This is a genomic window from Streptomyces sp. NPDC058008 (assembly GCF_042886395.1).
GTDB lineage: Bacteria > Actinomycetota > Actinomycetes > Streptomycetales > Streptomycetaceae > Streptomyces.
Genome location: NZ_JBHVQX010000040.1, coordinates 1 through 56,331, shown reverse-complemented (window position 1 = coordinate 56,331; position 56,331 = coordinate 1). Strand labels below are relative to the sequence as shown.

Genomic DNA, 56,331 nt, shown 5'->3' with positions numbered 1-56,331 from the left:
ACACGAGATCACGGAAGCCGGGGCGTGCTCCGGCACGGCGTTGACTGCCGGATCCGGTCATCATCACGCGGTGAGGCCGGCCGTAGGCGCACAACGGCTCAGGGCCGGTCTCGGATTGCTCCGAAACCGGCCCTGATCTGCGACTGTCTCCAGTCGGGACGACAGGATTTGAACCTGCGACCCCTTGACCCCCAGTCAAGTGCGCTACCAAGCTGCGCCACGTCCCGATGCGTTTCCTCCCGGTGTTCCGGGCGGCTGCGCAGGACAAACATTACCTCACTCCGAGGACCGCATCGACGCCCCCACCTGCTGGGCGCGGGCGGCCAGCGTCTCCGCGCCGCAGGTGGTGGCGAGCTTCTGGGCCCGCGCGACCTCCCGGCGGGAGCGGATCGCGACGCCGTACTCGAAGCGGGCGAGGGCGTGCTCGTAGGCGGAGGGGGATGCCGCGAGGTGGCGTACGGACTCGGCCAGCAGGTGGGTGGCCTCCTCCTCGGGCACGAAGAGGGCCAGGCAGCGCAGGGCCTCACCGATCGCCGTGTCCGTGCCGAAGCGTTCCGCGTGGACGCGCGCCCGGGTGGCCAGCTGGGTGGCCCTGACCGGGTCGGTGTCGGCCAGCGCGCGGGCGAGGTCACCGGCCCAGGGTGCCCAGACGCCGTTGAAGCGGCCCCGGGGCTCCAGGCAGGCACCCGCCGATTCCAGCTCGGCCACGGCGGCCTCCGTACGGCCTTCGGCCAGGAGCAGCCGGCCGCGTACGCACGGGCCGTCCGGCAGGACCATCGCGGTGGGGTACGGCGGACCGAAGTCGTACCGGTCGGCCACCAGGCGGGCCTCCGCCGTCCGGCCGCGGGCGAGCAGGGTGTCGACCAGGAGACAGGTGGCGTCCCAGTGCACGGGCAGTCCGCTGCCCGCCCGGTCGGCGAGGCGCAGCCCTTCCCGCAGGAAGCCCTCGGCCTCGGCGAGGCGGCCGCGACGTCGGTGCACGAGGCCCAGGAGGGTGTGCGCGAAGGCGAGGTGCGCACCGCTCCAGCCGGAGATCTCGAAGGCGCGGACGGCCTCGCCGAACAGCGCTTCGGCCCGGTCGAGCTGGTCGGTGAACGCGTAGGTGATGCCGACCATGGCGGGGAGTTCGAAGCCCCACTCGGAGTCGGTCCAGCCGAGCCCGCGGGCGGGCCGCCCGTCGACGAGTGCCCGTTCGCAGAAGTCGACGACCTGCTGGGCGTTCTCGCCGCGGAGCATGGCGTCGAAGGCCCGCAGGGTGAGCAGGGCTCGCTCGGCGTTGTCACGGCCCTTCAGGTGGTCGGCGTTACGGGCGAGGCGGGCCGACCGTGCGGGGCCGTCGTCCTCGGCGTCCTGCATGCCCTCCCACAGGAAGTGGGCGGCCTGGAGGCGCATCAGACCGGGGCCGGGAGCGGTCCGGGACGCCTCGGCCGCCAGGGAGAGCGCCGCGTCCTTGAGCTGGTTGTTGTGGGACAGGGCGGAGGCGAGCCGGAAGGTGGCGTCGATCCGGAGCGTCCCGTCGAGCCCCGGTGTGTCGAGCGCGGCGCGCAGGTGCTGCACGGTGGTGGCGGGCGAGGAGAGCAGCGTGGCGCAGCCCAGTTCGTACAGCAGGGCCGCTCGGTCGCCCGGGCGTGGCGGCTCGTCCAGGGCGCGTTCGAGGCAGCGTCTGGCGGCCTGCGGGGCGCCGACCGCGAGGTGCTGCCGTGCGGCGTCGCGGAGTTGGGCGACCAGTTCCTGGTCGTCGTCGGGATGTACTTCGAGCAGGTGGCGGGAGGCGGCGGCCGCTCCGAGTCCGGCCTGGGTGATGGCCCAGGCGGCGCGTCCGTGCATGGCGGTGCGGGTCGCCGGCGGGATGGAGCGGTAGACGGCGCTCGCGATGAGCGGGTGGACGAACTCCAGCGGGTCGAAGCCGCTGACGATGCGTGCGTCCCGCAGCCGCGCGGTGCAGTCGGCGGCCTCCGCCGAGCTCATCCCGGCCAGTGTGGCCGCCAGTTCCTGGGAGATCTCGGTGCCGAGCACGGCCGCGGCCCAGGCGAAGCGGTTGGCGTTGGTGCCGAGGCGTTCGAGACGGGCGACGAGCCCGCTGCCCCGGGCCGAGGCGCCGAGCTCGCGCAGGAAGCCGGCGGATTCCTCGACGGGTGCCAGTTCACGGTCCTGTGCCTTGGCGACGAGTTCCACCGCCTCGTAGGGGTTGCCTCCCGTGACGGCCCAGACCTCGCGGCAGAAGGGGTCGTCCGCGTGGTCGCCGAGGCCGGCCCGGACCAGTTCGGCCGTGGCCTCGGGGGTGAGGGCGCGCAGCGCCACCCGCGTCAGTGCCGGGTGGCCCGGGGTGGTGCCGTTCTCCGGGACGCGGGCGATGGCCCAGTCGGCGTTGCGGTCGGCGAGCTCCTGGGGACGGTGTGCCTGGACGACCAGCACGGGGAGTTCCGAGAGGCGGGCGGTGAAGCCGGAGAGCCAGGCGAGCGATTCGCCGTCCGCCCAGTGCGCGTCGTCCACTATCAGGAGCAGCGGGCGGTGGCTGAGGCGGGAGGCGAGCCGGGCGACGAGGTGGTCGAGGCCGTCCCGGACGCCTTGCGGGTCGGGCTGCGGGCCGGTGGGGTCGGCGAGGCCGAGGGCGGGCGCGGCGATCTCGAACCAGTCGCCGAACAGGGCACGGGTCTCGTCGGCGGGGAACCGGTCGAGGGCGGGCTGGAGGAGTTGGCGTACGACGTGGAACGGCACCGAGGTGACGGTCTCCCCGCCGCGTGCGGACCATATGGTGCAGCGGTCGGCCGCCATGGTCCGGATCTCTCCGAGCAGAGCGGTCTTGCCGATTCCGGCTTCGCCGCTGAAGACGAGCAGCCCGCCGACTGCTTGTCCGCCGCACAGGGCGTCCAACGCCTGCGCGGCGGCGGCGAGTTCCGGTTCGCGCTCGTACAGCGGCCGGGACGGCTTCATGCCTCCCCTTCCCAGGGTGGTTGCGGAGAGCACCGAGCCTATCCGCGCGCGGGGGCCCACGGACAGGGTTCCTGTGGTTCTCCGCAGGTGCGAGGCACAATCGTCGGGTGGACGAATCTCGCAGGGACCGCGACGAGGAAGGGAGGGCGCGCAACGCGCGCCCCCGGGACGGGCTGGGGCGCCCCCTCCCCTACGGGACTCCGGGGGTGGAGCGGCAGCCCGAGGGGGTGGTCCGCTCCCCCGCCGGGACGGTGCGGGAGGCGCAGCGGCTGCTGGACGCGGGCATGCCGTTCCACGCCCACGAGGTGTTCGAGGACGCCTGGAAGTCGGGGCCGGAACCGGAGCGTGAGCTGTGGCGTGGTCTCGCGCAGATGGCGGTGGGCCTGACCCACGCGGCCCGGGGCAACGCGGCGGGGGGCGCGCGGCTGTTGAGGCGGGGTGCAGCCGCGGTGGAGGGTTTCGGCGGCGTCGATCCGCACGGGATCGGGGTGGAGGGGCTGACCGGCTGGGCGCGGGAGCTGGCGGGCCGGGTGGACCCGTCGGGCCCGGGGGCTCCGGAGGCGTCCGCCGGGCGTCCGGGCGCGGGGGCCGGGTCCGCTGCGGCCGTGGACGCGGCCCGGGAGGCGCCCCGTCTGCTGCGGGAGGAACAGACCGGGGGCTGAACGTTCGAGTGCGATAGGTTTTGCTCCTTCCTGACGGCGTGTTGATCGCGTCCGTCGGGGCCATGTGTCATTCCTCGATCGCTTGCCCAGGAGACGGACGCCCCGATGACCGACATCATCAACGGCCTCGGCCGTGCCACCGCGTACGGGGCCCTCGGCGTCGTACTGCTCGTTCTCGGCATATTCCTGATCGACCTCCTGACGCCGGGCAAGCTCGGCCGGCAGATCTGGGAGGAGCGCAACCGCAACGCGGCGCTGCTCCTGAGCTCGGCGCTGCTGGGCATCGGCGGCATCGTGTTCACGTCGATCTGGACGACGTACGAGGACTTCGGCAAGGGGCTCGCCTCGACGGCGGTGTTCGGGCTGCTCGGTCTGGTGATGATGGCGGTCGCCTTCCTCGTCGTGGACCTCGTCACGCCCGGGAAACTGGGGGCCACGCTGGTGGAGCGGGAGCCGCACCCGGCGGTGTGGGTGACGGCGTCGTGCAACCTGGCGGTGTCCGCCGTCGTGTCGGCCTCCATCGCCTGATCTCCCGCCGATCCCGGGGTCCGTCGAACATCGCGGTGCGCAGCCATTACGATCCGGCGTCATGAGCACTTCTGACCAGGACCAGGACCAGAGCCGGGACGAGCGGCAGGAGCGGGACCCCGAGCCGGGCGGGGACGCCGCGGCGATACCCGGGGCCGCCGTGCGCGAGGGGAGACTCACTCCGCGTCAGGCACGGCGGCTGCGCGTCGTCCTCTCCTCGGTCGGCATGGCGGCGATGGCCGTCGTCCTGGCCCTGCGGATAGCGAGCCGCTCGTCGGTCCTGGTCGTCGGGGTCTACGGGCTCGCGCTCATCCTCTGCGGTGTGGTGATCGAGCTCAGCAGGAACGGCCGTACCCGGCTGGGCAGCTGGCTGCTCGGCATCGGGCTGGTGGCGGCCGTCGGCGCCGACTGGCTGCTCATCCCCTGAGCGGGCCGCCTCACAGTGCGGTGATCCGTACGGGAGCGCCGTCCGGGTCGACCCGGTCGGCCCAGTCGGCCGACAGGTGGAAGGACCGGCCCGGGGAGACCGCCGACAGCAGCCGCCGCCGGTGCAGTTCACGCCCGTCCTGCGAGACGAGGAGCAGCGGCCGGACCAGCCGCCGGGCCGTGCGCAGCACGAAACGGTCGGCGAGGGGGCGCGCGCCGTGCGGCCCGGTCACGTTGGGGGCGATCCAGCTCAGGGGGGCGTCCACGAGCAGTGGCTTCCCGTCGCCCGCCGGGACCTCGGTGCCGGCCAGCCGGCGCAGGACGGGCACCGCGACGGCGCGGCCCTCCCGCGCGGCGAACCCGGCGCTCTCGACGGCGTGCAGCAGGTTCCCGGCGGCGAAGACACCCGGTCGTGAGGTCCGGTGGTCGGCGTCGTACGCGGGTCCCCGGGTGCCGGGGTCCAGGAGGATCCCGCCGCGCCTGGCCAGTTCGTGGTCGGGGACGAAGTCGCCGGTCAGGACGACGGTGTCGCAGCGCAGGGTGGTGGTGCGGCCGTCCTCGTGGCGCAGTTCCACCCCCGACAGCCGGGTCCTGCCCGTGAGTCCGGTGACGGTCGCACCGGTCAGCAGCGGCGTGCGCGTGCCGCGCGGCCGGGTCCAGGCCCGCGGGCGGCCGGTGACCACGGCGACCACGTGGACCCCGGCGGTGCGCAGGGTGGCCACGGCCGCGTGGCTGACGGGCTCGTCGCCGACGACGACCGCCCGGCTGCCGATCCGCTGTCCGTACAGGTGGACCGCCTGCTGGAGTTCGCCGGTGGTGTAGACGCCGGGCGGCCTGCTGCCGGGGATCAGCCGGGCGCTGCGCGGCCGTTCCCGGGCGCCGGTGGCGAGGACGACGGCGCGGGCGGTGATGCGTTCGAGCCCGCCGGGTCCGGTGGTCTCGACGGTACGGGGCCCCGCCCATCCGGTGACGGTGACCCCGGTGCGCAGGACGGCGCCCGCCTCCAGTGCCTCGGCCACGTTCCGCCGGGCGTAGGCGGGTCCGGTCGTTCCCCTCCGCGCGTACGAGGCGCCGGCCGCCGATGCCCAGGTGTACGCGGACCTGTCGAGGCGTCCGCCGAACCCGCCGTGGTGGCAGTGGCGGGGGATGCCGCCGGCCTCCTGCTCGCGTTCGAGGATCTCCACCCGGCCGGCGCCCGCCGCGGCGAGTTCGGCTCCGGCGGCGAGGCCCGCGGGGCCGGCGCCGACGATCAGGACGTCCACCTCGCGCGGGTCGCCGGTCACGGTCGTGCCTCCTCGAACAGGGCGCGGACGGCGGCGCCGCAGTAGAAGCCCTGGCACCGTCCGCCGCGGGCGCGGGTGCGCCTCCGCAGGCCGTCCAGGGAGTGCGGGGGGACCGTCGAGGCCAGCGCGTCGCGGATCTCGCCGAGGGTGACCTGCTCGCAGTGGCAGACGAGGGTGCCGTACGCCGGGTCCCCGGCGATCAGGCCGGCGCTCCGGTAGGGGCGGGGGAAGGCCTCGCCGAGGTTGGGCATCGTCAGGGGCGGGAGCTCGCGCGGCCGGCCGAGGCCGAGGCCGGTGGCGGCGAGCAGTTCCATGACGTGGCGGCCGATCGCCATGGACGCGGTGAGACCGGTGGAGCGGATGCCGCCGACGGCGACGTAGCGCCGGCCGGGGTACTCCTGGATGCGGTAGTCCTCCTGCCCGGTGGCGGCCCGCAGGCCCGCGTAGACGGCGGTGACCTCCTCGTCGAGGAGGTCCGGCACGATCCGGCGGCCCTTCTCCCGCAGCAGGTGCAGGCCGTCGGCGGTGGAACCGGTGGCGGTCTTGTCGTCGAGCTCCTCGGCGGTGGGGCCGAGGAGGACGTTGCCGAAGACGGTCGGTGCGACCAGGACGCCCTTGCCCGCCGGGCCGGGGACCGGCAGCAGGATGTGGCCGACGAGCTCGCGGGCGAGCTTGTCGAAGACGATGAGCTGCCCTCGGCGCGGGGTGACGGTGAACACATCGTGGCCCAGGAGCCGGTCGATCTCGTCGGCGTACAGCCCGGCCGCGTTGACCAGGAAGCGGGTGCGCAGCGGTCCGCGCGAGGTGGTGAGCGTGTGGCCCCCGGTGTCGCTGCCGATGTCCCGCACCCGGCAGTTCAGGTGCAGGTGGACGCCGGCGCGGACCGCCTGGGTGGCGAAGGCGAGCGGGGTGGTCCAGGGGCAGATGATGCTCTCGTCGGGGACCTCGAGCGCGCCGAGCGCTCCGGGTCCCAGCCGCGGTTCGCGGGCCCGTAGTTCGTCGGCGCCGATGACGCGGGACGCGTGGTAGCCGTTGCGTACGGCCTTGTCGCGCAGGCGTGGAAGCACGGCCAGCTCGTCCTCGTCCCAGGCCACGAGGAGCGCTCCGACCCGCTCGACCGGGATGCCGGTCAGGGCGGCGTAGTCGGCCAGCAGGTCCCGGCCCTCCCGTACGAGACGGGCCTCCAGGGATCCGGGTACGGCGTCGAAGCCGGTGTGCAGGATCGCGGTGTTGGCCTTGGAGGTGCCGCTGCCGATGTCGTCGGCCGCGTCGATCAGGGCGGTGCGCAGCGGGTGGCGGGCCAGTTCGCGGGCGATGGCCGTTCCCACGACGCCGGCGCCGATGACGGTGACGTCGTAGGTGTCCTCCCCGTCCGGGCCCGGGGGCAGGGGACCTGTGGTGGTGAGGGTGAGGGTCATGCGCGCTCCAGGAGGCTGTCCACCGCGGTGCGGAAGCCCGCGAGGCGTTCCGACGCCTCGTCGGGGCCGATCCGTGGTTCGTACACGGCGGAGGGCCGCCATCGCGGTGTCGCCCGGTGCGGCGGCAGCGTGGGGTCGAGTCCGAGCCTGGCCACCACTCCGGCGCCCAGCGCGGTGACGTCGGGCAGCGCCGAGACCTCGACCGGGCGTTGCAGCAGGTCCGCCTGGGTCTGCATGAGCAGGGCGGAGCGGGTCAGGCCGCCGTCGACGCGCAGCTCGGTCAGCGGGCCGCCCAGGTCGGCGGCGACGGCGTCGGCCAGGGCGACGACCTGCGCGGCGATGCCCTCGCAGAGGGCGCGGACCAGGTGGCCCGCGGTGGTGTCGAGGCCGAGGCCGGTCACCGAGCCGCGCAGGTCGCTGCGCCACCAGGGGGCCGCGAGGCCGGCCAGCGCGGGGACAAAGGTGACTCCGCCGCTGTCCTGGACCGAGGCGCCCACCGGGTCGAGGTCGGCGGCCCCGGAGATCACCCCGAGGTCGGTGAGCCAGCGCACGGCCGAGGCCGCCGTGTAGACCTGGCCGTCGAGGCAGTAGTCGGTCCGTCCGCCGAGCCGCCAGGCGACGCAGCTGACCAGTCCGCTGGAGCCGGTGCTGGGCCGGCCGCCGGTCTGGGCGAGGAGGAACGCCCCGGTGCCGTAGGTGCATTTGGCCTGGCCGGTTTCCAGCGCGTTCTGCGCCAGCAGGGCGGCCTGCTGGTCGACGAGGAGGCCGGTCAGGGGGAGCTCCGCGCCGAAGGCGGTGGTGGTGCCGACCGGGCCGGCGCAGTCGACGACGGTGGGCAGCCGTTCGCCGGACAGGCCGAAGATGTCCAGGGCGGCCGGGGACCAGCCGACGTCGTGGAGGCCGAGCAGCTGGGTGCGCCCCGCGGTGGCGGCGTCGGTGACGAACGCTCCGGTCAGCTGGTGGACCAGCCAGGAGTCGCTGGTGGTCACGACCCCTTCCCGGGTCAGTTCGCGGCGGATCCAGGCCATCTTGGGGGCGGCGAAGTACGGGTCGAGCGGGAGTCCGGTGAGCGCGCGCAGTTCGTCACCACGGGCCGCGAGCTCCCCGCAGATGCCTTCCGCGCGCCGGTCCTGCCAGACCACGGCGTCGGTGAGCGGCCTGCCGGTGGCCGGGTCCCAGGCCAGCACCGTCTCGCCCTGATTGGCGAGGCCGACGGCCGCCACGGGTTCACCGGCGTCCGCGAGCGCCTGCCGTCCGGCGTCGAGGACCGACCCGATCAGCTCGGCGGGATCGGCCTCCACGAGGCCCCCGGCGCCGTGGCGCGGGCGGACGGGCGCGGAACCGGAACCGATCACCCCGCGTTCGGGACAGATCACCAGGGCCTTGGTCCCCGACGTCCCCTGGTCGATGGCGAGTACCGGCTCTGTCACGCGACGCTCCAGCCGTGCGGACCGCCCGGACCCGGGCGGAATCGTGATCATCTGCTCCCTGTGCCCACAGTCTTGCAGACCACGCCCCGCGTCAAGCGCTCCAGAACGTCCCGTCCCGGGCCGCGAGTGGTCGTCAACGTCCGGCGGCAGGACGCTACTTGAGTAAGATCCGCAGAGTCACAGGAAGGGGGGCGCCGGGCGCTCTACACTTCCCGCCGAGTGGACAACCGGACGACGACCACCGGTGGTTCACGACCGAACGGCCGACCCCCCACGTTTCTTGAGGATTCATGACGAGAAGAACCTGCGCCGTGCCGCCGTGCCCGGCCCTTCGCCCCTCCCCCACCGTGTGTTCAGGGGCGGGGCGCGTACATGGCTACCGGTGACTTCCGGCCGGTCTACCACCCCGCGGGACACGACCACGCGTTGCGCGTGGCGTTACAGGACCTCCGTACCGGCCGCTGGCTCGCCATGCGCAATCTGCTGGAGAGCACCCCGGACTGGGCGCTGTGGACCCAGCGGACCCAGGTCCTGGCGGCCGTCGCGGCGGGCTCGGACGCGGTGCAGGCCTGGCTCGCCGAGGAGCCGAGGAGTGTGGCCGCGACGGTGATGCGCGCCCGCGTCTCCGTGGAGCGGGCCGTCCGCGCGCACCGCGAGAAGCGCCCGAGCGGCCAGCAGTTGTGGCAGGAGGCGTGGGAGGGGTGCCGCTCCGCCGCGCACGCCTCGCCCGCGGACCCGGTGCCCTGGGTCTGCCTGCTCGCGCTGTCCCAGCTCGACGAGGGGCAGCGCCTGGACGAGCACCGGCTGCTGCCGCCCGGCCCGATGCTGTTCCCCGGCCCGTGGGGGCTGCTGGCCGAGGCCGACAGACGCGATCCGTTCAATCGCGAGGCCTACCACCGGATGCTGCAGTTCGTGTACGCGAGGCAGGCCGGCGGCACCCTCTCCGAGGCCGTCAACTTCGTGCAGTGGGCCGCCTCCTCCGCTCCGGAGGGCTCCGCCCTGCACGTACTGCCCCTCTATGTCCGGGTGGAGCGCTACCGCCGTGAGCGCGGCAACGAGCGGGCGCTGGACCTGCACTGGGTCACCGAGGACGGCGAGCGCGACGCCCGGCGCGCGCTGCGCGTCTGGTTCGCGGCCGCCGGCCCGGACACCCGCTCGCTGCTCGATCTCAACCATCTGGCCCACGCGTTGTGGGGCTCGCTGCGGTTCGCCGACGCCGCACCGGTCTTCCACGCGATGGGCGCGTACTACACGTCCGTGCCCTGGACCCACCGCACCCGGACGCCCCAGGACCCGGCGGGAGCGGAGGAGGTGTTCCTCCGCGCCAGGAACCGCTGCCTGGCCGCCGAGCACGAGCCCGGAAGGGAACCCCACGGCTGACCGGCCGGGTCCGGAAGCACGGTCCGGCCGTCCGGGTCCCGCCCCACGCACCTTTCCGTCCCCCCATCCCCCACCTGGAGGTCCTCTCCATGTCCATATCCGCCTCGACCCCGTCGGGCACGGAGCACACGCCGCAGAAGGACGAGGAGCAGCGGCTGCGCGAGCTCGGCTACCAGCCCGTCCTCGCCCGCCGCATGGGCGGCTTCGGGAACTTCGCGATCAGCTTCTCCGTCATCTCGATCCTCTCCGGCTGCATGACGCTGTACGGCTTCGGCATGTCGACCGGCGGCCCCTCGGTGATGCTCTGGGGCTGGGCCGGGGTCGGTCTGTTCGTGCTCTGCGTGGGCATGGCCCTGGCGGAGGTCACCAGCGCGTATCCGACGTCGGGGGCCCTCTACTACATGGCGGACCGGCTCGGTGGCCGCAAGTGGGGCTGGTACACGGGGTGGCTGAACCTGCTCGGCCTGCTGGGCGCCATCGCCGGCATCGACTACGGGGCGGCGCTGTTCACGGGCGCGCTGCTCAACCTCCAGTGGGGCTTCGACCCGACGCCCGGCTCGACGATGGTGATCTTCCTCTGCATCCTGCTGCTGCACGCCGTGCTGAACCTCTTCGGGGTGCGCCTGGTCAGTGTCCTCAACTCGATCAGCGTCTGGTGGCACCTGGCCGGTGTCGCCGTCATCGTGACCGTGCTGGCGATCGTGCCCTCGCACCACCAGTCGCCGTCGTTCGTCTTCACGGAGTTCGTCAACGACACGGGCTGGGAGAACCCGCTCTACGTGGCGGCGATCGGTCTGCTCCTGGCGCAGTACACGTTCTGCGGGTACGACGCCTCGGCCCACCTGTCCGAGGAGACGTCCAACGCCTCGGTGACGGCGGCCAAGGGCATCGTCCGGGCGATCTGGGTCTCGTGGGTCGCCGGTTTCGTGCTGCTGGCCGGGCTGACGTTCGCCATCCAGGACTACGCGGCCACCCAGAACAGCGCGACGGGGGTCCCGCCCGCCCAGATCCTCATCGACGCGCTGGGCACCGCGGGCGCCACCGCGATGCTGCTGATCGTCATCGCGGCGCAGCTCTTCTGCGGCAACGCCGAGGTGGCGGCCGCGAGCCGGATGGTCTTCGCCTTCAGCCGTGACAACGCCCTGCCGGGTTCCGCGCTGTGGCGCAGGGTGAGCGCACGCACCCAGACCCCCGTGCCCGCGGTGTGGCTCTCGGTGGGTGTCGCCGCGCTGCTGGCGGTGCCGTCGCTGTACTCCGCCACCGCGTACGGGGCCGTGACGGCGATCAACGTCATCGGGATCACGCCCGCGTACGCCATCCCGATCTATCTGAAGCTGCGCGCCGGGGACCGCTTCGAGCGCGGCCCCTGGCACCTGGGCCGCTGGTCGAAGCCGATCGGGTGGATCGCGGTGGTGTGGGTCGCGATGGTGACCGTGCTGTTCCTGCTGCCGCAGTCCTCGCCGGTCACCATCGACTCGATGAACTACGCCTCGATCGCCCTGGTCGCCGTACTGGTCCTGGCCACGGTGTGGTGGTTCGTCGCCCGCCGTTCGTACAGCACCCCGGCGGCGTACGGGAACGCCCGCGAGCAGGCGGAGATCGCCGAGGGCATCGTCTGAGCACGCCGTCCCGGGGCGGCGTTCAGCTGAGGAGCAGCTGGAGGCCGCCCAGGACGGTGGCTCCGATCACGATCCGGTCGAAGACCTTCTGGTTGATCCGGCCGACGCAGGCACGGCCGAGGTAGGCGCCCGGGAGCACGAACAGCACCAGGGCGGCGTCCAGCAGCAGCGACTGTGCGTCGATGAGGCCGAGTCCGACGCTGAAGGGCACCTTCGAGGTGTTGACGATCAGGAAGAACCACGCCGAGGTCCCGAGGAAGCCCAGCTTCCGGAAGCCGGCCGAGAGCAGGTAGAGCGACATCACCGGGCCGCCCGCGTTGGCGACCATGGTGGTGAACCCGCCGAGCACCCCGTACGACCGGGCCTTGAGCCGCCCCCGGCGTGAGGGCCCGTCCCCGTCCCCCTGTTCCGGCGGCCCGGGCCGTTGCCTCCGGCGCCGGAGGGTGACCCCCGCCATGAAGAGCAGGATCGCGCCGATGGAGGTGCGTACGGCGGCGTCGTCGGCCCACATCATGAACGCGGTGCCCGCCGCCACGCCGACGGCGACGGCGGGGAAGAGCCGCAGCAGGGTGGGCCAGTGGGCGTGGCGGCGGTAGACGAGTACGGCAAGGATGTCGCCCGCGATCAGGATCGGGAGCAGCACGCCGGTCGACTCGCGGGCCGGAAGTACGGCCGCGAAGACGGCGAGGCTGATGGTGTTGGCTCCACTGACCGCCGTCTTCGAGAAGCCGACGAGGGTGGATGCCGCCGCGAGCGCGGCCAGTTGCCAGAGTGTGATGGTGTCCATTCCGGATCAGATGCTAGACACATCTTCTCTTCGGCGGATGGTCGTTCCCTCCACCGGCCGTCCGGGGACGGTCGCTCGCTATGCTGCGATCGCTCACGGAAACGTTCAAACGAACATCGCACAGCGGTAGGCAAGGGGGCCAGCATGCGGGAGCCGGTGGAGCTGAGGCGGAAGCGCATCCTCGCGGTGGTGCACGCGCGCGGAGCCGTCAAGGTGAGCTCGCTCGCCGACGAGCTGGACGTCTCGGCGGTCACGCTCCGGCGTGACGTGGAGGAGCTGGCCAGGTCGGGGATGCTGCGGCGGGGGCACGGGGTGGTCGGGCCGGTGGGCGACGCGGGGCGGACGGCGGCCGTGCCGGCCGCCCGGACCGGCGAGCAGGCCGGGCGGGAGGCCGCGGTCGCCCTGGTCGTCCCCGAGCGGCATTCCTACCTCTACGAGACCCTGCACGGCGCGCGGACCGCGCTGGAGGAGGCCGGGGCGCGGATCGCCCTGCACATCGCCCCGCAGGCGGCGGGGGCCGAACGGCCCCAGGTGGAGAGGGCCCTGGCGGCCGGGGTGCGCGGTCTGCTGATCGCTCCGCGGTGGCGCAGCGCGGCCGGTGAGGAGGCGGACTACGGCTGGCTCGCCGAGGTGGGGGTGCCGACGGTCCTGATGGAGCGGCGGCCCCGGCCGGGCAGCGCGCTGCACGCCCTGGACTCCGTCTGCTCCGACCACTGGTACGGGATCCACCTGGCCGTGGACCACCTGATCTCGCTCGGCCACCGGCGGCTCGTACTGGCCGCCAGGAACGACAGCCCGACGGCGCGTTCGCTGCGGGCCGCGTTCGCCGACATCGCGGCCGCCCGGCCCGAGGTGGAGGACTGGTCGGTGGTGCTCAGTTCGCCGAACGCGGGTCCCGGGGAGCCCGGCACGCGCGAGGAGGTCCCCGACCTCACGGCGCTGGTGCGGGAGCGGGGCGTGACCGGCGCCGTCCTGCACGGTGACGAGGACGCCCTGATGCTCGTCCAGCGGCTGGCGGAGAGCGGGATCCGGGTGCCGCGGGACTGCTCCGTGGTGGCGTACGACGACGTCGTCGCGGCCCTGGGCAGCACGGCGCTGACCGCGGTGGCCCCGCCGAGGGCCGAGATCGGGCGGGCAGCGGCCGAACTGCTGCTGCACCGGCTGGCCGGCACCACCGGCCCCGTACGCCGGACGGAGCTGCTCCCCCGGCTCGAAGTGCGCGGCTCGACGCAGGAGTTGCACCAGCCGACAATCTGATCGTTTGAACACTTCAAGCTTCTTTTGATCGATCTATTGACCACTATCGATCAGCCGATCAGTATTCCCCGTGTCTCGAATCAGGAGCCGCGGGAGGCGCACATGCCTGGTCGACAGAGCCGTCGATCCGTGCTCGCCACGATCGCCGCACTGCCTGTGACAGGCGCGCTCAGCGCCTGCACAGGTGGGGGCGGAGACACACGATCGGGCGGTACGAGCAGTACCGGCAGGACCGCAGGAAGCGGGAAGACCCGCATCACCTTCTGGTCGGCCCTGCGGGGCAGCCAGGAGGTCGTGGACGCGTTCAACCGCGGACACCGCACCATCCAGGTCGACTTCCAGCAGGTCCCCTCGGGGGCCCAGGGCGGGTACGCGAAGCTCAGCAACGCGGCGCGGGCCGGCAACGCCCCGGACATCGCCACCCTCGAGTACCCGCAGGTCCCGGGGTTCGCGATCGACGGTGTCTGCCGCGACGTCACGGACCTGGTCGGCGAGGGGCTGCGCGCGAAGCTGATGCCGCAGGCCCTGGGGCTGACCACGTTCGAGAAACGGGTGTTCAGCGTCCCGCTCGACATAGAGCCGATGGTGCTGCACTACCGCACGGACCTCTTCGAGCGCCACGGGCTGACGCCCCCGCGTACCTGGGAGGACTTCGAGGACGCGGCCAGGACGGTGCGCGGCAGGGGCGGGGACAGCCGGATGGCCCTCTTCCCGACGGACGGTGACACCCATCTCGCGGCGTTCGCCTGGCAGGCCGGGGCCCGGTGGTTCGACACGTCGGGCGGCGCGTGGAACGTCTCGCTCGCCGACGCCCCCACCCGTCGTGTGTCCGCCTTCTGGCAGCGGCTGACCGACCAGGGCCTGGTGTTCATGAACGCGGTCGAGAGCCGGCAGAGCGATGTCCAGATCGGCAACGGCCTGGTGCTCAGCCGGCTCAGCGGGGCCTGGGACGCCGGTGCCCAGATGAAGGCGCGTCCGGGCCAGAAGGGCCGGTGGGCGCTCGCGCCGCTCCCCCAGTGGGATCCGGCCGACCCCGGCGTGGGCACCCACGGCGGATCGACGTTCGCCGTCACCAAGGACAGTGCGCACCCGGAGGCCGCGATGGAGTTCATCGAGTGGCAGGTCTCGCATCCGGACGCGCTGCGCGCCCGGCTCTCCAGCGGCGCGAGCAGCCAGTACCCCGCCGCGCCGGGACTCGTCGACGTGGGCCGGGAGGCCTTCGACCGGTCCTACTACGGCGGCCAGGACATCTACACCCTCTTCGAGCAGGAGGCGGAGAAGATCCGCCCGGGCTGGACCTGGGGCCCCCGGATGACGGCCACCGGCAAGATCATGAAGGACGGGCTGGCACGGGCCAGCGGAGGCCAGGGCTCCATCCTCGGGGCGGTCCGCGCGGCGCAGGACGGCACCATGCCGGACCTCAGGGCGCTCGGCCTCGCCACCACGCAGCGCTCCACCTGACCGGCGTTCCGCATCCCGTTCCCAGCAGCAGAGAGGCAGGTGACACCCATGACCAGCACAGCCCCCGCGTCCGTACCCGCGGACGCCACCGCCCGGCCGTCACCGCAGGGTCCGGCCGCCGCCGCGTCGGCGCCGAAGGCCCGCAGGTCGGCCCGGAGGCGTGAACTCGGCGCCTGCGGCGTCCTGATGACCCCGTTCTTCGCCCTTCTGGTGACCGTCTTCCTCATCCCGGTCGCCACCGCCGTCCGTCTGAGCTTCTTCAGCGACGACCAGCCCGGACTGGGCTTCGGCCCCGAGCGGACGGTGTTCGCGGGCCTCCGCAACTACACCGCCGTACTGGCCGACCCGACCTTCCTCGGGGGCCTCGGCGTCGTCGCCCTGTACTGCCTGGTCTACATCCCGCTGATGGTCGTCGGCGCCCTCGTACTGGCGCTGCTGCTCGACTCCGGGGTGGTCCGCCTGCGGGGCACCGTCCAGCTGGCGCTGTTCCTGCCGCACGCCGTGCCGGGCATCATCGCCGCGCTGATCTGGCTGTACCTGTATACCCCCGGCATCAGCCCCGTCATCGACCTGCTCGGCCGGGCGGACATCACCGTCGACTTCCTCGGGGTGCACACGGTGCTCCCGTCCATCGTGAACATCGCGCTCTGGAGCAACCTCGGCTACAACATGGTCGTGTTCTACGCCGCCCTGCAGGCGGTCCCCCGCGAGGTGATCGAGGCCTCCGTCGTCGACGGCGCGGGCCCCGTCCGCACGGCCCTCCAGGTCAAGACCCCGCTGGTGCGCTCCTCGATCGTGATGGTCGCGATGTTCACCCTCATCTTCGCGCTCCAGCTCTTCACCGAACCGATGCTGCTGAGCCAGTCCACCCCGATGATCAACTCGCGCTTCTCGCCCAGCATGTACGTCTACGACGCCGCGTTCACCCGGAACAACTACGGTCTCGCGGCAGCCGCCTCGGTCATCCTGCTCCTGTGCACGATCGCCCTCTCCTACGGCGTCACCCGCTGGACCAACCGCGCCGACGCCGCAGAGGAGGCCGCCCGATGAGCGCGTCGACCGTGTCCCGCACCGCCTCGCCCCTGCGGCCCCGGCTCCTCGGGCGCTCCGTGGTCAACCTCGTGGTCCTCGTGTCCGTGCTGTACACCCTGCTGCCGGTGCTGTGGCTGGTGCTCGCCTCCGCCAAGGACAGGGACGCCCTGTTCAGCAGCGACATCCTGTCGCTGACGGACTTCTCCCTCGTGCGGAACATGAAGGACCTGTTCGCCATGGACGGCGGACTCTACGGGCGCTGGTACGGCAACAGCCTGCTGTACGCGGTGCTCGGCGCGGCCCTCGGGGCGCTGATCAGCATCGCCTGCGGCTACGCCTTCGACAAGTACCGCTTCGCCCACAAGGAGAAGCTGTTCGGCCTGGTGCTGGCCGCCGTCATGGTGCCGCAGACCGTGCTCGCCCTGCCGCTCTACCTGATGGCGTCCGGCGCCGGTCTGGTGAACACCTTCTGGGCGGTCTTCATCCCCGTCCTGTTCAACCCCTTCGGGGTCTACCTCGGCCGGATCTTCAGCCAGGGGTACGTTCCCGACGAGGTGCTCGAGGCCGCGCGGATGGACGGGGCGGGCGAACTGGCCGCCTACTTCCGGGTGGCGCTCCGCATGCTGGGGCCGGGGCTGGTGACCGTCTTCCTCTTCCAGCTCACCGCCATCTGGAACAACTTCTTCCTGCCCATGGTGATGCTCTCCGACCAGGACCTGTATCCGGTCAGCCTCGGGCTGTACTCCTGGAACAGCGCCGCGTCCGTGTCACCGGAGTACTACCCCGTCGTCATCATGGGCTCGCTGCTCGCGGTGCTGCCCCTGATCCTCGCCTTCGCCCTGCTCCAGCGTTTCTGGCGGTCCGGACTCACGGCGGGCTCCGTCAAGTAGCCGCACCGCCCCCGCCCGGACGACCGCTCAGGAGAACCATGCCCAGCACTCCCCCCGCCCGCCGACGGCCGCGCGCCGCACTCGCCATGGGAGCGGACGCCGCAGCCGCGGTGCTCCCCCCACCGTCCCTGGCAGCCCTGGCCGAGGTGTGCGCGCTCGCACCCCTGCCGGCGATCGACGACTTCACCACTCCGGAGGCCCGCGCCGTGCTCGCGGACACGGAGGTGCTGGTCACCGGCTGGGGCTGTCCGCCGGTGCACGCGGGGGTGCTGGACTCCGCGCCCGCGCTGCGGGCCGTCGTGCACACGGCGGGCTCGGTACGCGGCCATGTCACCGACGCCTGCTGGGACAGGGGCATCGAGGTGTCGTCGGCCGCGGCGGCCAACGCGCTGCCGGTCGCGGAGTACACCCTCGCGATGATCCTGCTCTCCGGCAAACGGGTCCTGGAGCGGGCCCGGGACTTCCGGGCCACCCGGCTCCGCGACGCCTGGCTCGCCACCCCGCAGGACGTGGGCAACTACCGGCGTACGGTGGGCATCCTGTCCGCCTCGCTGATCGGGCGGCGGGTGATCGACCTGCTGCGCCCGTACGACCTGCGGGTGCTGCTCCACGACCCGTACGTCACCGACGGCGAGGCCGCCGAGCTGGGTGTCCGCCCGGTCACCCTGGACGAGCTCTTCGCGCGGAGCGACGTGGTCAGTGTCCACACACCGCTGCTGCCCGCGACCACCGGTCTGGTCAGCCGCGGACTGCTCACCTCGATGAGGCCCGGCACCGTCCTCGTCAACACCTCACGGGGCGCGGTCGTCGACCAGGACGCCCTCACCGACGTCCTGCGCGCGGACCGGATCCGGGCGGTGATCGACGTCACCGACCCCGACCCGCTGCCCGCGGACCATCCGCTGTGGGACTGCGACAACGCGCTGATCACCCCTCATCTGGCGGGATCCCAGGGCAACGAGCTGCGCCGGCTGGCCGATCTGGCGGTCGACGAGGTCGCCCGATGGGCCGCGGGCGACGGCTTCGCCCATCCCGTACGACGCGAAAGGCTGGCATTCCTCGCATGACCTCCCTCCCCTTTCAGCTCCCCCGCGAAGACCGTGCGACGAGCCCGTACACCGGCTACACCCGGGCCCACTGGGAAGCCGCGGCGGACGGGCTGCTGGACGCCGCCTGGAAGTGGGCGACCCCCGGCCGGGCCCTCCTCGACCTGCCGGGCCGCCCCTCGGGCTCCGGGGTCAGGTCCGACGGCCTGGAGGGCTACGCCCGTACGTTCCTCACCGCCGCCTTCCGCGTCGCCGGCGCGCGGGGCGAGGACCCGCACAACTGGCTGGAGCGGTACGCCGACGGGCTCACCTCCGGGACCCGCACGGCCGGGCGGGACGACGCCGAGTCCTGGCCGCTGATCCAGGACCACACCGTGTTCGGCCAGCCCATGGTGGAGTCGGCGTCGGTGGCGATCGGGCTGCGGCTGACCCGGCCCTGGCTGTGGGACCGGCTCGACCCCGGGACGCGGGACCGGGCCGAGGAATGGCTGCGCGGCGCCCTGCGGCACACGCCCGCACCGAACAACTGGTACCTCTTCCCTTTCTCCGTGGCCGGGTTCCTGGAGTCGGTCGGCCGGGGCGACGCGGAGACGGCCCGGGCCCGGCAGCGGGCACTGGACCTGCTGGAGGTCTGGTACCGCGGCGAGGGCTGGTACGCCGACGGGGACGGCCGCGCCTTCGACCACTACAACGGCTGGGCGCTGCACCTGTATCCGGTGCTGGACGCCTACCTGTCGGGCGACGCGGAGCTGTCCGCGCATCACGGCGCGCGGCTGAGGGAACACCTGGAGAGCTTCTCGCTGATGTTCGGCGCGGACGGCGCTCCGCTGCACTTCGGGCGCTCCCTCACCTACCGTTTCGCGGCGGGGGCGGCCGTCGGGATGGGCGCGGTGTCCGGGCACACCCCGCTCGCCCCCGGTGTCTCGCGGCGCCTGGTCAGCGGGGCGCTCCGGTACTTCCTGGAGCGCGGTTCGGCCGGGGAGGACGGTCTGCTGAGCCTGGGCTGGCACGGTCCGCACGACGCGACGCTCCAGACGTACTCGGGCCCGGCGTCGCCCTACTGGGCGTCGAAGGCGTTCGTCGCCCTGCTCGCACCGGCGGAGCACCCGCTGTGGACGGCGGACGAGGAGCCCGCCCCGAGCGAGGGTCCGGACCGGGTGCTGTCGCTGCCGTCGCCGGGGCTGCTGGTGCAGTCGACCCGGGCGGACGGCATCGTACGGCTGCACAACCACGGCAGCAACCATGTCCGGCCGCACGAGGGCGAGTCGGCCGGTCTGTCGGACCCGCTCTACGCGCGGCTGGCGTACTCGACGGCCACCGGCCCCACCGCGCCGGCGAACACCGCGGACAACCATCTGTCGGTCCGGGTGGGGGGCTTCCGCAGCAGCCGGGTACGCATCCGCCCGCTGGGCGCGGGCCACGGTGACGGCTGGGGCTGGGCGGCGTCCTGGCACACCCCGGTCTTCGCGGGCGGCCCGCCGACGGTCCCGGGCCTGCGGGTCGAGAGCGTGACCGTCGTCCGGGGCCGGTACGAACTGCGGGTGCACCGGGTCCTGGGCGCGCCCGCGGGAGCGCGCGCCGAGGAGACCGGCTGGGCGACGGGCGCGCCGGACCGGGTCTGCTCCGCTCTGCTCGGGCTGCACGGCTGGGCGGAGCGGGAGGAGGTACGGGCGCCCCAGGGCACGGCGTTCGCCCGGTGGGCGGCCCTCCCCCGGCTCGGCGCCGACGTGGAGGGGACCGGGATCTTCGCGGCACTGGCCACGCTCACCGCCGAGCCGGACGCCGCTCCGCTCGCCTCCGCGGTGAGCGGGGTGGACGTGGACGGGGAGACGGTCGTGGTGCGCTGGGCGGGGGACGGTACGACGACACGTGTCGCTTTCGCGCCGCTGGAGGTCACCCACGGGCTCGGATGACCTGAGCGGGACCGGAGAGCGGCGAACGGCCGGCGGCATCCCTTCGGGGCCGCCGGCCGTTCGTCGTTCCCGCGGAGGAGGACCGGGCGCCCGGACGGGAATCCGCCCGCCGGCCCGATGAGCGGCCCCCGTGGAAACGGAAGACGTCGGCCGGGTAAACGGAGAACTGCGGAATCCGGAATGCAGCGGGAAAGTCCGCCCGCCCCGTCGCGACAGTCCCAATTCATTTCCGAACCTCATGTCGCACGGTTACGCTGAGGCCGCTTCGCCGATCGGGGAAGTGGCTGCCCAAGCGCCCTGGGGAGGGGTGTGGACGGCGGCCTCGGGGGGTGTGGGACGACTTGGGGGCGGAATTCGCCGGGCGCGCGGAAATGACGGTCCTGGCCGATCGGGGCCTTTCATCCGTCCTGTGCATGCGCGCCGAGGCGGACCGTATATCCGTTCGCGACCCGCTTTCCACGGGCCCCCGGAATTCTTTTGACGACAAGTGAGGAATACGTCGTGCGACGCATCGTGTCCGTCTTTCTTTCGCTGAGCGCCGTTCTCGCCGCCTCCGTGCTGACGTCACCCGCGGCCGGAGCCGCGCCCCGGACCGGGGGGCCGGGCGCCGTGCCGGGCGGGTGGACGGCGGTGGACGGCCCCGGGCTCGCCCGCCTCACCGAGGGGGCCGGCGCCCGGCGTGCCCCGTCGGCCGCCGGTGACGGCGTCTCCGCCGCCGCGGTCACCACCGAGCTCCTGGCCGTGCAGTCGGCCCGCAACGCGCGGTTCGTGGCCACCGAGGTGAACTACGCGGCCCCTAACACCGGTGCGCTGCGGGCCCGTTCCCTGGAGGTCGGCGGCGCGTGGGAGGGCTTCGCCTTCGAGTTCGACGACGCCTCCGGGACGTTCGCCATGAAGTCCCTGGCGAACAACCGGTACGTGGCCGTCGAGAAGAACTACACCGGCACGGCGCAGAACGTGCTGCGCGCCCGCTCCACGAGCGTGGGCGGCTGGGAGCGGTTCGTCCTGTACTACAACGAGTCCCTGGACCGCTGGGCCCTCCAGTCCACGCTGAACGGGCTGTTCGTCGCCATGGAGAACGGCTACACCGGTTCCCTCCAGTACGCCCTGCGCGCCCGTTCCGCCGAGATCACCGGTTCCTGGGAGGAGTTCGCGCTCTACGACCTCGGCGCCTGACGCCGGGAGGGTTGCCGGTGCCCCGCGCGCGGGGCACCGGGGACCGTCCCTCAGGTGTCGGTGCGGATGACCACGGCGAGGGTGCGGGGGCCGTGCACTCCCTCCACCCGTTCCAGTTCGATGTCGGACGTGGCCGACGGGCCGCTGATCAGCGTCGTCGGCCGCTCCGGTACCAGGCGGGCCACCGCCTCCGGCACACCGGCCACGACCGAGGACAGGTCGACGACGCACACGTGGAGGTCGGGGACGAGGGACAGGGCGCGCCGTCCCTGGTCGGGCGAGCCGTCCAGGAAGATCGTGCCGGTCTCGGCGCAGGTGACGGTGGAGGAGGTCACCACGCCGTCCAGGGCGTCGAGGCTCGGCGCCGGGATGTCCGAGGAGTCCCGCTGGACCTCGCCGTCGTAGGCGCCGAGCCACCGCTCGTCCAGCCCGTCCGGGACGCCGATCCGCCGGGCGCCCCGCTCGTGCAGGACGCCGGCGATCACGTCGGCCGTCCGGTCGGCCGTACAGGGGTGGACCGTCGCCTTGTAGTCGACGAGCCGGTCCGTCAGGAGCGCGAGGCGTTCGCCGTCCGGGAGGGTGCGGGCGGTGCGGTAGGAGCGCGGGACCGTGACGTCGGGAGCGGGTGCGAGGGCCAGGGCGTCCCTGATCCGGCCGAGCACCGTGTCGCGTGCGGTGGGGGTGGTCACTGGTCCTCCTCGGTCTTCCCGGCGGCGCGTGCGGCGCCCTCCTCGGCTGCGGCCCGCATCGTCGCCGCGCCCTCGGCCGACGCCAGCCAGGAGCGGAAGGACTGCCTGGGCGGGACGGCGGTGTCACGGCTGTCGCTCCAGCCGCTGAGCGGGGCGGGCAGGCGGGAGATCGTGCCGTCCCGGCCGCCGGCGACCCTGCCGAGGGAGGCCGCCTTCTGCGCGGCGGTGTAGAGCTTCGGCTTCCGCATCACCCCGGCCGCCGCCTTCATGGCGAGCTTCTCGGCCGTCGTTCCGGACTCCTCGGTGTGCTGGTGGCGCAGTTCGACGAGCATCGAGGGGATGTCGATCTTCACGGGGCAGGCGTCGAAGCAGGCGCCGCAGAGGCTGGAGGCGTACGGCAGCGAGCTGTTGGGGTCGTCCTTCGCGGCGTGCATCCCGGCGAGCTGCGGAGTGAGGACCGCGCCGATCGGGCCCGGGTACGTCGATCCGTAGGCGTGGCCGCCGGCCCGTTCGTAGACGGGGCAGACGTTGAGACAGGCCGAGCAGCGGATGCAGTTGAGCGCCTCGCGGCCGATCGTGTCGGCGAGCGCGGCGGTGCGGCCGTTGTCGAGGAGGACCAGGTGGAAGTCCTGCGGCCCGTCCCCCTGGGTGACGCCCGTCCACATCGAGGTGTAGGGGTTCATCCGCTCGCCGGTCGAGGAGCGCGGCAGCAGCTGGAGGAAGACCTCCAGGTCCTCGTAGCGGGGCAGGACCTTCTCGATGCCCATCACGGTGATGAGGGTGTCGGGCAGGGTCAGGCACATCCTGCCGTTGCCCTCCGACTCGACCACGGCGAGGGTCCCGGTCCCGGCGATGCCGAAGTTGGCACCGGAGACGGCCACCCTGGTCGTCATGAACTTCTCGCGCAGATAGGCGCGGGCGGCGGCGGCGAGGTGGGCGGGCACGTTGTCGAGGTCCGGGTCGACCCCGGGGATCTCGTCGAGGAAGATCTGCCGGATCTCGTCGCGGTTGCGGTGGATCGCGGGCACCAGGATGTGCGAGGGCCTGTCGTCGGCGAGCTGCACGATGAGCTCGGCCAGGTCGGTCTCGTACGGGGTGATGCCGGCCGCTTCGAGGTGTTCGTTGAGGCCGATCTCCTGGGTGGCCATCGACTTGACCTTGATGACGTCGCTGCTGCCGGTCGCCCTGACCAGCCGGGTGACGATCTCGTTGGCCTCGACGCCGTCGCGCGCCCAGTGCACCGTTCCGCCGCGCTCGGTGACCTTGCGCTCCAGCTGTTCCAGGAGTTCGGGAAGCCGGTTCATGGTGTCGGTCTTGATGGCCGCCCCGGCGTCACGCAGCCGCTCCCAGTCGGGGAGTTCACCGGTGACGTCGAGCCGCTTGGCGCGGATGGTGCGCGTGGCCCTGCCGAGGTTGCGGCGCAGCTGCTCGTTGCGGAGTTCGTCGTGGGCCGCCTCGGGGAAGGTGCGGTCGCCGCGCAGGTTTCCCGTTCCGTACGGGGAGCGCGGCGGGGCGGCGGGCATGCCGAGGAACGTGCTCATCGGGCGGCCTCCGTCAGGGCGTACGGCGCGGTGCGGGTGGACCCCAGGATCTGGGCGAGGTGCAGGGTGCGCGTACCGGACCTGATCCGGGAGAGCCCGCCGCCGATGTGCATCAGGCAGGAGGAGTCCCCGGCGGAGCAGACATCGGCCTTCGTCGAGGCGATGTTGCGCATCTTGTCCTGGAGCATCGCGGTGGAGGTCTCGGAGTTCTTGACCGCGAAGGTGCCGCCGAAGCCGCAGCAGGAGTCGGCCTCGGGGAGCTCGACCAGGTCGATCTCCTCGACGGCCCGCAGGAGCTTCAGGGGTTTGTCGCCGACCCGGAGCATGCGCAGGGAGTGGCAGGTGGGGTGGTAGGTGACGCGGTGCGGGAAGTACGCGCCGACGCGGGTGACGCCGAGGACGTCGACCAGCAGCTCGGAGAGCTCGTACGTCTTGGCCTTGACGGTGGCGACCCCGGCGCGCAGTGCGGCGTCCCCGTAGCGGCGGGCGACGATCTCGTGCTGGTGGCGGACGGAGCCGGCGCACGATCCGGAGGGCATGACGACCGCGTCGATCGAGGGGTCCCCGAACTGCTCGGCGAAGTTGCGCACCAGCGGGACGGGTTCGCGCTGGTAGCCGGTGTTGACGTGCATCTGGCCGCAGCAGGTCTGGCCCGGCGGGAAGACCACCTCGTGGCCCAGGCGGGCGAGCAGCACCGCGGTGGATCTCACCGCCTCCGGGAAGAGCGTGTCTCCCAGGCAGGTGGCGAAGAGTCCGATACGCATGGGACCTCCCCGGTCGCTTATGGTCCGACCATACTAGCCTCGGTCCGAATGGGGAAGCGTGCGGACGCGCCCGGCGGGGGCACGCGGAAACGGGAGCGGGGAGGGTGCGTGCGCACCCTCCCCGCTCCCGTCCTGTGGCGGACTCCGCCCTAAGCGGCGCCGTTCTCGTCGACCAGGGTCCCGTGCAGCCCCCTGATGTGCTCCTCGACCAGGTCCGCCGCCTCGCCGCCCCGCCCCTCCCGGACGAGCCGCAGCAGCCGCTCGTGCTGGGCGTTGAGCGCGCCCGCCGTCGCCGGCCAGTCGTCGGTCCGCTCCAGGGCGCGCAGGATGAGCGGGCGCACGGATTCGCGGACCGCCGAGGTGAGCGTGGAGGTGAGCGCGTTGCCGGAGCTCGCGGCGATCAGGACGTGGAAGCGGGTGTCGAGGTCGTTGAACTCGGCCACGCCCACCTCGGGCTCGCCCATGCGCCGGACGAGGTCCGCCGCCGCGTCGAGGTCCTCGGCACGGGCGTGCCGGGCGGCCGCCTCCCAGCTGGACCGCTCCAGGACGACACGCGCCTCCAGCACGTCGTGCAGTCCGTAACTGCCGAGCGCGAAGTGCAGGCGGAGGAGCCGGCCGAGGGCGTCGTCCGGGTTGCGCACGATGCGCGCCCCGGAGTCCGGGCCCCGGCCGGGCTGGGCGACCAGGACGCCGATGGTCTCCAGCACCCGGAGCGCCTCGCGCAGCGCCGAGCGGCTGACACCGAGCACCGGTGCCAGCTCACGCTCGGGCGGCAGGCGGTCCCCCGCCTTGAGCTCCCCCGCGAAGACCCGTTCCTCGATGCTCTGGAGCACGAGCTCGTGGGTGCGGGACTGCCGTACGGGCTGCCACTCGACGGACATCCGCTACTCCCTGTTCCGGGCGATACGCATGCTCCGACTATGTCACACAGCGCGTGTGGTCGGACCAAAGCCCGGAGGGGATTCAGTGAGGTCGCGGCACTCCGCCCCGGGACCTGCTCCGCTGCGGGTCGAGGAGCTGTCCCGCCATCCCGGCCACCACCAGTCCGGCGGCGATGAGGAGGCCGTGCCCGATGAAGATCCCCGTCACCAGGCCGACGACTCCCACGGTGAGCCACAGCCAGGTCGGGCCGGGCCGGAATGCGCGCGGAGCCCTGCGCTCCGGTGCGCCGGCGCCTTCGGACCCGCCGCCGCGGAGCCGTTCCTCGAAGCCGTGCGCTCGCTCGTCGTAGTGGGACATGGTGACTCCCTCCCGGATCCGAACTCTTTGGATCCGACTCCATACTCGGTGCGGGAGGCGGCCCGGGGACATCGGGGCTGACACCCATTTCCGAGGGGGAGCGCCATGCAGACGCGACCACGGACCGGGGGCGGGACCGCGCGGCACCCGGGACCGGCGATAGTGGAGGCAGCCCGTCCGCCCGTACACGTCCGAAGGAGGCCGTGCGGTCTTGTCCCTGTTCTGGCGCATCTTCCTGCTCAACGCCGCGGTGCTGGTCGCCGCCGGGGCTCTGCTGCTGCTCGGCCCGATCACCGTGTCCGCCCCGGTGGTGCTCACCGAGGCTCTGATCCTGGCCGGCGGCATGGCCTTGATGCTCGGCGCGAACGCCCTGCTCCTGCGGCTGGGCCTCGCCCCGCTGCAACGGGTCACCCGGGCGATGACGACCATCGATCTGCTGAGCCCGCGCCCGCGCCCGGAGGTCGCCGGCGAGGGAGAGGTGGCGGCGCTGATCGAGACGTTCAACAGCATGCTCGACCGGCTGGAGGCGGAGCGCGCGACCAGCAGCGCACGGGCGCTGGGGGCCCAGGAGGCCGAACGCCGCCGGGTCGCGCAGGAGCTGCACGACGAGGTGGGCCAGACCCTGACCGCCGTCCTGCTGGAACTGAAACGGGTCACCGGCCACGCCCCGGAACCGCTGCGCGAGGAGCTGGCGCAGGTCCAGGAGATCACCCGGGGGAGCCTGGACGAGATCCGCCGCATCGCGCGACGGCTGCGCCCCGGGGTCCTGGAGGAGCTGGGGCTGGTCAGCGCCCTGACGGCCCTGACCACCGAGACGCCGACGCCGAAGGGACTGACGATCAGGCGGCGGATGGAGAAGGACCTGCCCCCGCTCGGCGAGGAGGCGGAGCTCGTCGTCTACCGCATCGCCCAGGAGGCGGTCACCAACACCGTCCGGCACGCGGGCGCCACCGTGCTCGAACTCTCCCTGCGCCGCCGCCCCGGCGGGGTGGAGCTGCGGATCCGCGACGACGGCCGCGGCCTCGGCGAGGCCCAGGAGGGCGCGGGGTTGCGCGGCATGCGTGAACGCGCCCTGCTCATCGGTGCCACACTCACCCTCGGGACCGGTGCGACAGGCGGCACGGACGTACGCCTCGATGTGCCCGTACGGAACGGAAGCGCCTGACCATGCCCCACTCCCCCGCCGGGTCCCGGACGACCCGCATCCTGCTCGCCGACGACCACGCCCTGGTGCGCCGCGGCGTGCGGCTGATCCTGGACGGCGAACCGGACCTCCAGGTCGTCGCCGAGGCGGGTGACGGCGCCGAGGCGATCGAGATGGCCCGCGAGGAGCGGCCGGACCTCGCCGTGCTCGACATCGCCATGCCCCGCCTGACGGGCCTTCAGGCAGCCCGCGAGCTGTCCCGGGTCATGCCGGAGCTGCGCATCCTGATGCTCACCATGTACGACAACGAGCAGTACTTCTTCGAGGCCCTGAAGGCGGGCGCCTCGGGATTCGTCCTGAAGTCGGTCGCCGACCGGGACCTCGTCGAGGCGTGCCACGCGGCCATGCGCGACGAGCCGTTCCTCTACCCGGGCGCGGTCACCGCCCTCATCCGCAACTACCTCGACCGGGTCCGGGACGGCGGTGACGTTCCCGACCGGGCGATCACCGAGCGCGAGGAGGAGATCCTCAAGCTGGTCGCCGAGGGCCACTCGTCGAAGGAGATCGCGGGCATGCTCGTGATCAGCGTCAAGACCGTGGAGCGGCACCGGGCGAACCTGCTGCAGAAACTGGGGCTCCGCGACCGCCTGGAACTGACCCGGTACGCGATCCGGGCGGGACTCATCGAGCCGTAGGAGGCACCGGCCCTCCGGACGGCCACCGTTCCGCTGTGCGTTTCATACGATTCTCACCCGGTGCGCTTACGGTGGCCCTGTGACCCAGACGACCCCGCCCGGCTGGCATCCAGACCCCGGGCACTCAGGAATCGGCCCCCTTCACGAACGCTGGTGGGACGGGAGCCGCTGGACCGACCAGCTCCGGATACCCCCCGCGGCGGTCCGGCGCCGCCGCATACGCATCGGCGCGGCCATCGCCGCCGGCGTCGTGGTACTCGCGGCCGTGGGAGGCGGCGCGTACCTGCTGGGCAACAGCTCCGCGGACCGCGCCGGTTCGGCGGCGGCCCCCGCGCCCTCGGAGAGCCCCCGCGTCCCGGGCGCGCCCGGCGGAGGCGGAAGTGACGGCGGGCAGGACGGCGACGGCCGGAGCCCCGGCGGGCAGATGCCGCAGACGGAGGACGGATACGCCACCGACGCGGCCAGCGGGATCAGCATCCCCGTACCCGACGGCTGGAAGGGCCAGTCCGGGCCGATCAGCGCGGGTGTGACGACCGGTGAGTACGCCTGCCCCGGTGACGAGTCCCAGACCTGCGTGCGCGGCGGGGTGTTCTCCGCGCCGGCCCAGGCACTCAGGATCGACGCGACCACGGCGAAGGCGGCGGCGGAGGCCGACATCAAGGCCAACGCCGAGGAGTCCTACGGCGAGAAGATCTACGGAGGCGTCACCTCGCACGAGGAGCTCAGGGCGGAGGCCGTGACGGTCGCCGGGCAGAAGGGCTACCTGGTGCGCTGGAAGGTGGTGACGAAGAACGGCGACGACGGGTACGTCGAGTCGCTCGCGTTCCCGTCCCCCAACGTCAAGGGCATGCTGGTGGTCGTCCGGTCCGGGTTCGACATCAACGCCGAGGCACCGAAGCTCTCGGTCCTGGACGACATCACCAAGGGCATCAAGCAGGCGGAGGGCGCAGGTTCCGCCTCCGGTACCGGCCGGACCGCCTGACGCGTCCGACAGCGCGTGAGCGCCGTACCGGAAGGTTCCGGTACGGCCCTCACGCGTACGGCCCGCCCCCGGGCGGCCTCGCCGGGGTCAGATCCCCGCGAGGTGCCCCGTCCGCAGTGCGGCGGTGACGCCGCCGTCGACGAGCAGATCGGAGCCGGAGACGAAGCTCGCGGCGGGGCTCAGCAGGAACTCCACGGCCGCGGCGATATCGGCCGGGGCGCCTTCGCGCCGGGCGTTGGACCCGTCGATCATCGCCCGCATCCGGGCGCCGTGCTCGCCGTCCAGTTCCTCCCGGCCCATGGGTGTGGCGATGACTCCGGGGCTCACCGTGTTGATCCGGGCGCCCCTGGCGCCCCATGTCACGCTGGCGGCCTGGACGCGCACGAGGTTGGCGCGCTTGGCGAAGGCGTAAGCGGCTCCCGCGACGGGGAAGTTGGCCGGGTCGGCGACCGGCAGGGCGAGGAGGGAGCCGGCCGGGGTGTTCGCGAGTTCGCGCTCCTGCTCGCTCGCGAAGGGCGGGTAGCCGTGTCCGGCCATGCTGGCGATGACGACCCCCGCGCCGCCGCTCGCGACAACCTGTCCGAACTCCTCGAGCACCAGCGCCACACCGAGCAGGTCCACCGCGAGGATCGCGGCCACGGGCGCCTGCACGGGGGACAGCCCGGCGGTGTGCACCACGTACCGGACCTCCCCGAGGGAAGCGGCCAGCCGGGCGAGCGCGGCCACCGACTCACCTGACGACACGTCGACCTGCTGGGGCGTCACCTCGTAGCCCTCACCGCTCAGTTCGCCGGCCACGGTGTCCAGGGTGCGCCGGTCGAAGTCCGCCAGGACCAGACGGGTTCCCGTTCCGACGCGGCGGGCGATCGCCTGCCCCATCCCGCCGACACCGATGACCACTGCGACGGTCCGCGACACGACATCTCCCTCGGTCGGGGCACGCGCCCGAGCACGCCTGCCACCTGTCATACAAGTGCCGTTTACCCTACAGGTGCAGGGAAGACGGGCGGACGGTACGGCCCTCGGAGGATCACCATGCCCAGGGGCCGCGTACCGGCCGGGATCCGCGTCACGTCCCCGGTCGCCACGTCGACCACGCTGATGCCGTCCCAGTGGCCGTCCCGGGTGAAGCCGCCCGAGACGTAGGCGGTGCGGCCGTCGGCGCTGACCTCGACGTCCTCGTGCGGACCGTCCAGCGGGATGACGCGTTCCCGCCCACCGGGCGAACGGACCGTCAGGGAGGGCCCCGCGTCGGTCGCGGGGTCGATGGGACCGGTGCCGACGACGTGAAGTGTCCCGTCCTCCGTGACCGCGACCCCGTGCTGGTGGGTGTCGGCGGTCATGCGCTCGACGCGGACCCGTCCTGTGCCCGGTTCGACCACGGCCAGGCGCTCCCCCTCGAAGGGGAGGAGGAGGGCGCCGTCGGACGGGCGTACGGCGGCGTAGTGCGGCTTCAGCCAGGACCCGAGGCCCCCTTCGGTCCCGTAGGGGGCCACTTCGATGCGCCGGGTCCCCCAGGTCGCCGCGTCGACGACCGTGACGTCGAAGGAGTCGTGGCCGGTCGCGTAGACCTGCCGCCCGTCACCCGAGACGTCGACGTCGAAGGGCCGGCGGCCGACCGGGGCCGTCCCGACGACCTCGCGCCGCCCGGTGTCGATCGCTTCGAGCGTGCCGGATGCCCCGGGGACGTTCACGCCGACGTAGACGGTGCGCCCGTCCGGGGAGAGCGCGATCCCCATGCCCCCGCCCCGGTACTCCCCCGTGGTGACGGGCCCCGTGTCGGTGGCGTACGGGATCAGGGCGGTCCGCTTCCGGGCTTCGGTGTCCACCACGGCCACACCCTCGGCCGTCGCCACCCACGCGGTGCCGTCGCCGCCGAGCACGATGCCGTACGGGGCCGTGCCGACCACGACGGACCGCCGGCCGGAGGGCCCGTGCCCCGAGGGGTCGACGAAGGTGACGGTATCGGCTCCGAAGTCCGTGACCAGGAGAGTCTCCCCGGCGGCAGGGGCCGGGGCGCCGGCCGTCCGCTGCCGCGCTGAGGCCGACGCGGAGGACGGGGCCGTGTCACGGGACGGCGCGCATCCGGCGAGGAGCGCCACGAGGGCGATGAGGGCGACTGCCGCAGCACCCGCGCGCCTCCCCGCCACCGTCCGGCGACGCGCTCCGGCGCTGCGGCCCGCGGAACGCTCCGCCGGGGTGAGGAGTCGGTCGGCTCTCATCGGTGGCACCTTCCCGTGGTTCGCGTGGCGGGCGGGAGGGCCGTCGTGGCGCCAGGGCCTCCTCCCGCCCTCCCAGCCTCCACCCCCGGCCCGGACGGCCCGTCGTCCGGGCGGACGGACCCGGGCCGCCGGGCGGATGACGGGCGGGTCGACCGATCGGATGACCCGCCACCCGCCCCCGGAGCCGCACGGCAGGCTCGCACGGTCGGGCGGGCTCCCGACCTGGAGCGGCGGTGCCGGACAGCGGCTCCGCCGGGCCGGGTGCCGCGCGCCGGGATTCCCGGGCCCGCCTCGCCCGCGTCGGTCCTGATGCCCCTCCGCGCCGCGGAGACACCTCGCTCCCGCCTCCGCGGCGCGCCGGAAGTGCCCGGAGGGGCCCCTGAGATGCGTGACGCGTGCCGTGTGATCCTGGCGCCATGACTGATCGACACGAGGTCACCGTCAGCCGTCGGGGACGGACCCCGGCCCAGGACGACGGATTGTCCGGGTTGCTGGCGGCATATCACCTGCGCACGGAGGCCGAGAAGGGCGAAGCCGTCGACGACGTGGACGGGCTGCCCGACCGCTACCGGGCGGAGATCTCGGACCCGGGGACCGCGTTCGCCGACGATGTCGTACTGGTGTCCCTGATCGGCGAGGTCCCCGTGGGATGCCTGGTACTCACCGCCGCCACCGATGGCCGGTCGGAGATCAAGAGGCTCTGGACGGACCCCGGATTCCGGGGCAGAGGCGTCGCCTCCGCCCTGATGGGTGCGGCACTCGCGCACGCGTCGGAAGCCGGCGTGAGCGGTGTCCGGCTCTCGGTGTGGAAGTGGCGTACCGAGGCCATCGCCCTGTACGAACGGCTCGGCTTCACCGCCACGGCCTCGTGGGACGAACGCCGTGAACTGGTCTGCATGCGGCGGCCGGTGTGACACGGACCAGGTGGCGGCCCCTCGGACGGTACGAGTCCGCCTTCGGCTGTCCGGCCCGACCGGCCACCCCGGTAGGCAGCTCTCGTACACACCCACCGGGTCGCTGACCGGGAGTGGGGCCGGATGGCCACGGTCCGCGCGCCGCGTCCGAGGGCGGGACACGTTGGCGTGTGGAGGGACGCGTCCTCGGGCGCCGGCCCACGCCCGCAGGCCGGGGAGGGCGACTCCCGATGACACCGACGGCCACGCCGTCACCCGCGCCCGCACGTGGGCGGCCGGGGACCGACGGCCCGGAACGGGCGTGCGGGCAGCGGAGGTTGCGCGCCATGGCTCCCGGACGGACCGGGGCCGTCGGGCCATCCCCCGGCCGCAGGGGCGCGATTCCCCCGCACCGTGGCGGACGGAGTAACCCTGAATCGATTCTGCGGGTGCATTGCCCCGGCCGGGGCCGGTGGTGCGGCGTGGTGCGGCGGCCGGGGCGTTAGACATCGGGCATGGATGATCCGTTCACCTTCAGCCCTCTGAGGCCGCCGGGAACACCCCCCGACGCCCAGCCCGCGGAGCCGTCGGCACCGGCCGCCGGGCCCGCCCTCCCCCCGGCTCCCGGGTCCGCCACGGTGCCCACCGTGCCCCGGGCCTCCGGGGGCGGGGCCTCCGGGGGCGGGGCCGTCACCGGCCGGGACCGGGACGGTGGCCCTTCGCGGGAGCCGGAGCCGTACGGGTGACGGACCGGGCCCGGTGGAGGACGACTGCGACCGGGGACAGGCCGCGGTACCTGTACAGGGACCTGCGCAGGTAGACGAGGGCTTCGTCCGCGGGGGCGAGACGCAGACCCGGGTAGCCGTCCAGGAAGGCGTTCCAGTGGACGCAGGATTCCTCCGGACGCCCCAGGGACAGCAGTGTCGCCGCGAGCCGGGCGTGGGTCAGCGCGGCGGATCTGCGCCGGTCGTCACCGCGGGCCGCGGCCGAGGAGGCGAAGGACCGCGCGGCCCCTTCCCGGTCCCCGAGCGCGAGCAGCACCTGGCCGCGCTGGTAGTCGAGGCCGGCCCGGGGATACGAGTCGAAGGGCCCGGCCCCCCGCGTCACGCGGTCGTGGTGGCTCTCGGCGGCCGCGAGGTCGGCGACCGCCCGGCGGCCTTGCCGTGCGTGGGCGTGGGTGACGGCCCGCTGGCTCAGCAGGAAGGCGAGGGTGGACGGGTCGGCGACCGGCCCGGCCCCCATCGCGGAGTCGGCGAGCTGCGCAGCCTTCTTCAGGAATCCCAGCCGGAGTGCCTGAAGGCTCATGGCCCGCAGGGTGATGGCGTACACACGGGAGTCGCCGGCCTCCTGCGCGAGACCGAGGGCGGTGGTGAAGTAGCGCTGCGCCAGGCTCGGGTACCCGGCGTCCATGGTCATGCGGGCCAGTATGTGGGTGAGTTGAGCGGCGCAGCTGAACAGCTGCCCCCTCAGGGAGGAGTCCGCGCGAGCGGCCAGGAGACGGCTCGTGTCGTCGGTGAGGTAGGCGGCCAGGGCGGAGCGGGCGTGCCCGCCGCCGTGGCGCTCCATGAGATCGGCGAAGATCTGGCACATCTCCCGCAGCGCCCGCACCTCTTCGGCGGTCACCCGGCTGTGCGGGGAACGCGGCCGTACGGGGACGGGCCGTTCCGGGTTCCAGCCGGGCGAGTCGACGGCGCGCAGGCTGTACACGCCCCCGGTGAGCTGGGAGCGGCGGGCCGGGTCGGCGTCGGTGCGGGCCAGGATGGTCAGCCGGCCCGCGGCGTCGTCCGTCTCCGTCCCGGGCGGGAGCGCCTGGTCGTCGGCCGCCCGCCCGGGGCTGATCAGACCGGTCTCCTCGGCCGTGACCAGGCGTTCGGTGCGGCGGCTGAAGGCCGCGGCGACCAGGTCGGGCACGGGGGGCCGGGGGCGCGAGCCGGTCAGCCAGTGGGCGACCGACGTGCGGTCGTACCGCAGGCTCATGCCCTGTGCCTTGCCCAGCGCGTTGACCGCCCTGGCCAGCTCCGCCGGGTTCCAGTCGGCCTCGGTGAGCAGGAGGGCGAGTCGGTGGTTCGGTTGGTGACGTGCCACGGCCCGGCCCCCTCGGAATGATGTGCACGTCGCGGTGCCCGGCGGGCCGCCGGTACGCGGGCAATCATGCGCGAAGGGCACGTTCGAGGGTGCGCCGGCGGGTGTCGAGAGGAATTACCCCCTGTATTCCTCAGGCCATCATCCCGCCGGCGCCGTCAGCCGGAAAGGCCGTGATCAGGACAGTGCGGCCGGGAACCGTGGGCGCGCTCAGGTCGCGACCCAGGCCTCGTAGAGCTCGTGGTCCGCGGGCGGAAGCCGGCTGCCACCCGGTTCCACCCCGGGCGCACGCCCGGAATGGTCCCCTCGCGCGCCCGGAGTCCGGGAGGCCGACGGTCACATGCTCGTGGACGACCTGCGACTGCCCCTGAAGGCGGGCTCGGGCTCGAAGGAGAGGGCCGGACCGCTCGACCGACCTTGATCAACAGCGTCTGCGGGAACGTGTGGGGCGGCGCCCCTGGAAACGATCAAGAGGGGCCCCGAAGGAGCCCTCTGATTTGCGACTCTCTCGAGTCTGGACGACAGGATTTGAACCTGCGACCCCTTGTCCCCCAGTGAACGAAACACCGTCCAGAGGGTTCCGTGAGATCCAGACCGCCGTGAGATCCAGGGGGAGCGAAAACGTCCAGGTCGGCGCAGCGAATTCCACGTCAGTCCGTGCAGTTCGTGAGACCTGTGTGAGACGACCGTGAGACGACGAAGCCCCGGCTCGGTGGAGTTCACCGGCCGGGGCTTCGCCGCCCCTGGGGCGGTCAGTTCTGCTCGTCGTCCTCGGACTCTCCACCAACGACGGGCGGGCAGGGTTCAGCGGGGGCCGTACTGATCCGTAGGCACCCGTCCCTGCCGAACAGCTCGACCAACTGCAATGGATGGGCGCGGGCCGCACTGCGGCCGGGGGCCTCTCCCGTCGTCACCCGCGCCCCTCCAGGTCCGCCCACACGATCTTGCCCCAGCGCCGCTCATCCGTGCCCCAGTCGGTGGCCAGCGCCGCAACGAGGCGCAGGCCGCGCCCGCCGTCTTCACTGTCGTCGGCTTCGCGCCGCACCGGCCGCGCCCGGGAGAGATCCGCGACGCCGACACGTACCCGCGCAGCGCCGGGACGGTCGATGACGACCCGGATGGACTCCCGCCGGGCGTGCTGCACGGCGTTGGCCACCAGCTCGGAGACGATCAGCGCCCCGTCCTCGGCCAATGCGTCCAGCCCCCAGACAGCACAGGCGGTACGAAGCAGGCGCCGCGCGGTGGCTGCGCTCTCGGGTTGCCTCGGCAGGGTCTCGCTGTACCCGGGGTGCCCGGTCTGGCGGGCCCGGGTTGTAGGTTGCGGCATGTCGGTCTGCTTCCTTCAGATCGGCCAGCCCCGGGGCCGTTCGCGCGGTCGCCGGGGCGCTTCGCGTTCAGGTAACCGGGGTGCGTGATCATGCGGAGGAGCCGACCAGGGGGCCAGGGAGGGGCCACACTGGATACGGAAGGGGACCACCATGAGCGACACCACCGAGCGACGCCGCGAGTTCGGCGCCTGCCTCGCCGGTCTACGGCGGCACTCCGGCCGCTCGCAGCGGCAGTTCGCCGCCGTGCTGTGCGCCGTGTCCGGCGCCCAGTCGATCACACGGAATGAGGTCTCCCGGTGGGAGCGCGGGGAGCGCATCCCGGACGTGTGGCTGCCCACCTTCGCCCAGGTACTCGGTGTGCCGCTGCGTGAGCTGGAGCAGGCCGCCGCGTACGCCCGGGGGGACACTCAGGCCACCCTTCCCGGGGTCGCGGCCACCCTCGCGGACCTGCTGCCCGACGGGGGCGCTCTGGAGCCCCTGGCGACCCCCCGTGGGCGTCGGATCGGTGCCACCACCGTGGACGGCCTGGCGGCTCGCGTCCACGGCCTCCGGCTCGCGGACGATGTGCTGTCCGGCGGTGACCTGATCGCTCCCGCCTTCCGGGAGCTGCGCGCCGCCGTCCGCCTGTACCGCGAGTCCGAGCACTCCGAGGAGACGGGGCGCGGCCTGCTCGTGCAGATCGGGGAGTTGGGCCAGATCGCCGGATGGATCGCCTCCGACGCCGGCCGGGGTGAGGACGCGGAGCACGCCTACCGACTCGGTCTCTCGGCCGCCCGGCAGGCCGGGGACGCGCCGCTGGTGGCACAGCTCGCGGGCAGCCTCGCCTACCACCTGACGAACAGCGGCCGGGAACGGGAGGGCCTGGAACTGGCGAAGGCAGCGGTCTCCGAGGCCGGGCCGGACGCTCCGGCCACAACCCGCGCCCTGTTCCTGGACCGCGTGGCATGGGCGCATACGCGTGCCGGGGAGGCTCAACCGGCCCTGCGGGCGCTCGGGGAGGCCCATGCCGCCCTGGATGCCACGGACGGCCCTCCCGCGCCGACGTGGGCCTACTGGGTGAACCGCGAGGAGCTGGAGGTCATGGACGCCCGGGTGTTCACCGAGCTGCGTCGCCCGCTGCGCGCGGTGCCGCTGCTCCAGGACGTGCTGGGACGCTACGACGCCACCCACGCCCGGGAGATCGCGCTGTACCGCTCATGGCTGGCCGTGGCGCTGGCCGACGCCAACGAGCCCGAGCAGGCTGCCGAAGAGGCCCGCCGCGTCATCGACACGTCCGGCGATCTCTCCTCAGAGCGCACGGCGGAGCGGGCCCGGACGGTCCTGCACCGGCTGAAGGAGTACGAGGACGTGCCCGAGGCACGCGAAGTACTGGCCGACTACGGGCACTTGTTGCTTGCTTAGGGGTACGCCACTCGTCGTTTCCGGTCGGTCAAGCCAGCAAAGTGCCTTCAGCGAAGGCGTCGAGGAAAGAGGGACTTTGTCCGATCAGCAGACTCCGCTGCGCCTGCCATACGGCACCGGTCCTACGCCCCCATGCTGCTCGCCCTGATCGCGGAGCGTCCGACGGAAGCGTGCGGCGCCCGCTGGAGCCCGGACGTGGACCTGACGCCGGGACGATCGCCGTCGGCACCAACACGCGGACGATCGTCTGCGACCGCACCCAGGAGAGGGGCAGCGGAACAAGGTCGTGGAGAAGGGGGCGAAGACCGAGGCCGGGAAGCGCACGCTGCCCCTGCCGAAGCCGGCCCTGCGGGCACTGAAGGCGTTCCGCGCCGCGCAGGCAGCGGAGAAACCGGCCGCCGGGGAGGCGTACGAGGACAGCGGGTACGTCCTCGTGGACGACCTCTGTCAGCCGTGGAAGACGGACAATCTCCGGCGTGAGGCGCACAAGCTGATGGCCACCACGAGTGTACGGAAGGTGCGGTCGTACGACGCGCGGCACGCCTGCCTGTCGTGGATGGCGGACAACGGGGTGCCGGACACGGTGGCCTCCGCGTGGGCCGGTCACTCGGACCTCGGGTTCACGAAGCGAACCTACGTGCACCCCGACCCGCAGTCGCTCAGGGCGGGTACGGAGAAGCCGGCCGAACTGCTCGGCTGACCTTGATCAACAGCGTTCGTGAGAAATGGTGAGACGGCGCCCCTGGAAACGATCAAGAGGGGCCCCGAAGGACCCCTCTGATCTGCGACTCTCTCGAGTCGGGACGACAGGATTTGAACCTGCGACCCCTTGACCCCCAGTCAAGTGCGCTACCAAGCTGCGCCACGTCCCGCTGTCCGTCTGACCTGGGGTTTCCCCCTGGCCGAACGCGCATGAGAACAATACCGCACTTGCACCGGTGCTCACGAACCCGTTTCCCGGGCTTGACCTCAACCAAGCTTGACGTTGAACGCTGAGCCACATGACGAACACGGACACCACGCACGCGCCGGTCCACGGCTACGAGGAGCTGGACCGGCTGATGGGCCTCATGACCGGTGACGAGAAGCACGGACCCGCCGCGACCTCCACACTCGACGCCCTCTGGGTGCTGTACGACCGGGTACTGCGGGTGTCGCCGCGCACGGCGCACTCCCCCGGCCGCGACCGCTTCCTGCTCTCCAAGGGGCACGGCCCCATGGCGTACTACGCCGTCCTGGCCGCACACGGGTTCTTCGGCGAGGAACTGCTCGCCGGCTTCGGCACGTACGACTCGCCGCTCGGGCACCATCCCGACCGCCTGCTGGTACCGGGCGTCGAGATCGGCAGCGGGTCGCTCGGGCACGGGCTGCCGCTCGCGGTGGGGAGCGCCCTGGGACTGCGGGCCCAGGGCCTGAGGGAGCCCGGCGTGTGGGTGCTGACCGGTGACGGGGAGCTGGACGAGGGCAGCAACCACGAGGCGATCGCGTACGCGGGCCCGGCCGGGCTGGACCGGCTGCACACCGTGGTGATCGACAACGCCTCGGCGAGCTACGCCAGGCCGGGCGGGATCGCGGCCCGTTTCGAGGCCGCCGGATGGTCGGCCCTGACCGTGGACGGACGGGACCACGAGGCGCTGTACGCCGCCTTCACCGCGCCGCACCCCGGCCGGCCGCACGCCGTCATCGCCCGTGTGGCACCCCGCCGCTGATCATCCGCACCCGAACAGGACGAAGGACATCCCCATGGACACCATGCGTGACCGCTTCATCTCCACCACCACCCGCCTCCTGGACGAGGACCCGCGCGTCGCCCTGGTGCTCGCCGAGATCAGCCGCGACGGCTTCGGCCCGGCGCAGCGGGCCCATCCGGACCGGGTGGTCAACGTCGGGATCAGGGAGCAGCTGCTCATCGGCGCGGGTGCCGGGATGGCCCTGACCGGCGTACGGCCGATCATGCACACCTTCGCGAGCTTCCTCGTGGAGCGCCCCTTCGAGCAGGTGAAGCTGGACCTGGGGCATCAGGGCGTGGGCGGGGTACTCGTCAGCGCCGGGGCCTCGTACGACTGGCCGGCCGGGGGGTTCACCCACATGTCGCCCGGCGATGTCGCCCTCCTGGACACGCTCGACGGCTGGACGGTGCACGTCCCCGGCCATCCGGACGAGGCCGAGGCGCTACTGCGGCGGGCCGTGGAAGGGGACGGGCGGGCCTACGTACGCCTCTCCCTCCAGTCGAACAGCACCGGCCGCCCGGTCACGGGCCCGGACTTCAGCACGGTGCGGGAGGGAACCGGCGGGGTGGTGATCGCCGTGGGCCCGATGCTCGACAGCGTCCTCGAAGCGACGGAGGGCCTCGGTGCGACCGTGCTGTACGCCACGACCGTGCGCCCCTTCGACGCGGCCGGGCTGCGCCGCGCGACCGGTGCGCACGGCGCGGCGGATGTGGTGATCGTCGAGCCGTATCTGGCCGGCACCTCGACGAGGGCGGCCGACGACGCACTGTCCGACCTGCCCCACCGGGTACTCGGACTGGGGGTGGGCCGGGCCGAGTTGCGCCGGTACGGGCAGATGGCGGAGCACCTCGTGGCACACGGCCTCGACGCACGCTCGCTGCGGGAGCGGATCAGCGGTTTCCTGGGCCTCTGAAGCCGGCACCCACCCCCGGGCGAGGCCCACGGTCCGCACCCCGGCCGGCGGGGCCCGGCCGCCCGCGGCGCGGACCGGGCTGCGGCCAGGTGCGGGCTGCGGGCTGCGGGCTGCGGGCTGGGGAGCGCAGCCCGGTAAGGCGCCGGCTCCGGGACGCCCCACGGGCCGGGAACGGCGGGATACCCGGGGCGGGCTCCGGGGACCCGGCAGGGCAGGCCCCGGGGCGGGCCCGTCGGCCCATTGACCCCGCATGGCGGTGAACCTACGCTGAACCACGCACATCAGAAAGCGCTTTCCATCCCCGCCCGGCCCCCACACCGCACCGGGAGCGCCCTCATGAGCAGCCCTCCGTCACGCAGCGGTCCCGCGCCCGGGGTTCTCCCCCCGGCACCGATCGCGGCCCTGGCCCTCTTCGCGCTTCTGGCCCTGATCGCCGGTTCGGTGGCGGCCGCCCCGTTCCCGAGGGCCCCGGCGGCGGCGTTCCGGGTGCTGGTGTACTCCGGGGCCGCGCACGTGCCCCGGGACACACTCCGCGCCGGTGTCGACGCGGTGCGGGAGCTCGGAGCCCGCAACGGGTTCGGGGTCGAGGCGACGGAGGATCCGGCCGTCTTCGACGACGCCGCGCTGTCCCGGTTCCGGGCGGTCGTCTTCAACAACACGGCCGCCGCGCACGACGAGGGCCACGGCCTCGGCGAGGAGGGCCGCGCCGCCCTGCGGAAGTACGTCCGGGCGGGCGGCGGGTGGGTCGGCCTGCACGAGGCCGCCGCCGGTGCGGATGACTGGGACTGGTACGAAGGCCTGGTCGGCGCCGCGCTCGACCGGGGCACGCCCGTACAGAGCGGCAGGGTCAAGGTCCTCGACCACGCGCACCCCTCGACGGCGGGGCTTCCTGACCTCTGGGAGCGTACGGAGCAGTGGTACGACTGGCGCACCGACCCGACCGCCTCGGTGCACACCCTCGCGCAGATCCGGGTGCGCGACGGCATCGCGGGCCTCTCCGGGGGCGTGGACCACCCCTTCTCCTGGTGCCAGGACTACGACGGGGGACGCTCGTGGTTCACCGCGGGCGGGCACGCGGCCCCGGCCTTCCGGGACGAGGGTTTCCTCACCCACCTGCTGGGCGGTATCGAGTGGGCCGCGGGCGCGAGGGCCGGCGACTGCACCGCGAGCCAGGCAGGTTCGTTCCAGCGGACCACCCTCGCGTCACGCGGTCTCGCGGATCCGGCCGATCTGGCGGTCGCGCCGGACCGGCGGGTGTTCGTGGCGCGGCGCACCGGCGAGCTGACGGTCGTCGACCAGCGGACGTCCAAGGTCTCCACGGCCCTCGACCTCGGGTACACGACGGAGACCGCCGCCCGCGCCGACGGGCTCACCGCCCTGGTCCTGGATCCGGGCTTCGCGGAGAACCACTGGCTCTACCTGCTGCACTCCGACAGCACAGGAGGGCGCCTGGCGCTCTCCCGCTTCACGGCCGACGGGGACACGGTCGATCCCGCGTCCGAGAAGCGCCTGCTCACCCTTCCTGGCCGACGGTCCACCGGCAAGGGGGACGCCCCGCCGCCGTCCGGCTCGCTGGCCTTCGACCGCGAGGGGCACCTCTACGCCGCGACGGGTGACGTCACGCTCCCCCTGAACGCGGGCGCCCCCGGGGATCTGCGGGGCGCGATCCTGCGCGTCACCCCGCAGGAGGACGGCACCTACACCGTGCCGGAGGGCAACCTCTTCCCCCAGGGCACCGCCGGGACCCGGCCGGAGATCTACGCGATGGGCATGCGCGACCCGTACCGCGTCACCGTGGACCCCGCGAGCGGCGCGCTCCTGGCCGCCGGCACGGACGCCGACGGTACGGTCCGGCACTTCCGGATCAGCGCGGCGGGCCAGATCGGGCGCCCCTACTGCTCGGGCGGCGTCCCGTACGGGGCGGCGGACTGCGCACCGCGGGTCAGCGGCGCACCGCTGCCCGACGGCCCGCAGGGCGGCGCCGCGATGAGCGGACCGGTCTACGCCTACGAGCCGGAAAGCCTCCACCGCACCCGGTTTCCCGCGTACTTCGCCGGAAAGTGGCTGACGTACGACCCGGCGGGCCGGCGCTTCACGACGCTCTCGTTCCAGCGGGAGGCCCAGACGTTCTCCGACCGGCGGTTCGGTCCGGTCAGGGCCGGTGAACTCCAGTCCGTCAACGGCGTGTTCCAGGACATGGAGTGGAACCGGCCGACAGCCGCCGCCTTCGGCCCGGACGGCGCCCTGTACGTCGTCGACCGGGGTCCGGACGACGACGGGAGCGCCACGGCCTTCCGGATCGACCACGTCGGCGACGAACGGCTGCCCACCGCCGTTGTCACCGCCAACCGCGACAACGGTCCCGCCCCGCTCACCGTGGCCTTCACGGGTACGGGATCCGGGCCGGGCGGAACAACGCCGGTGAGGTACGCCTGGGACTTCGACGGCGACGGCGGTACGGACTCGACGGAGGCGAACCCCTCGTACACCTATCGCTCCGGAGGACGGTTCACGGCGCGTCTCACGGTGACCGGGCCGGAGGGCACGACGGCTGTGGCCGGGCAGGAGATCACCGTCGGCAACAGCCGGCCCCGGCTCACCGTGCACCGGCCGCCGGACGGCGGCCTGTTCCGGCCGGGCGACACCGTCGCCTTCACCGTGGCGGTGGAGGACGACCGGGACGGGCACGCCGCTCCGGTCGACTGCTCGCGCATGCTCGTGCGCGCGGAGTCCGGGAGGCCCACCGCGCCGCGCCCGCTGCGGGGCTCCCCCGGGTGCCGGGGCTCGGTCGTGATGGGGACGGGCGGCGGGCCGGGACCGCAGCGGATCACGGTGCGCTACACCGACGCGGGCGCCCCGGGAATCCCGGCGCTCAGCGGCTCCGCCTCGTTCACCCTGCGCACGGCCTTCCAGGAGGCGGAACGGTTCACCTCGACCGGAGGGGCGCACGGCGGAGCCGTTGCCGGGAGCCGTGAGGACGCGTCGGGCGGCCGGGCGCTGACGGAGATCGAGGACGGGGACTGGGTCGCCTTCGACCCGGTGGACCTGGGCGGTGTCGGGGCGGTGACGGTCGGGGTGACGCCGTGCGGGCTCGGCGGGACGGTCGAGTTCCGGGCCGGCTCTCCGGACGGCCCGCTCCTCGGCTCGCTGCGCGTCCCCGGTTCGGCGGACGGCGACGGGACCACCGTGTCACCGTCGGCCGCTCTGGAGGGCACCGGCGGGAGCGGTCCCCTGTACCTGGTGTTCACCAACTCTGCGTGGAGCAGCGAGAAACCGGACCTGTTCGCCGTGGACTGGCTGCGCTTCCACGGGCCCGGGGCACGGTGACGGCCCCGGAATCCCAGGAGCACGGTGACGGCGCGCCCGTCCCGCGCCGTGCGGGCCCGGCGCGCGGGGTCCCCGGGGGCGCACCCCGGCGGCGCCGCACTCCGCGCGGATGGACCCGTGCGGAGCGCACGGCGCTGAGCAGCGCCGCGCGTTCAGGTCAGGGCGGGCCGCGTTCCACCGGTGCGTCACGGGCGTCGGCGCGACACTGATCGGCGGGTTCGTCCGCGGGTCCGTCCCGTACGGGTCGCGCCGGCCTCCCGTCACGGAGTCACGGGTGGGCCCCGAACCCCGAGAGCGGCGCGGGCGCCGTGGCGTTGATGAGGTGCTGGACGAGGGTGACCAGTGCCCCGGTTCCCGAACTGGCGATCCTGGCGTCGCAGAGGACGACCGGGACCTCGGGTCCGAGGTCGAGCGCGGCCCGGACCTCTTCCGGTTCGTAGCGGTAGGCGCCGTCGAACTCGTTGACGGCGACGATGAATCCGATGCCGCGCCGTTCGAAGAAGTCGACGGCCGCGAAGCATTCGGCCAGCCGGCGCGTGTCGGCCAGCACGACCGCTCCGAGGGCGCCCTTGGACAGTTCGTCCCACATGAACCAGAACCGCTCCTGTCCTGGCGTGCCGAAGAGGTAGAGCACGTGCTGCTCGGACAGTGTGATGCGGCCGAAGTCCATGGCGACGGTGGTGGCCGACTTGGATTCGATCCCTTCGAGACTGTCGGTCGCCGCGCTGACCTGGGTCAGCAGTTCTTCGGTACTCAGCGGTGCGATCTCGCTGACCGCGCCCACGAACGTCGTCTTGCCGACGCCGAAGCCGCCCGCGACCAGGACCTTGAGGGCCACGGGAAAGAAGTCGGAGCTTCCGGAGCTGTCAGAGCTGTCGTCGTAGACCATCGAGCACTGCCTCCAGCAGGGATCGGTCGGTTGGCATGTCGGTGAACGCGGGGGCGTGTGCGGTGACGGCCCCGCAGTCGACCAGGTCGGACAGGAGGACCTTGGTGATGACGGCGGGCAGCCGGAGATGGGCGGCGACCTCGGCGACGGACACGGGTACGTCGCAGAGTTCCAGGGCCACGGTGTGCTCGGGTCCGAGGTGGGCCTGGGGGGTGCTCCCGGTCGCCATCACGAGGGAGAGCAGATCGAGCACGGCGGTCGGCCGCGTCCGGCCGTTGCTCACGGTGTACGGGCGGATGAGCCGGCCTGCCGCGTCGTCGAGCAACGGCCCGTCCTGCGGGGCCGGCACTCTCACAGCCCCGGGCTGAACGGCGCTCCGGCCGGCTGCCGGAGCGGCGTCATCAGGTAGGGGCGGACGCTCTTGACCAGCATGGCCATCTCGTACCCCAGGACGGCGGCGTCCGCCTCGCGGCCGGCGAGGACGGCGAGACACGTGCCTGACCCGGCGGTCGAGACGAACAGCAGCGTCGAGTCGAGCTCGACCACCACCTGCCGGACGTCGCCGTTGTCACCGAACCGGGCACCGGCACTCCGGCCGAGCGAGTACAGGCCGGCGGCCAGGGCCGCCATGTGGTCCGCGCTGTCGGCGTCCATGCCGTGAACGGATTTCACCAGGCCGTCGGCCGAGAGGAGGACGGCGCTGCGCGTGTAGGGCACGCGCTGGACCAGGCCGCTCAGCAGCCAGTCGAGGTCCGAGACCTGACCGGCGGGCATTTCGGTCGTCATGGTGTGTCTACTCCTTGAACATGTGCTCGGTTCGGGGATCCGGTTCGGGCGTCCGCGGCCCCCGGTGTCCGGGGTCCGCCCGCTCCGTCCCGGCGGGCGCGGTGGTGGCGGGGCTGCGGAACGGCAGCGGGGCGGGACCGTGGGACCGCTGCGCCCCGAGGGTGGCGGCGGGGCCGGTCGCGGCACCCGGTGCGCCGTACGCGTGCGTCGTGTCCGGCTCTGCCGCCGTCTGGGCTTCGGCGAGGTCGACGCCGCGCCGGAAGGCGGCCATCAGACCGGGGTCGTGCAGGACGTTCTCGCCCTCGGCGCGCGGCGCGGGGGCTTCCCTGAGCTGGGGCGCCAGGTGCTCCTGGTTGCTCCGCCTGGGCAACTGGGGCCGGGCGGGCGGGACTTCTGCCGCCGGGGGCGGGACGGCGGGCGCGGGCCCATCGGTGTCCACGACGGACGGTACGAACGCGACGGGTCCGTCCGGCGAGGCGGACCCGGTGAAGGGCGTGGACTCGGCAAGCGGGGCGGACTCCGCGGTTCCGGACGACTGGGCGGGGCGCTCGAAGAGCGCGGAGCCGAGGAGTGGGGCGGGCTCCTCAGACACGGCAGGCTGCGCGAACTGCCCGAAGAGCGCGGAGCCGGCGAGCGGCGCGGGCTCCTCCGACACGGCAGGCTGCGCGGACTGCCCGAAGAGCGCCGAGCCGGACACCTGCGTGGGCCGGCCGAGGGTGGCGGGCGGAGGAAACGGGGCGGACCCGGCGGATCCGGCCGGCTGGGCACCCGGCGGGAAGGAGGCGGGGTTGGGGCGGTCGACACGCTCGGCACGCAGCGGCAGCGGCGGCCCCTCCCCCTGGCGCGGGTCGTTCCGGGGCGTTCCGCCCTCCCGCTCCGGCGTCGGGGCCTGCGCCGACGCGTCGTGGGTGAGGGGCAGGCGGGCGCCGCCGGGTACCGGGGCCGCACCGGGCGCGGCCGTGGCGTCGATGTCGATGCCCAGGAGGATCTCCGGCAGCACGAGTACCGCCTGTGTGCCTCCGTAGATGTTGCTCTGGAGACGAACGGCGATGCCGTGCCTGCGGGCCAGGGAGGCGACCACGAACAGCCCGATGCGCCCGTCCTGGAGCAGATGGGCGACGTTGACCTGGTCGGGGTCGGCGAGCAGGGTGTTCATCCGCTTCTGCTCGGGGCCGGGCATGCCGAGCCCCCGGTCCTCCACCTCCAGGGCGAGTCCGGCGGTGACGCGCTGGGCGCGCAGCAGAACCTGGGTGTGCGGGGCGGAGAACACCGTGGCGTTCTCGACGAGTTCGGCGAGGAGGTGGATCACGTCGGCGACGGCGTGTCCGCGCAGGGTGCCGTCGATCGGCGGGACCAGCGTGACGCGTGGGTACTGCTCGACCTCGGCGATCGCGGAGCGCAGGACCTCCGTCAGGGTCACGGGGTTGCTCCACTGCCGCCGCGAGACCGCGCCGCCGAGGACGGCGAGGTTCTCCGCGTGCCTGCGGATGCGGGTGGCGAGATGGTCGACCTGGAAGAGGCCCTTGAGCAGGTCGGGGTCCTCGACCTCGTGCTCCAGCTCGTCGAGGATCTGGATCTCGCGGTGCACGAGGGATTGCAGCCGCCGGGCGAGGTTGACGAAGACCTCGACCTTCTGTTCGTTGCCGCTGCTGCGGAAGAGCTGCGAGGCCTGGACGACGGCCGCCACGGCGGCGTCCCGGGAGCGGCCCATCTCCTGGGCGAGGTGGTCGAAGGCGTCCGCGTCCGGGGCGGCGGGGGGCGTGGCCCCGCGCTCCGGCAGGGGTTCGCCGTCGCGGAGGCATTCCATGACGCGCTGGAGTTCGGCCTGGTGCCGGGCTTCCGTGCTCCTGAGCGCCAGGCAGCGGTCGAGCACTCCGGCACTGACGCGGTGGGCGCCGAGGAAGGCCGCCGCCACGGCGGCGACGGCAAGCGCCCCGGATCCGCCGAGTGCCGCCAGGAGGCTGCCGGTCGGGCGTACGCCGGAGGCGCGGATGGTGAAGATGACGGCCGCCGCCCCGCCGAGCGCGGCGGCCACGGTCGGCAGCACGGCGGTGCGCAGCAGTTGCGGCCGCAGGCGGCCTTCGGGAGCGGACTGCACGGAGCGCGGCCGGCTCGCGGCCGAGTGGGAGCGGCCGCCCGGACGGCCGTGCCGTCCGCCTTCGCGGCGTTCCGGTCGCGCGGTGGGTGCGCGAAGTTGAGACATCATCGTCCTCGGTACGTGGGGCACCAGGAATCGGCATTCGAGTGGTGACACCCACGGGGGTCGGTAGGGCCCGGGTCGACGGCTGGGACGGGCCCGGCCGATAGGAGCCCACCGTTGATCACCGGCCACACACGGTAGTCGCCGGACGGCCGTGCCCGGCGTGCAGTTGTCGAAGTTGCCCGCCCCGCGTCCCGCTCTGGTATGACGCGTCGCACGGGTAGCCGAATCCGATAGCCGTCCACGCTGGACAGGGGTCCAGTTGTCGATCCGGTGTGCGAACCATCGGGGCGTGGAGGCGGGAGCGGGGCCGGATACGGGAAGGAGCGGGGAGCACGGACGGTCGGTCAGTCCGTGCTCCCCGCTCCTTCGCGGCACGTCGTGGTCTCAGTCGAGGCGCGGGAGGGGCACCTTCCTGAAGTCGGTGTCCGAGGCCAGGTAGAAGCTCGGGTAGGCGGGCTGGTTGTAGACGGTCTGCTGCCGTGCCACCTCGGCCCGGTACTGCGGGTCGTGCATCAGGGTGTACAGCTTGTGGTGCGTGACCTCGGTGCTGACGTAGACGCGGATCGAGGAGCTGTCCGTGGCAGGCAGGAGGAGTTCCTCGCGCCAGTCCCCGAAGACGTCGGCCACCAGGGACGGGTTCCCCTTGGTGTAGTTGTTCGTGGTCGTGCCCTGTGCGGTGAGCAGCGTCCCGCGGCGCCAGTCCCGCACCTCGGGTGTCTGGTAGGTGGTGGTCGTCGCCCCGTGGACGATCTGGGTGGTCAGGTCACCGGCCCACCGGATGCTCTGGTTGGTGCCGGGGGTCTCCTTGCCGAGGCGTTCACCCTGCGCGCTGAAGAGTCCGACGGGGTCGCCGCCCGTACCCTCGACGGCGTTGGACCAGACTTCGAGTCCGGGGCGGGTGGGGTCGATGTCGCCGATCATGCCGCGCCCGGTGTCGACGCCGGTGTACCCGCCGAAGAGGACCTCGCCGGTGGCGGCGTCACGCATCGTGTAGCCGTACGGGGCGAAGGGGCCGGCCTCGTGGACGGCGAAGATCTCCGTTCCGGGGCGCGTGGGGTCGATGTCGGCCACGTGCATGGCGTCGCCGTGCCCCAGCCGTACGGTCCTCCCCGGGGCCGAACTGCCTTCCGGGAGCGTTCCGGTGGAGCTGTAGAGCAGGCTGCCGTCGTCGTCGAGCGTGGCCGAGCCGTAGACGATCTCCTGCCGGCCGTCGCCGTCCACGTCCGCGGCGCTCAGGGAGTGGAAGCCCTGGCCGGTGAGTGAGGCGTACGCCGGATTCCGTCCTTCCTCGTTCGCCGCGGTGTCGTCGAACGGGTTGTTCATGGTCGTGAAGCCGCTGTCCGCCTTCCACTCCGCACGGAGGTGCTTGCCGTCCCAGCGGTAGGCGGCCAGGGTGGCGCGGGTGTAGTAGCCCCGGGCGAAGACGGCCGAGGGGTGGGTGCCGTCGAGGTAGGCGACTCCGGCCAGGAAGCGGTCGACCCGGTTGCCGGGTTCGATGCGCGGGCCCGCGTAGTCGCCCCACATCAGGCCGTCGTCGACGCGGCCGAACGGGTAGCGGATCGTCTCCAGTTCCCTTCCGTCGGCGCCCGCGAGGACGGTCAGGTACTCGGGTCCGTCGAGGATGAAGCCCTCGAACGCGCGCAGCTTGTTGTTGGCCGAGCGGGAGGGGGCGTACACGTCGATGAAGTGGTCGGCCAGGTCCTCGGCGTGCGCGCGGCTGAGGGGGTAGCGGTAGGGGGCGCGCCCGGTGACGCCGAGGGCCTTCTCGATCGTGGCGGGCCAGGTTCCGGCCACGACCTCGGGGTGGGTGCTCCAGCCCATGAACACCGTGACGAGGTGGTCGCGGAAGCCCGGGGCGCTCAGCCGGTGGTCGTCCGCGTGCGTGTGCCCGGCCGCCCGGTCCTGGGCGGGCATCGTGACGTACCGGCGGGAGACCGGTACGCCGTCGGGGCCGTAGCGGGTGACGGAGGTGCCGGGGGCGGTCTTGAGCATCGTCTCGGAGCGTCCGTCGCCGTCGAAGTCGTAGACGAGGAACTGCGTGTAGTGCGCGCCCGCCCTGATGTTCCGTCCCAGGTCGACGCGGTTGAGCAGGGTGCCGTCGAGTTCGTAGGTGTCGATGTAGGTGTTGCCGGTGTAACCGACCTGGGAAACGTCCTTGGCGTTGGAGGGGTACCACTTGACGACGTACTCGTAGGCGCCGTCGCCGTCGACGTCCCCGACACTCATGTCGTTGGCGCTGTAGGTGTACACCTCACCGGCCGGGGTGACACCGTCCGCGGGCTTGCGCAGGGGCAGTTCGTAGTAGGCCTTCGACTGGGGGGTGACGGGCTCGCTGCGGCGGCCCTCGCGTCCTTTGACGACGGCGACGACGCGGTAGCTCGCGTTCCTGGTCGGGCTGACGTCCACGTAGTTGGTGCTGTCCGTGACGGTGGCCAGGCGCCGGCCGTCGCGGTAGACGCGGAAGTCGGTTCCGCTCATCCCCGTCCGGGTGGCGCCGGTGGCCTCCGGTCCGAGCAGGCGCCAGCTGAGGAACACGCCCTCGTCACCGCGTACGGCGACCAGGCCTCGGTCGAGGTGTTCCAGCTGTACGGCTCTCCTCGCGTTCCTGTCCTTGGCGGCCTGATCGGCCTGGGCGGTCACCGGGCCGGCGCCGAGCAGGAGCGCCCCGGCGAGGAGCGGGGCGAGGAGGGCGGCGGCTCTCCTGCGGAGGGGGCGGGTTCTCGTCATCACGGCTGCCTTCCGGTCGGGGGGCTCTCTGTCTGCGGTCGGGTGCGGGGTCGGGAGAACGGGCGACGCGGCACGGGGCCGGGCGGCTCGTCGCAGGGGGACGCTCGCCGGACCGTGGACGGGTGGACGGCCCGGGCGGACGGGCGCCTGCGACCGGGTCCGCCCGGACGCGTCGTCGCGCTGTCAGTCCTCCTGGAGGACCGCCACTTCCAGGGCGGGCACCGTCAGCCGTGTGGCGACGTCCTGGCCGCGCAGCAGTTCGTGACCCGTCACCCGCACGTCCACGTCATGGGCGGTGTGGTTGATCAGGAAGAGGAAGCTGGTTCCGTCGTCGCCGTGGCGGCGTACGGCCTCGACGCCGCCCGGCAGGCCGGCGACCGCCGGGGCCACGTCCGCCTCGGCCAGGAAGGCGTCGACGAGGGCGGCGACCCCGTCGTCGTCGGGGCGGGTGGCGACGTACCAGGCGTGGCCGCGGCCGGCGTCGTTGCGGGTGACGGCGGGCAGTCCGGCCAGCGGGCCGTCGGCCCAGGTGCGTACCGCCGTCGCGCCTTCGAGGCGGGTCTTCTCGCTCCACAGGTCGGCCCGCGTGCCGTCGTCCAGAGTGAGCGACTCGCCTTCCTGGAGCGGACGGAACTCCTCGGAGCGCACGCCGAGCAGATCACGGAAGGCACCCGGGTAGCCGCCGGGCCGCACGTGGTCGTGCTCGTCCACGATGCCGCTGAAGAAGGTGATGAGGACACTGGCGCCGGCCCGCGCGGCCTCGGCGACGCGTGCGGCGTCCTCGTCGCCGACGGTGTACAGCGTGGGGACGACCAGGGCCCGGTAGCCGGTCAGGTCCGAGCCGGGGGACACGACGTCGACGGTGACACCGCGCTGCCACAGGGCGCGGTACCAGCGCATCACCTCGTCCAGGTAGCCGAGGTCCTGGGTGGGGTGTCCTTCCATCTCTGAGGCCCACCAGGAGGGGTAGTCGAAGACCAGGGCGGTGTCCGCCGTTACGCGGCTCCCCCGGACCGGTGCCAGGGACCTCAGGTGTCCTCCCAGCTCCACGGTGGTGCGCCACACGTCGGAGTCGCGTCCGGCGTGCGGAAGCATGGCGGAGTGGTACTTCTCGGCGCCCGCGGTGGACTGCCGCCACTGGAAGAACATCACGGCGTCAGCGCCCCGCGCCACGTGGGCGAGGGAGTTGCGCACCATCTCCCCCGCGCCCTTGGCGCTGTTCCGGGGCTGCCAGTTCACGGCCGACGTCGAGTGCTCCATCAGCATCCAGGGGGCTCCCCCGGCGACACCCCGGCTGAGGTCGGCGCTGAACGCGAGGCCGATGTGGGCCTCGGGGTCGCGGGCGACCAGGTAGTGGTCGTTGGCCACCACGTCCATGTCACCCGACCAGGAGAAGTAGTCCACCCACTTGTTGGCGGTGGTCATCATGAAGTTCGTCGTCGTCGGCACGTGCGGGGTGACCTCGCGCAGTACGTCGCGAAGGGCCCGGTAATGGGCGAGCTGCTCGTCGGAGGAGAACCGGGCGAAGTCGAGCTGCTGGGTCGGGTTGACGAACGTGGGGGCGGACCTCGGCGGCAGGATCTCCTCGAAGGCGTCGTAGCGCTGGGACCAGAAGGCGGTCCCCCAGGCGCTGTTGAGGGCCTCGATCGTGGTGTGGCGGTTGCGGAGCCAGCGGCGGAAGGCCTCGGCGGCGGCGTCGGAGTAGTCGTGCGGCACGTGGCAGCCGAGTTCGTTGTCGACGTGCCACACGGCCAGCGCGGGGTGGTCGCCGTAGCGCTCGGCCATCCGGCGGGTCATGCGCACGGCGTAGTCGCGGAACACCGGTGAGGAGACCGCGTAGGACTGCCGGGAGCCCTGGTGGAGGACGGTGCCGTCGGCGCGTTCGGGCAGGATCTCCGGGTGCGCGCGGGTGAGCCACGGGGGTGGCGAGGCCGTGGCGGTCGCCAGGGCGACGCCTATACCGGCGGCGTGCAGGCGGTCGAGCACCGCGTCCAGCCATCTGAAGTCGAAGTCCCCTTCTCGCGGCTCCAGTTGGGCCCAGGAGAAGATCCCGACGCTGACGAGACCGACACCGGCCTCCTTCATCAGCTCCACGTCCTCCAACTGGACGTCCACCGGCCACTGTTCGGGGTTGTAGTCGCCGCCGTAGGCGATTCCGCCGGCACGCAGGGGCCAGGGGCGTTCGCTCGTCATTCCGATCCGTCCTCTCACGGGCGCACGGGAGCCTGGTCCGGTGCGGGGTGTGTGTGCTGTGGTGCGCTCGGTGGTGCGGGGTGGCGCGTCGCGCGGACCGTGCGTGTGGCGGTGGAGGCGGCGACCCTCCCGAGACGGACTGCGCTCCGGGCGGGTGGACAGGGCGTGGCGTCTCCGGCCGGGCCCTGCGGTGCCGCCTGCGCGGCGGGGGCACGGTCGCCCGCCCCCGCCCGCACGGCCCCTCGGAGCACTGCCGGACGATCCGTCCCGGTCGGGCCTGATGTGGTCGAAGATCACTCCTGTACGGGCGCCATCGATTTATAACGTTTCAAGAGAGGGCCGCCGTGAATCCCACGACCCGCTTTCACCGACCGGCCAGGGACGTCGGCCACGCACGCCCCGCCGCCGTCCCGACGGTGGGCACAGCGACGAACGAACACCCCACGGGAGGGCTTCCGTTGCTCCGCCGGAACCGTTCCGGGACCGTCCCGGCCGACCGGATCCCGCTTCGTCCGGAGCCTAGGCACCCACGGATGTTGACGTCAACATCCGTGCGGCGAGAAGAGGGAAAGCGTTTTCTCCCACCTGCGCCGACCCTCCTCCCCCGGCGAAATGGCGTGCGGCGGGTCCGACTTGGGCACGCCCCTGCCCGGGGGCGCGCGCTCGCCTACCCTGACGGTGATCACGTAAGCACTCGGCGGACGAAGCCCGGAGGGGCCATGGACGGCGCGCGAGCACACGCCGGGCAGGGGCGGCAGCGCGACGCGTCCATAGACGACGTGGCGCGGCGGGCCGGTGTCTCGGGCCAGACGGTGTCGCGGGTGGCCAACGGCCGGAGCAACGTGGGTGCCGCGACCCGCGAACGCGTGCTGGCCGCCATGCGCGAGCTGGGTTACCGCCCCAACAGCGCGGCACGCGCCCTGAGATCGGGCCGGTTCCGCAGCATCGGGGTCGTCGTCTTCACCCTTGCCTCGTACGGGAACCTCCGCATGCTGGAGGCCGTTGCCGCCGCGGCCACCGAGCGGCGCTACGCGCTCACCCTGATGCCGTTGACGCGGCCCACGCACGCCGATGTGAGCGCCGCCCTGGACCGTCTGGGCGAGCAGGCCGTCGACGGAGTCATCGTGCTCATCGAGTCGCACCTGATCGGAACGGCCGAGGCGCAGCTGCGCCGGGGCGTTCCCGTCGTCGTGGTGGACTCCCGGGCGTCCGGCCGGGCGGCCGTGGTCGACACCGACCAGTTCACCGGCGCGCGCCTGGCGACCGAGCACCTTCTGGAGCTGGGCCACGAGACCGTCTGGCACGTCGCCGGCCCCCGGGACTCCTACTCGGCGGGACTGCGCCTGCGGGGCTGGCGCGAGACGCTGCTCGCCCACGGCAGGCCCGTGCCCGAGCCGGTCCACGGCGACTGGTACTCCGACTCGGGGTACGCCGCCGGGCGGAGCCTCGCCGCCGAGCCGCGGCTGACAGCGGTCTTCGCCGCCAACGACCAGATGGCCCTGGGCGTCCTGCGGGCCCTGACGGAGGCGCGCCTGCGCATCCCCCGGGACGTGAGCGTCGCCGGATTCGACGACATGCCCGAGGCACGGAACTTCATCCCTCCGCTGACGACCGTCCACCAGGACTTCGCCGCTGTCGGCGGGGCGGCCGTACAGGCCCTCGTCCAGGAAATCGAGGGCGGACCGCCGGCGGAGTACCGGGAGATAGCGCCCCGTCTGATGGTCCGGGGCAGCACGGGCACCCCCACCGGGCGCGGGCGGCGGTCCCCCGGCCCGGCGGCCGGGGGGTGAGTGGACGCCCACCGGTCGCACGGAGGGAAAACCGGTGGCTGCCACACCTGGCGGTGTGGCAGCCTTCGGCGCCATGGAGACCGGGACGGACGTGTGGAACGAGCGGGTGGCACGGGGCTACGACGAGTCGTCCGGGCACATGTACGTGCCCGAAGTCCTCGATCCCGCAGTGGACTTCCTCGCGCGCAGAGCGGGCAGCGGCCCCGTCCTCGAGTTCGCCGTGGGAACCGGCCGGGTCGCGCTTCCGCTGAGCGCGCGAGGTGTGCGGGTGGCGGGGATCGAGAAGTCGGAGCCCATGGCCCGGGAGCTGCGCGCCAAGCCCGGTGGCGGTGATGTGGCGCTGACCATCGGGGACATGACGAGTTCCCGCGCGGAGGGGGCGTTCAGCCTGGTCTACCTCGTCTACAACGCCATCACCTGCCTGCTCTCCCAGGAGGAGCAGGTGGCCTGCTTCCGCAACGCCGCGCTCCACCTGGAGCCCGGCGGCCGTTTCGTGATCGAGGTGTTCGTCCCCGATCTCCAGCGTCTGCCGCCGGGCGAGACCGCGCGACCGTTCCACGTCGGCGACCGGCACGTCGGCTTCGACACGTACGATCTCGCCGCCCAGAGAATGGTCTCGCACCACTACACGATCGCGGAGGGCCGGAGCTCCACCTTCCTGTCACCCCATCGGTACGTCTGGCCGGCCGAACTCGACCTGATGGCGGAGCTCGCCGGCCTGGAACCGTCCGAGCGGTGGGCCGGGTGGAACGAGGAGCCCTTCACCGGGTCCAGCAGGTCGCACGTCTCCGTCTGGCGTAGGCCGCCCGACACCCCGTAGCGCTCCGGCCGCCGGGTCCGGCGGAGCCGGCCGGGGTTTCCGTGCCGGTCCCCGAGCCGATCGCGGTGACGGCCCGGGGCGCGGCGGTCCGCCGCGCCCCGGCCGGGAGCACCACCACTTCAGGACGGCCCGTTCAGGACGGCGCGGCGGGGTTTTTGGCGGTGCGTCTCCACGGAGCGCCCCGCAGGGCCTTTCCCCCGGGGGCGACCGCCCGCGTCATCTCTGGCGGGCGGGCTGGAGCCCCGCGTACACACCGCCCGTGCTCAGCAGTTCCTCGTGCGTCCCGACCTCGGCGATCCTGCCGTCCTCCATGGCCACGATGCGGTCGGCGCCCTCGATCGTGGAGAGCCGGTGTGCGACGACGAAGACGGTCCGGCCGTGCACGAGCCGGGAGAGCGCCTCCTGCACGAGGGCTTCCGAACGGTTGTCGAGCGCGGAGGTGGCCTCGTCCAGCACCAGCACCCTGGGGTCACGGATCAGCGCCCTGGCGATGGCGAGGCGCTGCTTCTGACCGCCGGACAGCTGTGCGCCGCGCTCCCCGATGACCGTGTCCAGACCGTGCGGCAGACCGTTCACGAACTCCAGCGCGTTGGCGTCCCGCAGGGCCCTCATCAGGGTCTCCTCGTCCGTGTCCCCCATGCCGTAGGTGACGTTGTCGCGGATGCTCCCCTCGAAGAGGATCGACTCCTGGGGCACCACCGAGAGGAAGCGCCGGTAGGTACGCAGATCGAGCCCGGCCATGTCGGTTCCGTCGAGCAGGATCCGGCCCGAGGTGGGCCTGATGAACCCGATGAGCAGGTTGAGCACCGTGGACTTGCCCGCGCCTGAGGCTCCGACCAGTGCGATGGTCTCCCCCGGCCGTGCCGACAGGGTGAACCCGTCGACCGCCGACTCCCCGTCCTCGTAGGCGAAACCGACGTCCTCGAAGTCGATGCGGCCGACGACGCTGTCGACCCGTGCCTTGCCGGCGTTGTTCTCCAGGTCCGGCGCCTGAAGGACCTCGCCCGCCGAACGGACCGACTCCAGCCCCTTGGTGAGGATGGGGGCCAGACCCAGCAGGGTCGTCACGGAACCGGTCAGCACCGTGAAGAAGGAGCTCAGCATCACCACGTCACCGGGGGTGATGTCCATCCACCCGTGGTACGCCACCAGGGCGGAGCCCGTCAGGCACAGGACACCGAGCGTGTTCAGGATGACCCAGGCCAGTGAGCCGAAACGGCCGTTGATCATGTCCAGGCGCATGCCCGCCGCGAAGACCTGGCGCAGGGACCCGTCGACCCGGCCGAGCGCCGTCCGCTCCAGGCCGTGGGCACGGGTGATGGGTATGAGGGTGGTCATCTCCCCGACGCGGGAAGAGAGTTGCTCGACCTCTCGGCGGAAGGACTCGTTGTGGCTGCGCAGCCGTCCCCGCAGTTTCATCACGAGGAAGCCGGAGGCGGGCACCACGACGAGGAAGACGGGCAGGAACTCGGGCACGCGGACGGCGATGACGACGAGGCCGCCGGTCAGCGTGACGACGGCGCCCAGTCCCATGTCGGAACTCTGCTGCACCATCTGCTCCACGGCTTCGACGTCGCGCACCACCTTGGCCTGGAGCACGCTCGAACTGACCCGTGAGTGGTAGCCGATGGACAACTGCTGCATCCGGCGGCAGAGGGCCGAACGCAGTGTGGTCCCCATGCGCCGGATGCTGCCGGCGAGGCACCGTACGTACCACTGGTGGAGCGGGTAGTTGATCACGAGGATGAACAGCAGGACACCGCTGGCCTTCCAGATGCCCGATTCGGGCCCGTGCTGGACGACCACGTCGAGGACGGTGGCGGTGATCAGCGGCAGCAGCCAGATGGGACTGTGCTTCACGACGAAGATGGCGACCGCGAGGGCCAGTCGGCCACGGTCGGGGCGGAAGAGGTGGCCGAGGGTGCGGACCGGGTTCTCGCCGCGGTAGCGGTGATCGAGGTGGTCGAAGGGTGCCAAGGGTTCGGCGGAGAGCGGTGAAAGCGCTTTCTTCATGCGGATATCCCACCCGCTCCGGCCTCCGTCGACAACCCCCGTTCCACGGGAAGAGACGGACCGGGGACGTGGGCCGGGCCCGGTGGGGCACCGCTCCGGCACATCGGCGCATCGGCGTCGGGGCATCCCCGCGTCCCCCTGGCCGCCGCGCCGGACGCCCCACTGTGCACCGGTCCGCCGCCCGCGGCAAGGCCGCCCCGTCGCCGACGGAATATCTTTCGGGGTCACGCTGTGTAATCCCGCGCCGACAGGGTAGCGGGCCGGGATGTTCAGGTTCAGGCGTGTACGAGTTCTGACGGTGCTGCTCAGCGGCTGGGTGGCGTTGACCGCGGTCGAGCGATGGGCGGACCGGTCTCCGTGGCCGGAGGCGGTGCTGGGCGGGCTGCTGTGGTCGTGTGTGGTGGCCGGTGCCTGGTGGTTCGCCGAATGGACCCAGTCGCCCCTGCGCACGGCGCGCGAGAGGGCGGCGGCACGCGAGTCGGCGGAAGCACGGGAGTCGGGTGCGGCACGCGGGAGGACCGCAGGCACACCTGGGGAGGAGGTGCCGCGCGAGCGGGGTGCCGGCACGGGCGATCCGTTCGCCGGCAGTTCGTCCGGCGCCTCCGCGCGGTCACGCCGCTGACCCGCGCGCCGGCGGAAGACGGCAGCCGCCCGTGCGGCACCAACCGGGTGACGCCCCGGCGGCGGCCCGTCGCGGGGGCCCCCCCCGACCAGGTGG

General features: G+C 72.9%; 45 protein-coding genes and 2 tRNA genes. 24 read left to right on the top strand and 23 right to left on the bottom strand.

Annotated elements, in window-relative coordinates; translation table 11 throughout:
• Window positions 1-153: 153 nt before the first annotated feature.
• Together ACFVS9_RS30375 and ACFVS9_RS30370 are read right to left on the bottom strand one after the other, a co-directional pair.
• Window positions 154-227 (bottom strand) — tRNA-Pro (locus ACFVS9_RS30375).
• 49 nt (window positions 228-276) lie between these two features.
• Entirely contained in the window at window positions 277-2,934 is a 2,658-nt protein-coding gene (locus ACFVS9_RS30370) for an ATP-binding protein (RefSeq protein WP_389937540.1), read from the bottom strand.
• Between the two features lie 107 nt (window positions 2,935-3,041).
• Here ACFVS9_RS30370 and ACFVS9_RS30365 point away from each other — a divergent pair, with 107 nt between their 5' ends.
• The 3 genes from ACFVS9_RS30365 (at window position 3,042) to ACFVS9_RS30355 (ending at window position 4,551) form a co-directional block, all read left to right on the top strand.
• A complete protein-coding gene (locus ACFVS9_RS30365; RefSeq protein WP_383117429.1) occupies window positions 3,042-3,596 on the top strand; it encodes a DUF309 domain-containing protein in 555 nt (184 codons plus the stop codon).
• 105 nt (window positions 3,597-3,701) lie between these two features.
• Entirely contained in the window at window positions 3,702-4,124 is a 423-nt protein-coding gene (locus ACFVS9_RS30360; RefSeq protein ID WP_383117430.1) for a DUF350 domain-containing protein, read from the top strand.
• A gap of 61 nt (window positions 4,125-4,185) precedes the next feature.
• Window positions 4,186-4,551, top strand: a complete 366-nt coding sequence (locus tag ACFVS9_RS30355; protein ID WP_383117431.1) for a hypothetical protein — start codon at window positions 4,186-4,188, stop codon at window positions 4,549-4,551.
• 10 nt (window positions 4,552-4,561) lie between these two features.
• Here ACFVS9_RS30355 and ACFVS9_RS30350 read toward each other — a convergent pair whose 3' ends face one another.
• From ACFVS9_RS30350 to ACFVS9_RS30340, 3 genes are read right to left on the bottom strand one after another with little or no spacing between them, the layout of a single operon-like run.
• Window positions 4,562-5,833: an FAD-dependent oxidoreductase gene (locus ACFVS9_RS30350; RefSeq protein ID WP_389937536.1), complete on the bottom strand. Its 1,272-nt coding sequence runs from the start codon at window positions 5,831-5,833 to the stop codon at window positions 4,562-4,564.
• Entirely contained in the window at window positions 5,830-7,251 is a 1,422-nt protein-coding gene (locus ACFVS9_RS30345; RefSeq protein ID WP_389937533.1) for an FAD-dependent oxidoreductase, read from the bottom strand. The genes ACFVS9_RS30350 and ACFVS9_RS30345 overlap by 4 nt, the downstream gene beginning before the upstream one ends.
• Window positions 7,248-8,681 (bottom strand): FGGY family carbohydrate kinase, encoded by a 1,434-nt coding sequence (locus ACFVS9_RS30340; protein WP_383117434.1) that lies wholly within the window; start codon window positions 8,679-8,681, stop codon window positions 7,248-7,250. The genes ACFVS9_RS30345 and ACFVS9_RS30340 overlap by 4 nt, the downstream gene beginning before the upstream one ends.
• 372 nt (window positions 8,682-9,053) lie before the next feature.
• Here ACFVS9_RS30340 and ACFVS9_RS30335 point away from each other — a divergent pair, with 372 nt between their 5' ends.
• Together ACFVS9_RS30335 and ACFVS9_RS30330 are read left to right on the top strand one after the other, a co-directional pair.
• Window positions 9,054-10,061 (top strand): hypothetical protein, encoded by a 1,008-nt coding sequence (locus tag ACFVS9_RS30335; protein ID WP_383117435.1) that lies wholly within the window; start codon window positions 9,054-9,056, stop codon window positions 10,059-10,061.
• Window positions 10,062-10,150: 89 nt separating this feature from the next.
• Window positions 10,151-11,680: an amino acid permease gene (locus tag ACFVS9_RS30330; protein ID WP_383117436.1), complete on the top strand. Its 1,530-nt coding sequence runs from the start codon at window positions 10,151-10,153 to the stop codon at window positions 11,678-11,680.
• A gap of 22 nt (window positions 11,681-11,702) precedes the next feature.
• Here ACFVS9_RS30330 and ACFVS9_RS30325 read toward each other — a convergent pair whose 3' ends face one another.
• Complete coding sequence (locus tag ACFVS9_RS30325; RefSeq protein ID WP_383117437.1) at window positions 11,703-12,467, bottom strand: sulfite exporter TauE/SafE family protein; 765 nt, start codon at window positions 12,465-12,467, stop codon at window positions 11,703-11,705.
• 144 nt (window positions 12,468-12,611) lie between these two features.
• Between ACFVS9_RS30325 and ACFVS9_RS30320 the strand changes: the two genes are divergently transcribed.
• The 7 genes from ACFVS9_RS30320 (at window position 12,612) to ACFVS9_RS30290 (ending at window position 21,242) form a co-directional block, all read left to right on the top strand.
• Window positions 12,612-13,724 carry a substrate-binding domain-containing protein gene (locus ACFVS9_RS30320; protein ID WP_389937528.1) on the top strand — a complete coding sequence of 371 codons (1,113 nt, stop codon included), beginning with the start codon at window positions 12,612-12,614 and terminating at the stop codon, window positions 13,722-13,724.
• A gap of 102 nt (window positions 13,725-13,826) precedes the next feature.
• Entirely contained in the window at window positions 13,827-15,185 is a 1,359-nt protein-coding gene (locus ACFVS9_RS30315) for an ABC transporter substrate-binding protein (protein WP_389937525.1), read from the top strand.
• Window positions 15,186-15,233: 48 nt separating this feature from the next.
• Window positions 15,234-16,235, top strand: coding sequence for a carbohydrate ABC transporter permease (locus ACFVS9_RS30310; RefSeq protein ID WP_389937521.1), 1,002 nt, complete (start codon window positions 15,234-15,236; stop codon window positions 16,233-16,235).
• Window positions 16,232-17,107, top strand: coding sequence for a carbohydrate ABC transporter permease (locus ACFVS9_RS30305; RefSeq protein ID WP_383117441.1), 876 nt, complete (start codon window positions 16,232-16,234; stop codon window positions 17,105-17,107). The genes ACFVS9_RS30310 and ACFVS9_RS30305 overlap by 4 nt, the downstream gene beginning before the upstream one ends.
• A gap of 38 nt (window positions 17,108-17,145) precedes the next feature.
• Window positions 17,146-18,174: a hydroxyacid dehydrogenase gene (locus tag ACFVS9_RS30300; RefSeq protein WP_383117442.1), complete on the top strand. Its 1,029-nt coding sequence runs from the start codon at window positions 17,146-17,148 to the stop codon at window positions 18,172-18,174.
• Window positions 18,171-20,066 carry a DUF2264 domain-containing protein gene (locus ACFVS9_RS30295; protein ID WP_389937517.1) on the top strand — a complete coding sequence of 632 codons (1,896 nt, stop codon included), beginning with the start codon at window positions 18,171-18,173 and terminating at the stop codon, window positions 20,064-20,066. The genes ACFVS9_RS30300 and ACFVS9_RS30295 overlap by 4 nt, the downstream gene beginning before the upstream one ends.
• 510 nt (window positions 20,067-20,576) lie before the next feature.
• The gene (locus ACFVS9_RS30290; protein ID WP_389937563.1) at window positions 20,577-21,242 is read left to right on the top strand and encodes a hypothetical protein; all 666 of its coding nucleotides are present in this window, start codon (window positions 20,577-20,579) and stop codon (window positions 21,240-21,242) included.
• A gap of 50 nt (window positions 21,243-21,292) precedes the next feature.
• Here the strand turns inward: ACFVS9_RS30290 and ACFVS9_RS30285 are convergent, their stop codons facing one another.
• From ACFVS9_RS30285 to ACFVS9_RS30265, 5 genes are all read right to left on the bottom strand, one after another.
• The gene (locus tag ACFVS9_RS30285) at window positions 21,293-21,931 is read right to left on the bottom strand and encodes a lactate utilization protein C (RefSeq protein WP_389937514.1); all 639 of its coding nucleotides are present in this window, start codon (window positions 21,929-21,931) and stop codon (window positions 21,293-21,295) included.
• Window positions 21,928-23,472 (bottom strand): lactate utilization protein B, encoded by a 1,545-nt coding sequence (locus ACFVS9_RS30280; protein ID WP_389937511.1) that lies wholly within the window; start codon window positions 23,470-23,472, stop codon window positions 21,928-21,930. Before ACFVS9_RS30280 ends, ACFVS9_RS30285 begins: the two co-directional genes overlap by 4 nt.
• Complete coding sequence (locus tag ACFVS9_RS30275; RefSeq protein ID WP_389937508.1) at window positions 23,469-24,236, bottom strand: (Fe-S)-binding protein; 768 nt, start codon at window positions 24,234-24,236, stop codon at window positions 23,469-23,471. Before ACFVS9_RS30275 ends, ACFVS9_RS30280 begins: the two co-directional genes overlap by 4 nt.
• Window positions 24,237-24,385: 149 nt before the next feature.
• Window positions 24,386-25,117, bottom strand: a complete 732-nt coding sequence (locus tag ACFVS9_RS30270; protein WP_383116463.1) for a FadR/GntR family transcriptional regulator — start codon at window positions 25,115-25,117, stop codon at window positions 24,386-24,388.
• Between the two features lie 82 nt (window positions 25,118-25,199).
• Complete coding sequence (locus tag ACFVS9_RS30265; protein ID WP_383116464.1) at window positions 25,200-25,475, bottom strand: hypothetical protein; 276 nt, start codon at window positions 25,473-25,475, stop codon at window positions 25,200-25,202.
• Window positions 25,476-25,686: 211 nt separating this feature from the next.
• On the opposite strand from ACFVS9_RS30265, the gene ACFVS9_RS30260 reads away from it, so the two are divergent.
• The 3 genes from ACFVS9_RS30260 (at window position 25,687) to ACFVS9_RS30250 (ending at window position 28,296) form a co-directional block, all read left to right on the top strand.
• Window positions 25,687-26,640 carry a HAMP domain-containing sensor histidine kinase gene (locus ACFVS9_RS30260; protein ID WP_389937504.1) on the top strand — a complete coding sequence of 318 codons (954 nt, stop codon included), beginning with the start codon at window positions 25,687-25,689 and terminating at the stop codon, window positions 26,638-26,640.
• Window positions 26,641-26,642: 2 nt separating this feature from the next.
• Window positions 26,643-27,314, top strand: coding sequence for a response regulator (locus ACFVS9_RS30255; protein WP_389937501.1), 672 nt, complete (start codon window positions 26,643-26,645; stop codon window positions 27,312-27,314).
• 79 nt (window positions 27,315-27,393) lie between these two features.
• Window positions 27,394-28,296: a DUF2510 domain-containing protein gene (locus ACFVS9_RS30250; RefSeq protein WP_389937498.1), complete on the top strand. Its 903-nt coding sequence runs from the start codon at window positions 27,394-27,396 to the stop codon at window positions 28,294-28,296.
• Between the two features lie 87 nt (window positions 28,297-28,383).
• Here ACFVS9_RS30250 and ACFVS9_RS30245 read toward each other — a convergent pair whose 3' ends face one another.
• A complete protein-coding gene (locus ACFVS9_RS30245) occupies window positions 28,384-29,214 on the bottom strand; it encodes an SDR family oxidoreductase (protein WP_389937495.1) in 831 nt (276 codons plus the stop codon).
• Between the two features lie 62 nt (window positions 29,215-29,276).
• Window positions 29,277-30,518, bottom strand: coding sequence for a YncE family protein (locus tag ACFVS9_RS30240; RefSeq protein ID WP_389937492.1), 1,242 nt, complete (start codon window positions 30,516-30,518; stop codon window positions 29,277-29,279).
• Window positions 30,519-30,934: 416 nt separating this feature from the next.
• On the opposite strand from ACFVS9_RS30240, the gene ACFVS9_RS30235 reads away from it, so the two are divergent.
• Window positions 30,935-31,432 (top strand): GNAT family N-acetyltransferase, encoded by a 498-nt coding sequence (locus ACFVS9_RS30235; RefSeq protein WP_389937489.1) that lies wholly within the window; start codon window positions 30,935-30,937, stop codon window positions 31,430-31,432.
• Window positions 31,433-32,101: 669 nt separating this feature from the next.
• On the opposite strand, the gene ACFVS9_RS30230 is transcribed toward ACFVS9_RS30235, so the two are convergent.
• Window positions 32,102-33,496: a hypothetical protein gene (locus ACFVS9_RS30230; RefSeq protein ID WP_389937486.1), complete on the bottom strand. Its 1,395-nt coding sequence runs from the start codon at window positions 33,494-33,496 to the stop codon at window positions 32,102-32,104.
• A 907-nt stretch (window positions 33,497-34,403) separates the two neighbouring features.
• On the bottom strand, window positions 34,404-34,820 hold the full coding sequence (locus ACFVS9_RS30225; protein ID WP_389937483.1) for an ATP-binding protein: 417 nt from the start codon (window positions 34,818-34,820) through the stop codon (window positions 34,404-34,406).
• 151 nt (window positions 34,821-34,971) lie between these two features.
• Here ACFVS9_RS30225 and ACFVS9_RS30220 point away from each other — a divergent pair, with 151 nt between their 5' ends.
• Together ACFVS9_RS30220 and ACFVS9_RS30215 are read left to right on the top strand one after the other, a co-directional pair.
• Window positions 34,972-36,222: a helix-turn-helix domain-containing protein gene (locus ACFVS9_RS30220; RefSeq protein WP_389937480.1), complete on the top strand. Its 1,251-nt coding sequence runs from the start codon at window positions 34,972-34,974 to the stop codon at window positions 36,220-36,222.
• A gap of 286 nt (window positions 36,223-36,508) precedes the next feature.
• Entirely contained in the window at window positions 36,509-36,922 is a 414-nt protein-coding gene (locus tag ACFVS9_RS30215) for a tyrosine-type recombinase/integrase (RefSeq protein WP_389937477.1), read from the top strand.
• Between the two features lie 98 nt (window positions 36,923-37,020).
• Here the strand turns inward: ACFVS9_RS30215 and ACFVS9_RS30210 are convergent.
• Window positions 37,021-37,094: transfer RNA gene (locus ACFVS9_RS30210), tRNA-Pro, on the bottom strand.
• A 129-nt stretch (window positions 37,095-37,223) separates the two neighbouring features.
• Here ACFVS9_RS30210 and ACFVS9_RS30205 point away from each other — a divergent pair.
• The 3 genes from ACFVS9_RS30205 (at window position 37,224) to ACFVS9_RS30195 (ending at window position 42,192) form a co-directional block, all read left to right on the top strand.
• Window positions 37,224-37,931 (top strand): transketolase, encoded by a 708-nt coding sequence (locus tag ACFVS9_RS30205; RefSeq protein WP_389937474.1) that lies wholly within the window; start codon window positions 37,224-37,226, stop codon window positions 37,929-37,931.
• A 34-nt stretch (window positions 37,932-37,965) separates the two neighbouring features.
• Window positions 37,966-38,865, top strand: a complete 900-nt coding sequence (locus tag ACFVS9_RS30200) for a transketolase family protein (RefSeq protein ID WP_389937471.1) — start codon at window positions 37,966-37,968, stop codon at window positions 38,863-38,865.
• Window positions 38,866-39,201: 336 nt separating this feature from the next.
• Window positions 39,202-42,192 carry a ThuA domain-containing protein gene (locus ACFVS9_RS30195; protein ID WP_389937468.1) on the top strand — a complete coding sequence of 997 codons (2,991 nt, stop codon included), beginning with the start codon at window positions 39,202-39,204 and terminating at the stop codon, window positions 42,190-42,192.
• A 268-nt stretch (window positions 42,193-42,460) separates the two neighbouring features.
• Here the strand turns inward: ACFVS9_RS30195 and ACFVS9_RS30190 are convergent, their stop codons facing one another.
• The 6 genes from ACFVS9_RS30190 to ACFVS9_RS30165 form a co-directional block, all read right to left on the bottom strand.
• Window positions 42,461-43,081 (bottom strand): ATP/GTP-binding protein, encoded by a 621-nt coding sequence (locus tag ACFVS9_RS30190; protein ID WP_383116485.1) that lies wholly within the window; start codon window positions 43,079-43,081, stop codon window positions 42,461-42,463.
• A complete protein-coding gene (locus ACFVS9_RS30185; protein ID WP_383116494.1) occupies window positions 43,059-43,430 on the bottom strand; it encodes a DUF742 domain-containing protein in 372 nt (123 codons plus the stop codon). Before ACFVS9_RS30185 ends, ACFVS9_RS30190 begins: the two co-directional genes overlap by 23 nt.
• A 2-nt stretch (window positions 43,431-43,432) precedes the next feature.
• Window positions 43,433-43,867, bottom strand: coding sequence for a roadblock/LC7 domain-containing protein (locus ACFVS9_RS30180; protein ID WP_389937465.1), 435 nt, complete (start codon window positions 43,865-43,867; stop codon window positions 43,433-43,435).
• Window positions 43,868-43,874: 7 nt separating this feature from the next.
• Complete coding sequence (locus ACFVS9_RS30175; protein ID WP_389937560.1) at window positions 43,875-46,070, bottom strand: ATP-binding protein; 2,196 nt, start codon at window positions 46,068-46,070, stop codon at window positions 43,875-43,877.
• A 384-nt stretch (window positions 46,071-46,454) separates the two neighbouring features.
• The gene (locus ACFVS9_RS30170) at window positions 46,455-48,797 is read right to left on the bottom strand and encodes a rhamnogalacturonan lyase (protein WP_389937462.1); all 2,343 of its coding nucleotides are present in this window, start codon (window positions 48,795-48,797) and stop codon (window positions 46,455-46,457) included.
• A gap of 183 nt (window positions 48,798-48,980) precedes the next feature.
• The gene (locus ACFVS9_RS30165; RefSeq protein ID WP_389937459.1) at window positions 48,981-50,990 is read right to left on the bottom strand and encodes a beta-galactosidase; all 2,010 of its coding nucleotides are present in this window, start codon (window positions 50,988-50,990) and stop codon (window positions 48,981-48,983) included.
• Window positions 50,991-51,709: 719 nt separating this feature from the next.
• Between ACFVS9_RS30165 and ACFVS9_RS30160 the strand changes: the two genes are divergently transcribed.
• Window positions 51,710-52,780: a LacI family DNA-binding transcriptional regulator gene (locus ACFVS9_RS30160; RefSeq protein ID WP_389937456.1), complete on the top strand. Its 1,071-nt coding sequence runs from the start codon at window positions 51,710-51,712 to the stop codon at window positions 52,778-52,780.
• A gap of 73 nt (window positions 52,781-52,853) precedes the next feature.
• Window positions 52,854-53,600 carry a methyltransferase domain-containing protein gene (locus ACFVS9_RS30155; protein WP_389937557.1) on the top strand — a complete coding sequence of 249 codons (747 nt, stop codon included), beginning with the start codon at window positions 52,854-52,856 and terminating at the stop codon, window positions 53,598-53,600.
• Between the two features lie 216 nt (window positions 53,601-53,816).
• Here ACFVS9_RS30155 and ACFVS9_RS30150 read toward each other — a convergent pair whose 3' ends face one another.
• Window positions 53,817-55,613, bottom strand: coding sequence for an ABC transporter ATP-binding protein (locus tag ACFVS9_RS30150; protein ID WP_383116491.1), 1,797 nt, complete (start codon window positions 55,611-55,613; stop codon window positions 53,817-53,819).
• A 265-nt stretch (window positions 55,614-55,878) separates the two neighbouring features.
• On the opposite strand from ACFVS9_RS30150, the gene ACFVS9_RS30145 reads away from it, so the two are divergent.
• The gene (locus ACFVS9_RS30145; RefSeq protein ID WP_383116492.1) at window positions 55,879-56,235 is read left to right on the top strand and encodes a hypothetical protein; all 357 of its coding nucleotides are present in this window, start codon (window positions 55,879-55,881) and stop codon (window positions 56,233-56,235) included.
• Window positions 56,236-56,331 lie beyond the last annotated feature (96 nt).

What these genes read in the sequence shown, in the direction of transcription:
- ACFVS9_RS30360 (WP_383117430.1), top strand. Translation starts at nt 3,702, where the DNA reads ATGACCGACATCATCAACGGCCTCGGCCGTGCCACCGCGTACGGGGCC.
- ACFVS9_RS30345 (WP_389937533.1), bottom strand. Translation starts at nt 7,251, where the DNA reads ATGACCCTCACCCTCACCACCACAGGTCCCCTGCCCCCGGGCCCGGAC.
- ACFVS9_RS30205 (WP_389937474.1), top strand. Translation starts at nt 37,224, where the DNA reads ATGACGAACACGGACACCACGCACGCGCCGGTCCACGGCTACGAGGAG.
- ACFVS9_RS30325 (WP_383117437.1), bottom strand. Translation starts at nt 12,467, where the DNA reads ATGGACACCATCACACTCTGGCAACTGGCCGCGCTCGCGGCGGCATCC.
- ACFVS9_RS30355 (WP_383117431.1), top strand. Translation starts at nt 4,186, where the DNA reads ATGAGCACTTCTGACCAGGACCAGGACCAGAGCCGGGACGAGCGGCAG.
- ACFVS9_RS30175 (WP_389937560.1), bottom strand. Translation starts at nt 46,070, where the DNA reads ATGTCTCAACTTCGCGCACCCACCGCGCGACCGGAACGCCGCGAAGGC.
- ACFVS9_RS30150 (WP_383116491.1), bottom strand. Translation starts at nt 55,613, where the DNA reads ATGAAGAAAGCGCTTTCACCGCTCTCCGCCGAACCCTTGGCACCCTTC.
- ACFVS9_RS30300 (WP_383117442.1), top strand. Translation starts at nt 17,146, where the DNA reads ATGCCCAGCACTCCCCCCGCCCGCCGACGGCCGCGCGCCGCACTCGCC.
- ACFVS9_RS30170 (WP_389937462.1), bottom strand. Translation starts at nt 48,797, where the DNA reads ATGACGAGAACCCGCCCCCTCCGCAGGAGAGCCGCCGCCCTCCTCGCC.
- ACFVS9_RS30265 (WP_383116464.1), bottom strand. Translation starts at nt 25,475, where the DNA reads ATGTCCCACTACGACGAGCGAGCGCACGGCTTCGAGGAACGGCTCCGC.
- ACFVS9_RS30295 (WP_389937517.1), top strand. Translation starts at nt 18,171, where the DNA reads ATGACCTCCCTCCCCTTTCAGCTCCCCCGCGAAGACCGTGCGACGAGC.
- ACFVS9_RS30225 (WP_389937483.1), bottom strand. Translation starts at nt 34,820, where the DNA reads ATGCCGCAACCTACAACCCGGGCCCGCCAGACCGGGCACCCCGGGTAC.
- ACFVS9_RS30320 (WP_389937528.1), top strand. Translation starts at nt 12,612, where the DNA reads ATGCGGGAGCCGGTGGAGCTGAGGCGGAAGCGCATCCTCGCGGTGGTG.
- ACFVS9_RS30160 (WP_389937456.1), top strand. Translation starts at nt 51,710, where the DNA reads ATGGACGGCGCGCGAGCACACGCCGGGCAGGGGCGGCAGCGCGACGCG.
- ACFVS9_RS30145 (WP_383116492.1), top strand. Translation starts at nt 55,879, where the DNA reads ATGTTCAGGTTCAGGCGTGTACGAGTTCTGACGGTGCTGCTCAGCGGC.
- ACFVS9_RS30200 (WP_389937471.1), top strand. Translation starts at nt 37,966, where the DNA reads ATGGACACCATGCGTGACCGCTTCATCTCCACCACCACCCGCCTCCTG.
- ACFVS9_RS30370 (WP_389937540.1), bottom strand. Translation starts at nt 2,934, where the DNA reads ATGAAGCCGTCCCGGCCGCTGTACGAGCGCGAACCGGAACTCGCCGCC.
- ACFVS9_RS30270 (WP_383116463.1), bottom strand. Translation starts at nt 25,117, where the DNA reads ATGTCCGTCGAGTGGCAGCCCGTACGGCAGTCCCGCACCCACGAGCTC.
- ACFVS9_RS30275 (WP_389937508.1), bottom strand. Translation starts at nt 24,236, where the DNA reads ATGCGTATCGGACTCTTCGCCACCTGCCTGGGAGACACGCTCTTCCCG.
- ACFVS9_RS30155 (WP_389937557.1), top strand. Translation starts at nt 52,854, where the DNA reads ATGGAGACCGGGACGGACGTGTGGAACGAGCGGGTGGCACGGGGCTAC.
- ACFVS9_RS30330 (WP_383117436.1), top strand. Translation starts at nt 10,151, where the DNA reads ATGTCCATATCCGCCTCGACCCCGTCGGGCACGGAGCACACGCCGCAG.
- ACFVS9_RS30190 (WP_383116485.1), bottom strand. Translation starts at nt 43,081, where the DNA reads ATGGTCTACGACGACAGCTCTGACAGCTCCGGAAGCTCCGACTTCTTT.
- ACFVS9_RS30195 (WP_389937468.1), top strand. Translation starts at nt 39,202, where the DNA reads ATGAGCAGCCCTCCGTCACGCAGCGGTCCCGCGCCCGGGGTTCTCCCC.
- ACFVS9_RS30220 (WP_389937480.1), top strand. Translation starts at nt 34,972, where the DNA reads ATGAGCGACACCACCGAGCGACGCCGCGAGTTCGGCGCCTGCCTCGCC.
- ACFVS9_RS30165 (WP_389937459.1), bottom strand. Translation starts at nt 50,990, where the DNA reads ATGACGAGCGAACGCCCCTGGCCCCTGCGTGCCGGCGGAATCGCCTAC.
- ACFVS9_RS30315 (WP_389937525.1), top strand. Translation starts at nt 13,827, where the DNA reads ATGCCTGGTCGACAGAGCCGTCGATCCGTGCTCGCCACGATCGCCGCA.
- ACFVS9_RS30240 (WP_389937492.1), bottom strand. Translation starts at nt 30,518, where the DNA reads ATGAGAGCCGACCGACTCCTCACCCCGGCGGAGCGTTCCGCGGGCCGC.
- ACFVS9_RS30235 (WP_389937489.1), top strand. Translation starts at nt 30,935, where the DNA reads ATGACTGATCGACACGAGGTCACCGTCAGCCGTCGGGGACGGACCCCG.
- ACFVS9_RS30280 (WP_389937511.1), bottom strand. Translation starts at nt 23,472, where the DNA reads ATGAGCACGTTCCTCGGCATGCCCGCCGCCCCGCCGCGCTCCCCGTAC.
- ACFVS9_RS30255 (WP_389937501.1), top strand. Translation starts at nt 26,643, where the DNA reads ATGCCCCACTCCCCCGCCGGGTCCCGGACGACCCGCATCCTGCTCGCC.
- ACFVS9_RS30180 (WP_389937465.1), bottom strand. Translation starts at nt 43,867, where the DNA reads ATGACGACCGAAATGCCCGCCGGTCAGGTCTCGGACCTCGACTGGCTG.
- ACFVS9_RS30305 (WP_383117441.1), top strand. Translation starts at nt 16,232, where the DNA reads ATGAGCGCGTCGACCGTGTCCCGCACCGCCTCGCCCCTGCGGCCCCGG.
- ACFVS9_RS30310 (WP_389937521.1), top strand. Translation starts at nt 15,234, where the DNA reads ATGACCAGCACAGCCCCCGCGTCCGTACCCGCGGACGCCACCGCCCGG.
- ACFVS9_RS30335 (WP_383117435.1), top strand. Translation starts at nt 9,054, where the DNA reads ATGGCTACCGGTGACTTCCGGCCGGTCTACCACCCCGCGGGACACGAC.